At 61.8% G+C, this 57,671-nt stretch carries 46 protein-coding genes and 1 rRNA gene (1 of these 47 running past the window's edge); 36 read left to right on the forward strand and 11 right to left on the reverse strand.

What is annotated here, in order from left to right; all coding sequences use genetic code 11:
- Positions 1-100 (forward strand): 5S ribosomal RNA (rrf, locus tag GTP58_RS14955); the annotation flags it as partial.
- A 117-nt stretch (positions 101-217) separates the two neighbouring features.
- On the opposite strand, the gene GTP58_RS14960 is transcribed toward rrf, so the two are convergent.
- Positions 218-763 (reverse strand): acyloxyacyl hydrolase, encoded by a 546-nt coding sequence (locus GTP58_RS14960; RefSeq protein WP_072791074.1) that lies wholly within the window; start codon positions 761-763, stop codon positions 218-220.
- A 95-nt stretch (positions 764-858) separates the two neighbouring features.
- Here GTP58_RS14960 and GTP58_RS14965 point away from each other — a divergent pair, with 95 nt between their 5' ends.
- On the forward strand, positions 859-1,755 hold the full coding sequence (locus GTP58_RS14965) for an NAD(P)-dependent oxidoreductase (RefSeq protein WP_161078166.1): 897 nt from the start codon (positions 859-861) through the stop codon (positions 1,753-1,755).
- Here GTP58_RS14965 and GTP58_RS14970 read toward each other — a convergent pair.
- Positions 1,747-2,940 carry a M20 aminoacylase family protein gene (locus GTP58_RS14970; RefSeq protein WP_161078167.1) on the reverse strand — a complete coding sequence of 398 codons (1,194 nt, stop codon included), beginning with the start codon at positions 2,938-2,940 and terminating at the stop codon, positions 1,747-1,749. The two genes, GTP58_RS14965 and GTP58_RS14970, sit on opposite strands and share 9 nt — an antisense overlap.
- Positions 2,941-3,080: 140 nt before the next feature.
- On the opposite strand from GTP58_RS14970, the gene GTP58_RS14975 reads away from it, so the two are divergent.
- The 4 genes from GTP58_RS14975 (at position 3,081) to GTP58_RS14990 (ending at position 9,853) form a co-directional block, all read left to right on the forward strand.
- Positions 3,081-5,159, forward strand: coding sequence for a molybdopterin-dependent oxidoreductase (locus GTP58_RS14975; RefSeq protein ID WP_161078168.1), 2,079 nt, complete (start codon positions 3,081-3,083; stop codon positions 5,157-5,159).
- An 8-nt stretch (positions 5,160-5,167) separates the two neighbouring features.
- Complete coding sequence (locus GTP58_RS14980; RefSeq protein ID WP_161078169.1) at positions 5,168-6,295, forward strand: aminopeptidase; 1,128 nt, start codon at positions 5,168-5,170, stop codon at positions 6,293-6,295.
- Between the two features lie 193 nt (positions 6,296-6,488).
- Complete coding sequence (locus GTP58_RS14985; RefSeq protein WP_161078170.1) at positions 6,489-8,180, forward strand: long-chain-fatty-acid--CoA ligase; 1,692 nt, start codon at positions 6,489-6,491, stop codon at positions 8,178-8,180.
- A 2-nt stretch (positions 8,181-8,182) separates the two neighbouring features.
- A complete protein-coding gene (locus tag GTP58_RS14990) occupies positions 8,183-9,853 on the forward strand; it encodes a long-chain fatty acid--CoA ligase (protein WP_161078171.1) in 1,671 nt (556 codons plus the stop codon).
- Between the two features lie 40 nt (positions 9,854-9,893).
- Here the strand turns inward: GTP58_RS14990 and GTP58_RS14995 are convergent, their stop codons facing one another.
- The 3 genes from GTP58_RS14995 to GTP58_RS15005 form a co-directional block, all read right to left on the reverse strand.
- The gene (locus GTP58_RS14995; protein ID WP_072791052.1) at positions 9,894-10,172 is read right to left on the reverse strand and encodes a hypothetical protein; all 279 of its coding nucleotides are present in this window, start codon (positions 10,170-10,172) and stop codon (positions 9,894-9,896) included.
- 88 nt (positions 10,173-10,260) lie between these two features.
- A complete protein-coding gene (locus tag GTP58_RS15000; RefSeq protein WP_161078172.1) occupies positions 10,261-11,829 on the reverse strand; it encodes an alkaline phosphatase in 1,569 nt (522 codons plus the stop codon).
- Between the two features lie 18 nt (positions 11,830-11,847).
- Entirely contained in the window at positions 11,848-12,288 is a 441-nt protein-coding gene (locus GTP58_RS15005) for an acyl-CoA thioesterase (protein WP_072791047.1), read from the reverse strand.
- A gap of 62 nt (positions 12,289-12,350) precedes the next feature.
- Between GTP58_RS15005 and GTP58_RS15010 the strand changes: the two genes are divergently transcribed.
- The 4 genes from GTP58_RS15010 (at position 12,351) to GTP58_RS15025 (ending at position 16,349) form a co-directional block, all read left to right on the forward strand.
- Positions 12,351-14,183, forward strand: coding sequence for an ABC transporter ATP-binding protein/permease (locus GTP58_RS15010; RefSeq protein ID WP_072791044.1), 1,833 nt, complete (start codon positions 12,351-12,353; stop codon positions 14,181-14,183).
- An 18-nt stretch (positions 14,184-14,201) separates the two neighbouring features.
- On the forward strand, positions 14,202-15,623 hold the full coding sequence (locus GTP58_RS15015; protein WP_161078173.1) for a M20/M25/M40 family metallo-hydrolase: 1,422 nt from the start codon (positions 14,202-14,204) through the stop codon (positions 15,621-15,623).
- 139 nt (positions 15,624-15,762) lie between these two features.
- Entirely contained in the window at positions 15,763-16,152 is a 390-nt protein-coding gene (locus GTP58_RS15020; protein ID WP_161078174.1) for a hypothetical protein, read from the forward strand.
- Entirely contained in the window at positions 16,149-16,349 is a 201-nt protein-coding gene (locus GTP58_RS15025) for a hypothetical protein (protein WP_072791036.1), read from the forward strand. Before GTP58_RS15020 ends, GTP58_RS15025 begins: the two co-directional genes overlap by 4 nt.
- 39 nt (positions 16,350-16,388) lie before the next feature.
- On the opposite strand, the gene GTP58_RS15030 is transcribed toward GTP58_RS15025, so the two are convergent.
- Entirely contained in the window at positions 16,389-17,624 is a 1,236-nt protein-coding gene (locus tag GTP58_RS15030) for a dicarboxylate/amino acid:cation symporter (protein WP_072785518.1), read from the reverse strand.
- Positions 17,625-17,843: 219 nt separating this feature from the next.
- Between GTP58_RS15030 and GTP58_RS15035 the strand changes: the two genes are divergently transcribed.
- The 7 genes from GTP58_RS15035 to GTP58_RS15065 all read left to right on the forward strand — a co-directional run bounded on the left by GTP58_RS15035 (position 17,844) and on the right by GTP58_RS15065 (position 25,663).
- The gene (locus tag GTP58_RS15035) at positions 17,844-18,569 is read left to right on the forward strand and encodes an amino acid ABC transporter ATP-binding protein (RefSeq protein ID WP_161078175.1); all 726 of its coding nucleotides are present in this window, start codon (positions 17,844-17,846) and stop codon (positions 18,567-18,569) included.
- Positions 18,569-20,017 carry an amidohydrolase family protein gene (locus GTP58_RS15040; RefSeq protein WP_161078176.1) on the forward strand — a complete coding sequence of 483 codons (1,449 nt, stop codon included), beginning with the start codon at positions 18,569-18,571 and terminating at the stop codon, positions 20,015-20,017. Before GTP58_RS15035 ends, GTP58_RS15040 begins: the two co-directional genes overlap by 1 nt.
- Before the next feature lie 59 nt (positions 20,018-20,076).
- Positions 20,077-21,438 (forward strand): DUF2314 domain-containing protein, encoded by a 1,362-nt coding sequence (locus tag GTP58_RS15045; protein WP_161078177.1) that lies wholly within the window; start codon positions 20,077-20,079, stop codon positions 21,436-21,438.
- Positions 21,439-21,480: 42 nt separating this feature from the next.
- Positions 21,481-22,533 (forward strand): dihydroorotase, encoded by a 1,053-nt coding sequence (pyrC, locus tag GTP58_RS15050; RefSeq protein WP_161078178.1) that lies wholly within the window; start codon positions 21,481-21,483, stop codon positions 22,531-22,533.
- 3 nt (positions 22,534-22,536) lie between these two features.
- The gene (locus tag GTP58_RS15055; protein ID WP_161078179.1) at positions 22,537-23,334 is read left to right on the forward strand and encodes a DUF3025 domain-containing protein; all 798 of its coding nucleotides are present in this window, start codon (positions 22,537-22,539) and stop codon (positions 23,332-23,334) included.
- A 50-nt stretch (positions 23,335-23,384) separates the two neighbouring features.
- Positions 23,385-24,380: a Gfo/Idh/MocA family protein gene (locus GTP58_RS15060; RefSeq protein ID WP_161078180.1), complete on the forward strand. Its 996-nt coding sequence runs from the start codon at positions 23,385-23,387 to the stop codon at positions 24,378-24,380.
- Positions 24,381-24,451: 71 nt separating this feature from the next.
- Positions 24,452-25,663: an MFS transporter gene (locus GTP58_RS15065; protein ID WP_161078181.1), complete on the forward strand. Its 1,212-nt coding sequence runs from the start codon at positions 24,452-24,454 to the stop codon at positions 25,661-25,663.
- A gap of 207 nt (positions 25,664-25,870) precedes the next feature.
- Here GTP58_RS15065 and recG read toward each other — a convergent pair whose 3' ends face one another.
- Entirely contained in the window at positions 25,871-27,937 is a 2,067-nt protein-coding gene (gene recG, locus GTP58_RS15070) for an ATP-dependent DNA helicase RecG (protein WP_161078182.1), read from the reverse strand.
- A gap of 87 nt (positions 27,938-28,024) precedes the next feature.
- On the opposite strand from recG, the gene queA reads away from it, so the two are divergent.
- The 9 genes from queA (at position 28,025) to GTP58_RS15115 (ending at position 39,307) form a co-directional block, all read left to right on the forward strand.
- The gene (queA, locus tag GTP58_RS15075) at positions 28,025-29,050 is read left to right on the forward strand and encodes a tRNA preQ1(34) S-adenosylmethionine ribosyltransferase-isomerase QueA (RefSeq protein ID WP_161078183.1); all 1,026 of its coding nucleotides are present in this window, start codon (positions 28,025-28,027) and stop codon (positions 29,048-29,050) included.
- Between the two features lie 3 nt (positions 29,051-29,053).
- Entirely contained in the window at positions 29,054-30,193 is a 1,140-nt protein-coding gene (gene tgt / locus GTP58_RS15080) for a tRNA guanosine(34) transglycosylase Tgt (protein WP_161078184.1), read from the forward strand.
- A gap of 119 nt (positions 30,194-30,312) precedes the next feature.
- Complete coding sequence (gene yajC / locus GTP58_RS15085) at positions 30,313-30,600, forward strand: preprotein translocase subunit YajC (protein ID WP_202413759.1); 288 nt, start codon at positions 30,313-30,315, stop codon at positions 30,598-30,600.
- Between the two features lie 65 nt (positions 30,601-30,665).
- Positions 30,666-32,528, forward strand: a complete 1,863-nt coding sequence (gene secD / locus GTP58_RS15090; protein WP_161078185.1) for a protein translocase subunit SecD — start codon at positions 30,666-30,668, stop codon at positions 32,526-32,528.
- Between the two features lie 15 nt (positions 32,529-32,543).
- Positions 32,544-33,566 carry a protein translocase subunit SecF gene (gene secF / locus GTP58_RS15095; protein WP_161078186.1) on the forward strand — a complete coding sequence of 341 codons (1,023 nt, stop codon included), beginning with the start codon at positions 32,544-32,546 and terminating at the stop codon, positions 33,564-33,566.
- Positions 33,567-33,633: 67 nt separating this feature from the next.
- Positions 33,634-36,456, forward strand: coding sequence for an ankyrin repeat domain-containing protein (locus GTP58_RS15100; protein WP_161078187.1), 2,823 nt, complete (start codon positions 33,634-33,636; stop codon positions 36,454-36,456).
- A gap of 19 nt (positions 36,457-36,475) precedes the next feature.
- Positions 36,476-37,171, forward strand: coding sequence for a YafY family protein (locus GTP58_RS15105; RefSeq protein ID WP_202413726.1), 696 nt, complete (start codon positions 36,476-36,478; stop codon positions 37,169-37,171).
- Between the two features lie 64 nt (positions 37,172-37,235).
- Positions 37,236-37,853: a glutathione S-transferase family protein gene (locus tag GTP58_RS15110; RefSeq protein ID WP_161078188.1), complete on the forward strand. Its 618-nt coding sequence runs from the start codon at positions 37,236-37,238 to the stop codon at positions 37,851-37,853.
- A gap of 236 nt (positions 37,854-38,089) precedes the next feature.
- Positions 38,090-39,307, forward strand: coding sequence for an ISL3 family transposase (locus tag GTP58_RS15115; protein ID WP_161078189.1), 1,218 nt, complete (start codon positions 38,090-38,092; stop codon positions 39,305-39,307).
- A gap of 22 nt (positions 39,308-39,329) precedes the next feature.
- Here the strand turns inward: GTP58_RS15115 and GTP58_RS15120 are convergent, their stop codons facing one another.
- The 3 genes from GTP58_RS15120 to GTP58_RS15130 form a co-directional block, all read right to left on the reverse strand.
- Complete coding sequence (locus GTP58_RS15120; protein WP_161078190.1) at positions 39,330-40,166, reverse strand: HDOD domain-containing protein; 837 nt, start codon at positions 40,164-40,166, stop codon at positions 39,330-39,332.
- 93 nt (positions 40,167-40,259) lie between these two features.
- Entirely contained in the window at positions 40,260-40,541 is a 282-nt protein-coding gene (locus tag GTP58_RS15125) for a hypothetical protein (RefSeq protein WP_072785553.1), read from the reverse strand.
- A gap of 20 nt (positions 40,542-40,561) precedes the next feature.
- Positions 40,562-41,023, reverse strand: a complete 462-nt coding sequence (locus tag GTP58_RS15130; RefSeq protein WP_072785555.1) for a MarR family winged helix-turn-helix transcriptional regulator — start codon at positions 41,021-41,023, stop codon at positions 40,562-40,564.
- Between the two features lie 78 nt (positions 41,024-41,101).
- Here GTP58_RS15130 and GTP58_RS15135 point away from each other — a divergent pair, with 78 nt between their 5' ends.
- Positions 41,102-42,016: a DMT family transporter gene (locus GTP58_RS15135; protein ID WP_161078191.1), complete on the forward strand. Its 915-nt coding sequence runs from the start codon at positions 41,102-41,104 to the stop codon at positions 42,014-42,016.
- Positions 42,017-42,019: 3 nt separating this feature from the next.
- Positions 42,020-42,964 (forward strand): GlxA family transcriptional regulator, encoded by a 945-nt coding sequence (locus GTP58_RS15140; protein ID WP_161078192.1) that lies wholly within the window; start codon positions 42,020-42,022, stop codon positions 42,962-42,964.
- On the opposite strand, the gene GTP58_RS15145 is transcribed toward GTP58_RS15140, so the two are convergent.
- Positions 42,965-44,758: an ATP-binding protein gene (locus GTP58_RS15145; RefSeq protein WP_161078193.1), complete on the reverse strand. Its 1,794-nt coding sequence runs from the start codon at positions 44,756-44,758 to the stop codon at positions 42,965-42,967.
- Positions 44,759-45,045: 287 nt separating this feature from the next.
- Between GTP58_RS15145 and astC the strand changes: the two genes are divergently transcribed.
- The 8 genes from astC to GTP58_RS15185 form a co-directional block, all read left to right on the forward strand.
- Positions 45,046-46,287, forward strand: coding sequence for an acetylornithine/succinylornithine family transaminase (gene astC / locus GTP58_RS15150; RefSeq protein ID WP_161078194.1), 1,242 nt, complete (start codon positions 45,046-45,048; stop codon positions 46,285-46,287).
- A gap of 95 nt (positions 46,288-46,382) precedes the next feature.
- The gene (locus GTP58_RS15155; protein ID WP_072785565.1) at positions 46,383-47,420 is read left to right on the forward strand and encodes an arginine N-succinyltransferase; all 1,038 of its coding nucleotides are present in this window, start codon (positions 46,383-46,385) and stop codon (positions 47,418-47,420) included.
- 14 nt (positions 47,421-47,434) lie between these two features.
- Complete coding sequence (gene astA, locus GTP58_RS15160; protein WP_072785568.1) at positions 47,435-48,490, forward strand: arginine N-succinyltransferase; 1,056 nt, start codon at positions 47,435-47,437, stop codon at positions 48,488-48,490.
- The gene (gene astD, locus GTP58_RS15165; protein WP_161078195.1) at positions 48,483-49,952 is read left to right on the forward strand and encodes a succinylglutamate-semialdehyde dehydrogenase; all 1,470 of its coding nucleotides are present in this window, start codon (positions 48,483-48,485) and stop codon (positions 49,950-49,952) included. Before astA ends, astD begins: the two co-directional genes overlap by 8 nt.
- Positions 49,953-49,964: 12 nt before the next feature.
- Complete coding sequence (gene astB, locus GTP58_RS15170) at positions 49,965-51,302, forward strand: N-succinylarginine dihydrolase (RefSeq protein WP_161078196.1); 1,338 nt, start codon at positions 49,965-49,967, stop codon at positions 51,300-51,302.
- 99 nt (positions 51,303-51,401) lie between these two features.
- Complete coding sequence (locus GTP58_RS15175) at positions 51,402-56,105, forward strand: NAD-glutamate dehydrogenase domain-containing protein (protein WP_161078197.1); 4,704 nt, start codon at positions 51,402-51,404, stop codon at positions 56,103-56,105.
- Between the two features lie 4 nt (positions 56,106-56,109).
- Positions 56,110-57,111: a succinylglutamate desuccinylase gene (locus GTP58_RS15180; protein WP_161078198.1), complete on the forward strand. Its 1,002-nt coding sequence runs from the start codon at positions 56,110-56,112 to the stop codon at positions 57,109-57,111.
- A 92-nt stretch (positions 57,112-57,203) separates the two neighbouring features.
- On the forward strand, positions 57,204-57,671 hold the 5' portion of the coding sequence (locus GTP58_RS15185; protein WP_161078199.1) for an EF-hand domain-containing protein. 60 nt of this gene lie beyond the right edge of the window; only the first 468 of its 528 coding nucleotides appear in the window; its start codon is at positions 57,204-57,206; its stop codon lies off the right edge, out of view.

Below are 57,671 nucleotides of genomic sequence, written 5' to 3' on the forward strand. Positions count from 1 at the left end.
GCAAGTCAGTCCCACCCCTTCCCATCCCGAACAGGACCGTGAAATGACTCTGCGCCGATGATAGTGCTGCAACCAGTGTGAAAGTAGGTTATCGTCAAGCTAGTTATATAGAAAAAGCCCCTTCCGGCGAAACCGGTTGGGGCTTTTTTGCGTCTGGCGTAACGAAATACAGATACAAAAAAAGCCCCGGGAAGGGGCTTTTCATCGTGAGCAGTGCTTAGAAGTGGTAAGCCGCTTTGACTTCGATGTAGTTGATGCCGGTGTTCGGCTTTTTATAGCCACCGTTCGAGAAGTGCTGGACCTTGGCGCCTACTTCCCATTTGTTGTCGAACACATAGCCTACGCCGATGTGGTCGCCAAACTGGAACAGGGTCGACAGACGATAGGTGTCGTTGTTGTACAGGTCGGACAGGCGGTGTACGCCGATGCCGCCTTCGTAGTACATGCCCTTCTTGTTATCGTTCTGGAAGCGGAACACTGGGGTGAAGCCGATATCCCACAGGTTCTTGTCGTTACCCGAAATATTCATATACTGTTTCTGCTGCCAGAAGCCGACGCTGGCTTCCCAGTAGCCGCTCAGGTGGGTGCCGTTCGACTGGAACCATTGAACGTTCCAGTCTTTGGCCACGCTCAGGCGTTCCATGCGGACTTTAGCGGCGGTACCATAGTCGATCGACACGGAGTCGATCAGTTTGTCGTCCGCGTAAGCGCTTTGAGCGACAACCAGGGCGGCAGCCACTGCCATCATTGTTTTTGCAAACATAGTATCCTTGTAAGGTTTTGGAGTGCTGTATCTTCAGAATTTATACGGCTAGCCAGTGATTGTACCGGTGTTCGGAAAATAATTCAGGAGTGACATTGTCTGCGCAAATTACCTTCTTAGGCATAGGCTTGATGGGAGATCCGATGGTACGGCGCCTGCTGGCGGCTGGCCATCCGGTGACGGCATGGAACCGTACGCACGCCAAAGCAGAGGCGCTGACCGCAGCTGGCGCGCGTGCGGTGGCGGACCTGGCCGAGGCGGTGCGCGATGCGCACGTGGTCATCTCTATGCTGGAGGCAGGTCCGACCGTGGCGACGGTGCTAAACGCGGCCTTGCCGGCCTTGGCGCCGAACGCGCTGTGGATTGATATGAGCTCGACGCAGCAGGCGGAGGCGCAAGCCTTTCACGCGCTGCTGGCCGCGCAGAGCAAGCGCTTCATTGATGCGCCAGTGTCGGGCGGCGTTGGCGGCGCGGCAGCGGGCACGCTGGCGATTATGGCGGGCGGCAGTGCGGCAGATTTCGCCGAGGCTGAGCCGGTGCTGTCGGCCATGGGCCGCGCTACCCTGGTGGGGCCAGCGGGCAGTGGCCAGGTGGCCAAGCTATGCAATCAGCTGATCGTGGGCGCCACCATCAATATCGTCGCGGAGGCCATGCTGCTGGCGCAGGCTGCAGGCGCAGATCCGGCAGCGATGCGCGCCGCGATACGTGGCGGCTTTGCCGAGTCGAAGATACTGGATGTGCATGGTCAGCGCATGCTGGAGCGGAATTTTGTCGCCGGCGGCAAGGTAACCACGCAGCTCAAGGACCAGCGCAATATCCTGGCGGCGGCGGAAGCGGCTGGTATTGTGTTGCCGCTCACGGAACTGGTGACGGCGCGTTACATGACGCTCGCAAAGTCGATACCGCAAGCGGATCACTCGGCCGCGCTGATCGGCCTGGAGCAGCTGAATCCGGGGCAGCGCGTCGGCACCGCCCCGGACAAATTAGGCTGACGGCAAACTGGCTTCGACCAGCTTGACCCAGAAGCTGGCGCCGACTGGCAGCAGGTTGTCGTTGAAGTCGTAGCTGCCGTTGTGCAGCACGCACGGGCCGAGGCCGTGGCCGCCCGTACGGTGATCGCCCTCGCCATTGCCGATGAAGATGTAGCAGCCTGGTTTGGCCTGCAGGAAGTAGGCGAAATCTTCAGCGCCCATAGTCGGCTCGACATCGTCATCCACCTTGTCGGCGCCGACCACCGCCTTCATCACTTCGACCGCGAACCTGGTTTCCTTCGCGTGGTTCACCAGCGGCGGGTAGTTGCGGCGGAACTTGAACTCCACTTGCGCACCAAAGGCGGCGGCCGTATGTACCGCCACTTCCTCCATGCGCTTTTCGATCATGTCCAGCACCGGCGCCGTGAAGGTACGCACGGTGCCAACCATTTTGGCTTCATCGGGAATCACGTTGGTGGCGCTGCCCGCGTGGATCTGCGTCAGCGACAGCACGGCGGTATCGAGCGGGCTTTTCTGGCGGCTGATGATGGTCTGCCAGCTCTGTGCAATCTGCACTGCCGTCATGACCGGGTCGATACCCTTGTGCGGTTGCGCCGCATGCGCGCCCTTGCCTTTGACCGTGACGTAGAACTCATTACTGGAGGCCATCATCGGGCCTTCGCACACGCTCATGTGGCCGGCCGGGATGCCTGGCCAGTTGTGCATGCCGTAGATGGCGTCCATCGGGCACTGCTCGAACAGGCCGTCCTCAATCATGCGCTTGGCGCCTGCACCGCCTTCTTCTGCAGGCTGGAACACCAGGTAGACGGTGCCATCGAAATTGCGGTTCTCGGCGAGGTGTTTGGCTGCGCCCAGCAACATGGTGGTGTGGCCATCGTGGCCGCAGGCGTGCATCTTGCCGGGATGGCGCGAGGCGTGTTCGAAGGTGTTCACTTCCTGCATCGGCAGGGCGTCCATGTCGGCGCGCAGGCCGATGGCGCGCTCCGACGTGCCGTTCTTTATGATGCCCACCACGCCGGTCAGGCCCAGGCCGCGGATGACGGGAATACCCCATTCGGTCAGCTTGGCAGCGACCACCTCGGAAGTGCGCTGCTCTTCGTAGCAAAGTTCAGGATGGGCGTGCAAATCACGCCGGATCTGCTGCAGTTCGGATTGAAATGCAATAATGGGATCGACCAGTTTCATGCTGCTTCTCCAGTATTCTGTTCGCTTGCTTTTTGGGCATCGAGAACAGCCATTGTAGCCCTTGTCGGCGGAGTTAAGCCAGCCTGCGCGCAATGGTTTACGATACTGTTTTCTGCATATGCTTCCTTGGATTTTCTGACATGACAACCACACAAGTCCGCGCAGCCTGCCCGCTCGACTGCCCCGACACCTGCGCGCTGCTGGTGACGGTGGAAGACGGCGTCGCCACCGCGGTCAAGGGCGATCCTGACCATCCGACTACTGCCGGTGTGCTGTGCACCAAAGTGTCGCGCTACACCGAACGCACCTATCACGAAGACCGTTTGCTCTACCCCTTGAAGCGCGTGGGCAAAAAGGGCGAGGGCAAGTTTGAGCGCATCAGCTGGGACGAGGCGCTGGACACCATCGCTGCGCGACTGAAGCCGATTGCGGAACGCGCACCGGAAGCGATCCTGCCGTATAGCTACTGCGGCACCATGGGCTTGATTCAGGGCGAGTCGATGTCGTCGCGTTTCTTCAACCAGATCGGCGCGTCGCTGCTGGACCGTACTATCTGCGCGATGGCTGGCGCCACCGGCTACAAGTACACCATCGGTGGTTCCATCGGCACGGACATGGAGCAGTTCCAGAACGCCAAGCTGCTGATCATCTGGGGCGGTAATCCAATTGCGTCCAACCTGCATTTCTGGACCCGTGCGCAGGAAGCCAAGCGCAATGGCGCCAAGCTGATTGCGATTGACCCATACCGCTCGCTGACGGCGGAGAAGTGCCACCAGCATATCGCGCTGCTGCCTGGCACGGATGCCGCGCTGGCACTGGGCATGATGCATGTGCTGATCAAGGAAGACTTGCTGGATCATGACTACATCGCGCAGTACACGCTGGGCTTTGAAGAATTGAAGCAGCGCGCGGCCGAATGGTCGCCTGAGCGTACGGCAGAAACCTGCGGCATCACCGTGGAGGAAGTCGTGGAGTTTGCGCGCCTGTATGGCAACACGGCCAGGGCTGGCGAGCCGGTAGCGATCCGCACCAACTACGGCGTGCAGCGCGTGCGCGGCGGCGGTATGGCGGTGCGTAACATCGCCTGCCTGCCAGCGCTGGTGGGGGCGTGGCGTCATCCGGCGGGTGGCGTGCAGCTGTCGTCCAGCGGCTCCTTCCCGACCAACAAACCCAGGCTGCAGCGCACGGACTTGCTGAAGAAGATCCCACGCACCATCAACATGACCACGATCGGCGACGACCTGCTGCGGCCTGCATCGCCTTCATTTGGTCCGGCGGTGGAAGCGGTCATCGTCTACAACTCCAACCCGCTGGCGATTGCGCCGGATTCGGACAAGGTGATGCGCGGCTTCCTGCGCGAAGACCTGTTCACGGTGGTGCTGGAGCACTTCCAGACTGACACGGTGGACTATGCCGACATCGTGCTGCCGGCCACCACGCAGTTGGAGCACATGGATGCACACACCTCCTACGGCCACCTGTACATGATGGCCAATAACGCTGCCATCGCGCCGATGGGCGAGTCCAAACCGAACACGGAAATCTTCCGCCTGCTAGCAGCGAAGATGGGCTTTGACGACCCATGCTTCAAGGAGAGCGACGACGAACTGGCCGCGCAGGCCTTCAACGCGCAGGACGTGCGCGCCATGGGCTTTGACTGGGACGCCTTGAAGCAGAAGGGCTGGCAGAAACTGAACATGCCTGCGGCGCCGTTCGCGCAAGGCGGCTTCCCTACGCCATCGGGCAAGTGCGAGTTCTATTCCGCGCAGATGGAGGCCGATGGTCTCGATCCGCTGCCGGCGTACCTGCCGCCCTATGAATCGGTGACCAGCAATCCAGAACTGGCGGCGCGCTATCCGCTGGCGATGATTTCTCCGCCGGCGCGCAACTTCCTCAACTCCACCTTCGTCAACGTCAAGAGCTTGCGCTCGGCGGAAGGCGAGCCGCATCTGGATATCCATCCCGAGGACAGTGCGACGCGTGGCATCGCCAACGGCGACATGGTCCGCATCTTCAATGACCGCGGCTCCTTTGTGGCCAAGGCGCGCGTGACCGACAAGGCGCGTGCGGGCCTGGTTGTCGGCTTGTCAGTGTGGTGGAAAAAACTAGCCACGGATGGCAAAAACGCCAATGAGGTTACCAGCCAACAGCTGACAGATATGGGCCGTGCGCCGACTTTTTACGATACACTGGTACAGGTCGAAAGGGTTGCTGCTTAAGGTGATGTATGCGCAATATTGCACGCCGGGTTCTCCGTACCAGATACTGGTTGGCGGCGGCGTGCGTGTCCGCCATGCTGGCCGGCTGCGCGCAATTCAAGTACTACATGCAGGCCGCACAAGGCCAGTACTCGCTGTGGTCGGACGCCCGTCCGATCGATGACTGGCTTGGCGACCCAAGCACCGATCCCCAACTGCGCGCCCGCCTTGAGAAGGCCCTGCTGATCCGCAAATTCGCGGTCAGGGAACTGGGCCTGCCGGATAACGCCAGCTACAGAAACTACGCTGCCTTGTCGCGCCCCTTCGTGCTGTGGAATGTGGTGGCGACGCCGGAGCTGTCGCTGCGGCCGATCCAGTGGTGCTTCCCGATTGCCGGCTGCGTGAGCTACCGCGGCTACTACAGCAAGGAGGATGCGCAGGCTTATGCCGACGAGTTGCGCAAGGAAGGCAACGACGTGCAGGTCGGCGGCGTGCCGGCCTATTCCACGCTGGGCTGGTTCAGCGATCCGCTGCTGTCTACCTTCATCAATTACTCCGATGCCGAATTGGCGCGCATGGTGTTCCACGAGCTGGCGCACCAGGTGGTGTATGTGCCGGGCGATTCGCAGTTCAACGAGGGCTTTGCTACCGCAGTGGAGGAGGCCGGCGTGGCGCGCTGGCTGGAGCTGTATGGCACCGATCCGATGCGCGAAGCCTATACGCGTTACAACGCGCGCCGCCAGGATTTTCTGGCGCTGTTGGTGCGGCACCGCAAAATGCTGGCCGACCTGTATGCCAGCAAAACCAGCACCCGTCACAAGCGCGCCGAGAAGGCCCGCATCTTCGCCCACCTGAAATCCGACTATCTCAAGCTCAAGGAAAGCTGGGGCGGTTACGCCGGTTACGACCGCTGGTTTGCCGAGCCGCTGACCAATGCCCACCTCAGCGCGGTGGGAACTTACCACGATTATTTACCGGCCTTCCGCGTGTTGCTAAAGCAGGAACGAACGTTCGTGCGTTTTTATGGTGCGGTGCAAAAATTGGCAACTCTTGATGTAGGTCAACGCCGACAGCAGTTGGACCTCTTGGGCCGTCCTGCGATGCTCAATGCGGAAGGGACCAAGGAAGCGCCACCAGTGGCAGAAGGCGTGCATTGACGCTGCATTGCAGCATGAAAAGCCGTTAGAACAGGCGTTCTAATTATGGTTAAATGCGCTTGCGTACGAGCGTGCTGCCCGATAGCATCACATTATCAGTAAGCTCTACAAGTTCGCTTAGACGAACGGCTTGCCCTGAACCGGCACTGTGCGCCGGCCTTACAACGATAATATTCGAGACAAGAGGCACAGGATGGAGAAAATCTGGTTGCAGTCGTACCCGCCCGGCATGCAGACCGAAGTGGATACGAGTCAGTACCGCTCGCTGGTGCAGTTGCTGGAAGAGTCCTTCCACAAATACGCGAACCGCAATGCGTATGTCTGCATGGACAAGTTCCTCACCTATGCCGAAGTCGACGCTTATTCCAAGCGCCTGGGCGCCTGGCTGCAAAGCCGTGGCCTGAAACCGGGCGCGCGCGTGGCCATCATGATGCCGAACGTGCTGCAGTATCCGATCGCGATTGCCGCGATCCTGCGCGCGGGCTACACGGTGGTCAACGTCAATCCGTTGTACACGCCGCGCGAGCTGGAACACCAGCTCAATGACTCGGGCAGCGAAGCGATCATCATTCTGGAAAATTTTGCGACCACGCTGGAGCAGGTGCTGGGACGGACCCAGGTCAAGCACATCGTGGTGGCCAGCATGGGCGAGATGCTCGGCGGTCTGAAAGGCATGCTGGTCAACTTCGTGGTGCGCAGCGTCAAGAAGATGGTGCCGGCGTTTTCGCTGCCGAATGCGGTGCGCTTCAAGGATGCGCTGTCGCAGGGCGGCGGCATGAAGCTGACGCCAGTGGAGCGCCAGTACAACGATCCGGCCTTCCTGCAATACACGGGCGGCACCACGGGCGTGTCGAAAGGCGCGACGCTGACGCACCAGAACATCGTCGCCAACCTGCTGCAAAGCGAGGCCTGGTCGCAGCCGGCGCTGGGCGGTTCGGACGAGCAGGTGACGATTGTGTGCGCGCTGCCGCTGTACCACATCTTTGCGCTGACGGCCTGCGCAATGTGGGGCACGCGGGTGGGCGCGCTGAACATCCTGATTCCGAATCCGCGCGACATCGGCGGCTTTATCAAGGAGCTGGCGAAGTACAAGTTCAACATGCTGCCGGCCGTGAATACGCTGTACAACGCGCTGCTGAACCATCCAGACTTTGTGCATCTGGACTTCTCGGCGCTGAAGATCTGCAATGGCGGCGGCATGGCGGTGCAGCAGGCGGTCAATGACCGCTGGCTGAAAGCGACGGGCGTGTCCATCATTGAAGGTTACGGCTTGTCCGAGACTTCGCCGGTGGCCACCTGCAACCGCGCGGACAGTACCGCCTTTACCGGCACCATTGGCTTGCCGGTGCCATCGACCGACATCGCCATCCTGGATGACGATGGCAACGAAGTGGCGCTGGGCGCCGCGGGCGAAATCGCGATCCGCGGCCCGCAGGTGATGGCGGGCTACTGGAACCGTCCGGATGAAACGGCCAAGGTGATGACGCCCGATGGCTTCTTCAAATCGGGCGACGTCGGCGTGATGGATGCCAGCGGCTATGTGAAAATCGTCGACCGCAAGAAGGACATGATCCTGGTCTCCGGCTTCAACGTGTATCCGAATGAGCTGGAGGGCGTGATTGCGGCGCATCCGGGCGTGCTGGAATGCGCGGCGATCGGCGTGCCGGATGACTACTCGGGCGAAGCGGTCAAAGTATTCGTGGTCCGCAAGGATCCGAACCTGACCGAGGCCGAGCTGATGGCCTACTGCAAAGAACAACTGACCGGCTATAAAAAGCCGAAATACATTGAGTTCCGCGAGGAGCTACCCAAAACCAATGTCGGGAAAATCCTGCGCCGCATGCTGCGCGACGAAGCCCCCGGCGAAAAGAAAAAGGCTGCATAAAGATGGATAAGATTTGGCTGAAGTCGTACCCCGAAGGCGTACCGGCGGAAATTGATAACACCCAATACCGCTCGGTCACGCATCTGCTGGAAGAATCGTTCCGCAAGTACGCAGACCGCAACGCCTTCGTGTGCATGGACAAGTTCCTGACCTACGGCGAGCTGGATCAACTGTCGCAAAAAATGGGCGCCTGGCTGCAAAGCAAAGGCCTGCAACCGGGCGCGCGCGTCGCCATCATGATGCCGAACGTGCTGCAGTATCCGGTGGCCATGGCTGCTGTGCTGCGCGCCGGCTACACGGTGGTCAACGTCAACCCGCTGTACACCCCGCGCGAGCTGCAGCACCAGCTGGTGGACTCCGGTTCTGAAGTCATCATCGTGCTGGAAAACTTTGCCACCACCGTGCAGCAGGTGCTGCCGCAGACGCCGGTCAAGCACGTGATCGTGGCGAGCATGGGCGACCTGCTGGGCGGCCTCAAAGGCACGCTGGTCAACTTCGTGGTGCGCCACGTGAAGAAGATGGTGCCGGCCTTCTCGCTGCCAGGTTCGGTCTCGTTCAAGCAGGTGCTGGCCGAAGGTGGACGCCTGTCGCTGCAGCCGGTCAAGCTGGGCCACGACGACATCGCCTTCCTGCAGTACACCGGCGGTACCACGGGCGTGTCGAAAGGCGCGATCCTGCTGCACCGTAACGTCATCTCCAACGTGCTGCAGAACGAAGCCTGGCTGCAGTTCAAGCAGTCGCCGGAACAGATTGTGTTTGTGTGCGCGCTGCCGCTGTATCACATCTACTCGCTGACCATCAGCGCCTTCATGGGCATGCGCATGGGCGGCCTGAATCTGCTGATCCCGAATCCACGCGATATTCCAGGTTTCGTCAAAGAGCTGGCCAAGTACCGCGTGGCCGTGTTCCCGGCCGTGAACACGCTGTATAACGCGCTGCTGAACAATGCCGATTTCGCCAAGCTGGACTTCTCTTCCTACTCGGTGTGCAACGGCGGCGGCATGGCCGTGCAAAAGGCGGTGGCGGACCGCTGGCTGAAAGTGACCGGCACGCCGATCATCGAAGGCTACGGCTTGTCCGAGACCTCGCCGGTGGCCACCGCCAACCGCGTCGATATCAAGGAATTTACCGGCACCATCGGCCTGCCGATTCCATCGACCGAGGTGGCGATCCTGGACGACGACGGCAATCCGCTGCCGCTGGGCTCAACCGGCGAAATCGCAATTCGCGGCCCGCAGGTCATGGCGGGCTACTGGAACCGTCCGGACGAGACTGCCAAGTCGATGACTGCCGATGGCTTCTTCAAGACCGGCGACGTTGGCATCATGGACGAGAAGGGCTTTACCCGCATCGTTGACCGCAAGAAGGACATGATTATTGTGTCCGGCTTCAACGTCTATCCGAACGAAGTGGAAGGCGTGGTGGCAGCGCACCCAGGCGTGCTGGAAGTGGCGTGCATCGGCGTGCCGGACAAGAACTCGGGCGAGGCCGTGAAACTGTTCGTGGTGCGCAAAGACCCTAACCTGACTGCCGAAGAGCTGCTGGACTTCTGCAAGCATGAACTGACCGCGTACAAAAAACCGAAGTACATCGAGTTCCGCGACGAGCTGCCGAAGACCAACGTCGGCAAGATTCTGCGCCGCCAGCTGCGCGACGAGAAAGCCGCAGCATAATCAGCAAAGGGCCAGTTCACATCCGGCTGGCCCTTTTTCTTTATGGTTTGCGGATGCAAGCGAGCCTGCGGGCGCGCATTGCGGCAGCCAGTCGGTGTCGCACCTCCTGCTGGTGATCGATATAGCCTTCGACATTGGCTTTACGGACGCAGTCAGCCCAGTGCTGATCGTCCACTTCCTGTAACCGTTCAAACTCAGTCAGCGACAGCACGACCACCGCAGCGTGATCGGTCTGTTCCACTACGACGGTTTGCGTCAGAGCCTGGTGCAGGTAGCGATCCAGCTCGTCAGCGATTTCATTGCCTGATACTTTCAACATGAAGCACCTCCATTCAGGTGGTCTAGCCAGTATAGGCTGGAGATGCTTCTTTTCAAGCTTGGTCTAAACAGGGTTGAAAAGACAACAATCACTTGGTGACAACACCGGGACGGTCGCTGTGTACCACGAATTGGGCGGCGCGGGCGATGGGGCTGGCGGGGTTGTGGACATCGTCCAGTGCGAGGAAATGGGCGGTGGTATCGGCGGGCGTGAGGGTCAGCAGCATGTAGCCGCGTTTGTCGCTGCGGCCATATTTGATGCTGTGGTTCATCGAGACGTATTGTTCGGTGCGCGCCTGCGGGCGCGACGGCGAGGTGATCGAGGTGCCGCAGAATTCTGTGGCCAGCACCGGGTTGGCCGGCGAGGCCGGGCGCGAGGGATTGCGCGGCAGGTCGCAGGCAAAGAAGCTGTGGACGTCGCCCGACAGGATCAGCGGATTGCTGGCGCGGCTTGTGTGCAGCGTGTCGAACAGTTGCTGGCGTGCCCTCGGGTAGCCATCCCAGCCGTCAGTCCAGAAACGGCCGTCGCCTTCCCGCAGGATGGGCAGCTGGCTGTTCTGCGCCATCAGCGTTTGCTGGGCCAGGATGTTCCAGCGCGCCGGCGACGAGGACAGCCCTTGCGCCAGCCATTGTTCCTGCTCCTTGCCCAGCATGCTGCGGCTGCGGTCCTGCAGCGCCGGGCAATCGCGCAACAGCACGGAGCTGGAACCGCCGCGCCCGTGAGGCGGGCAGGCGTGATAGGCGCGGTACTGGCGGTCGTCCAGCACGTGGAAGCGCGCCAGCTTGCCCCAGTCGTAGCGCTGGTAGATACGCATGTGGGCGAAGTCGCCAGGCCTGGCGCGCAGCGGCATGTGTTCGTAAAAGGCCTGGTAGGCGGCTGCGCGCCTGTCGATGAAGCGCGGATCGAGGCGTTCGTCGCGGTCGTTGCCGTAGTCGTTGGCGACTTCGTGGTCGTCCCAGGTAACGATCCACGGTGCGGCCTGGTGCGCCGCTTGCAGGTCGCGGTCGGTTTTGTACTGGGCGTACCGTGCGCGGTAGTCAGCCAGGGTAAAGCTCTCAGATGCCCGTATGGCGGCCTTGGGATGCTGCAGCTGGTATGGTCCCCACTCGTAGATGTAATCGCCCAGGAAGGCCACCAGATCGGGCGCAGCGGCCGTGATGTGGCGATGGGCGGCATAGCTGCCGAATTCCCAGTGCTGGCAGGAGGCTACGGCTAGCTTGAGCTGCCGCGGCATGGCGCTGGCGGCGGGCGCGGTGCGCGTGCGGCCGGTGGCGCTGACGGCATCGCCCAGCATGAAACGGTACCAGTACCAGCGGTCCGGCTGCAAACCGGTGACATCGACATGGACGCTGTGCGCCAGCTCGGGCGGCGCACTGGCTGTCCCTTGGGCGACGATGCGGCGGAAATGCTCGTCCCCGGCCATTTCCCAGCGCACGCTGAAGGCGATGGGCGGCATGGCGGCGGCGTTGAGCGGGTCGTACAGCACGCGGGTCCAGATCACCACCGCATCCGGCAGCGGCGAGCCGGAAGCCACGCCGAGCGTGAATGGGTAAGCTGTGCTGCGGTTCTGTGCGCGCCCCGCGCTGGCGCTGGTCAGCGCGGCCAGCGCACCCAGGCGGCTGGCAGTGGCGAGGAAGATGCGGCGGTGGTCGTCCATGCGGCAGGCCGCGATGGCTTACGGATGGATCAGCGTTTCAATCGGCGGCACTTTGCGCGGCTTGCGGTCGGAGTCGGTGGCGACGTAGGTCAGCGTGGCTTCGGTAACTTTGACGGTATTGGCTTGCAGGCGGTTGCGCTCCGCATACACTTCGACCTGCACGGTAATGGACGTATTGCCAACCTTGACAATATCAGCATAGAACGACAGCAGGTCGCCGACAAACACCGGGTTCTTGAACACGAAGGAGTTCACCGCGATGGTGGCAACGCGGCCATTGGCGCGGCGCGTGGCGGGCAGCGAGCCGGCAATGTCCACCTGGGCCATGATCCAGCCGCCGAAGACGTCACCGTAGACGTTGGCATCGGAAGGCGCTGGCATCATGCGCAGTTCCGGCATCTTCCCGGCTGGCAGGCCGCGATTGATGGTGTTGACGGTGGGGATTTGGGGCGTGGTCATCTTGATTTCTCTTCAGCGGGCTACAATTAACGGGATTGAACCATAAAAAGCCAATATCCGCCATGCGCCGTTATCCGAATACTCCACCAGCCACTGCCAGCAATACCGCTCCTGCCCGTAGCGATATCGCCACCCTGAAAACCCTGATTCCCTACCTGTGGGTCTATAAATGGCGCGTGCTGCTGGCGCTGGGCTGCCTGGTCGGCGCCAAGCTGGCCAACGTCGGCGTGCCGGTGGTGATGAAGAAGCTGATCGATGCATTGACGATCACGCCATCCCATCCGCAGGCCTTGCTGGTGCTGCCACTGGGTGCGCTGGCGGCGTACGGCGTGTTGCGCGTGTCGACCACGCTGTTCACCGAGCTGCGCGAGTTCCTGTTTGCGCGCGTCACGCAGCGCGCGGTACGTACCATCGCGCTCAAGGTGTTCCGCCATCTGCACGCGCTGTCGCTGCGCTTCCACCTGAACCGCCAGACCGGCGGCATGACGCGTGATATCGAACGCGGCACGCGCGCAGTCGGTTCGCTGATTTCGTACACGCTGTTTAACATTCTGCCGACGCTGGTGGAGATCACGCTGGTGCTGGGCTATCTGGTCACGCACTACGATATCTGGTTCTCGGTGATTACCCTGGTGGCGCTGGTGTCGTACATCACCTTCACCATCATGATTACCAACTGGCGCACGCACTTCCGCCGCACCATGAATGAGCTGGACTCCAAGGCCAACACCAAGGCCATCGATTCGCTGATCAACTACGAAACGGTGAAATACTTCGGCAACGAAGACTACGAGGCCAAGCGCTATGACGAAGGCTTGCAGCGCTACGAAAGCGCGGCCGTCAAATCGCAGACATCGCTGTCCTTGCTGAACACGGGCCAGTCGCTGATTATCGCGGTGGCGGTCACGCTGATCCTGTGGCGCGCAACGGTCGGCGTGATCGCGGGCACGATGACGCTGGGCGACCTGGTGCTGGTCAACTCCTTCATGATCCAGCTGTACATTCCGCTCAACTTCCTGGGGGTGATCTACCGCGAGATCAAGCAAAGCCTTGCGGATATGGAAAAGCTGTTTTCGCTGCTGGATCAGAACAAGGAAATTGCCGACGCGCCGGAAGCGCAGCCGCTGGTCACGCATGGTGCGCAGGTGCGCTTCAATCATGTGGACTTCAGCTATGAGGCCAAGCGCCAGATTCTGTTTGACGTGGACTTCACCATCGCGCCCGGCACCACGACGGCGGTGGTAGGGCATAGCGGCTCCGGCAAGTCCACTTTGTCGCGCCTGCTGTTCCGCTTCTACGAGGTGAATGCGGGCGGCATCACCATCGATGGCCAGGACCTGCGTTCGCTGACACAGGACTCGGTGCGCCACGCCATCGGCATCGTGCCGCAGGATACGGTGCTGTTCAACGACACCATCGAATACAACATCGCTTATGGCAAGCCGGGCGCCACGCATGAAGAGATCGTGGCTGCCGCGCGCGCCGCATCGATCCATGACTTCATCGACAGTCTGCCGGATGGCTACCAGACCATGGTCGGTGAGCGTGGCCTGAAACTGTCCGGTGGCGAGAAGCAGCGCGTGGCGATTGCGCGCACGCTGCTGAAGAATCCGGCCATCCTGATTTTCGACGAAGCCACGTCGGCGCTGGATTCGAAAGCGGAGCAGGCGATTCAGGCTCAGCTCAAGGAAATCTCGCGCACGCGCACGACGATGGTGATTGCGCACCGCCTGTCAACGGTGGCGGATGCGCAGCAGATTATCGTGCTCGATCATGGCCGCATTGTTGAACGTGGTACGCATCAATCGCTATTGGCAGCGAACGGTCTGTATGCTCAAATGTGGGAACGCCAGCAGGCCAAGGCGGATGAGGAAGAAACGATCAATATAGTTTAACTTTTCAAGGATACGACCATGAAGTCTCGTTTTGTACTGGGAGCTGTGACCGCCATGCTGGCATGCGTGCAAAGCGCTTACGCTGCCGACCCAACCGAACAGCAGTTCCGCGCCCTGTACAAAGAGCTGGTCGAAACCAATACCACGCTGTCGTCCGGCAGCTGCACGCTGGCGGCCGAGCGTATCGTGGCGCGCATGAAGACGGCAGGCTTCCCGGAATCCGATCTGCACATCTTCACCGCGCCGGACCATCCGAAAGAGGGCGGCCTGGTGGCCGTGCTGCCGGGGCGCGATCTGAAAGCGAAACCGATCCTGCTGCTGGCGCACATCGACGTGGTGGAAGCCAAGCGCGAAGACTGGGTGCGTGATCCGTTCACGCTGATCGAAGAAGACGGCAAGTTCTATGCGCGCGGCGCGGTGGACGACAAGGCGCAAGCTGCCATCTGGGCTGACTCGCTGATCCGCTTCAAGCAGGAAGGCTACAAACCACGTCACACCCTGAAGATGGCGCTGACGTGTGGCGAAGAGACGTCCGGCGCATTCAACGGCGCGGAGTGGCTCAGCAAGAATCGCCGTGACCTGATCGATGCCGGGTTTGCGCTGAATGAAGGTGCGGGCGGTGAATTGAATGCGGCCGGCAAGCGCGTGTCGATGACGGTGCAGGCGGGCGAGAAGGTGTCGCAGAACTACCGCCTGGAAGTGATTAACCGCGGCGGCCATAGCTCGCGTCCCATGAAGGATAACGCCATCTATCACCTGGCTGGCGCGCTGACCAAGGTGCAGGGCTATGAGTTTCCGATTCAGCTGACTGATGGCAGCACGGGCTATCTGAATGCGATGTCGAAGATCCAGCTGTCGGCAGGTCACAAAGACATCTCGGATGCCATGCTGGCGGTGGTGAAGAACCCGGGCGATGTCAAAGCCGTATCGACGGTATCGAGCGCCGACCCTAGCTGGGCCGCGATGCTGCACACCACCTGCGTGGCGACCATGCTGGATGCCGGCCACGCCACCAACGCGCTGCCACAGCGCGCCCGCGCCAACGTCAACTGCCGCATCTTCCCGGGCGTGACGCAGGAGACGGTCCGTCAGGCACTGGTGAAGGCGATTGAGGATCCGGCGGTAAAGGTGGAGACGCTGGAGATCCGTGGCGAGAATTCAGCGCCACCGGTGCTGACACGCGCCATCATGGAGCCGGTCGAGAAGCTGACTGCGAAGATGTGGCCAGGCGTGCCGGTGCTGCCCATCCTGCAATCCGGCGCGACGGACGGCCAGTTCCTCAACGCAGCCGGTATCCCGACCTACGGCATCAGCGGCATCTTTCTGACGCCGGACCTGGGCAATATCCACGGCCTCAACGAATACATCGGCGTCCAGTCCCTGATGGACGGCCGCACCTTCCTGCACGAACTGGTCAAAACCTACGCCGAGCAGAATTAAAGCTCTTTGTTGCGATGGCTGCCAAGCCGTGCAGCCATCGTATGTTCCAACGCTCCCGCTCGCTTGCTGTGCGCCGCCGCAAGGCGCATCATGACCATACAGACTAATCTCCGATGACATTCATAACCACGGAGGGCATATGTCTGACTTCTACAAATATTTCAAAGAAAACATGGATGCCTTGGGCTTGCCCGCACCTGAAAGCTTGTTTGGAAATATGCAGTTGGCGCTGGGAGCCGCCTCAACGCTTGTTGGGCTGGTTGAGAAGTTTGGCAAAAAAGTGACCGTGATGGAAATGGTAGGAGCGGGTATCCGTGGGGAAAAGCTGGCGGTTGTCGCTGCTATGAGCGCCTCAATTTATGTTGGCGCAGTAATTGGCAGTATTGCTGTTGCAACTGGACGGAGCCTGGCTGGCGGGCTTTCATTAGCTGATGTGCTGCTCAACGCTCAGATGAATCATTTACATCGTCCTTGGCTACCATCAGTTCTGATACGCCATCCAGAGATTTATAAGCGGAGGAATAAATGAAAGACGGATTGATGTTGCTGATTACTGCGCTGCTTTGCGCTGGTGCATCGGTGCTATTTTTCAGATTCTTTGGAAGCGACGCGCTGAACGCCATTGTGCTGATCTCACTGATCGCGGCGCTTGCCGATAATGCGCGCTTGCGGCGCAGGCTAAGGGAAATGGGCGCGAAACCGGAAGGTAAGCGAACCTGGTTATGATAAAAAAAAGCCACCGCGAGGTGGCTTTTTGGTTGATGCTTATGCCGTTTTCGGCGGGTCCATCTCGCCTTCCCACTTGGCGACGACGGCGGTGGCGATGCCGTTGCCGATGACGTTGGTTGCGGAGCGCGCCATGTCGAGGAAGTGGTCGATGCCCAGCAGCAGCAGCATGCCGGCTTCCGGAATGTTGAACTGGCCCAGCGTCGCCGCAATCACCACCAGCGATGCGCGCGGTACGCCGGCCATGCCTTTGGAGGTCAGCATCAGCACCATCATCATGGTCATCTGCTGGCCCAGCGACATTTCAATGCCATATGCCTGGGCGATGAACACGGTGGCGAAGGTGCAGTACATCATCGAGCCGTCCAGGTTGAACGAGTAGCCGATTGGCAGCACGAACGAGGCGATGCGGTTGCGCACGCCGAAACGCTCCAGGCCTTCCAGCGTTTTTGGATAAGCCGCTTCGCTCGATGCGGTCGAGAAGGCCAGCAGCGCCGGGCTGCGCATTTCCTTCATCAGCGCGAACACGCGGCCTTTGAGGAACAGGAAGCCAATGAAGATCAGCAGCGCCCACAGCAGCGCGATGCCGAAGTAGAACTCGGCCATGAACACGCCGTAGGTCGACAGTACGCCCAGGCCGCTCTTGGCGATGGTGCCTGCCACGGCCGCAAACACGGCAAACGGGGCAAATTTCATCACATAGCCGGTGACTTTCAGCATCACGTGGGCAACGCCGTCCAGCGCTTCAATCAGCGCGTTGGCTTTCTGGCCAATGGCTGCCGCTGCCGAACCGAAGAACAGCGAGAAAATCACGATCTGCAGGATTTCGTTCTTGGCCATACCGTCGACGATCGACGATGGCACCAGGTGGGTGACGAAATCTTTCAGGGTCAGGCTGGAGGTTGCCAGGTCAGCCTTGGCGGCGGTGGCGGCCATGTGGCCCAGCAGCGCGTCGCCGGGACGGAACAGGTTGACCAGCACCAGACCCAGGCTCAGCGACATCAGCGAGGCGAGGAAGAACCAGCCCAGCGTTTTCACGCCAACCCGGCCCACTGCCGACGCATCGCCCATCTTGGCAATGCCGCACACCAGCGTCGAGAACACCAGCGGCGCGATAATCATCTTGATCAGGCGCAGGAACAGCGTGGTAATCAGCGCCATGGTATCGGCAAAGCCGGCCGGATGTTCCAGATTGGTATTGGCGAAGTAGCCTGTAATGATGCCTAGCACCAGTCCAATCAGGATGTACGTAGTCAATCGGCTTTGTTTATTCATGTTTTTGGGTTTCCTGTGGTAGTGTCTCTCTGGGCCTGCGCATGGGGCGGGATGGCCGCCGTTGCGGTCTTCTTGGCGTGGCGACAGCCGGTTGTTGGGTGCGCCGACTGCTGAAACTCTTGGCAAGTTCCGCAGTATCCTTGTGGGCAAGGGCGCTGTCAAGCGCGCAGAATGCCGCGTATACAGGGCTGCGGGGCGGACAGAATATTCTTTTTACCTATGATCGAAATTACAAATATCAGCAAGTGGTACGGGCAATTCCAGGTGTTGAAGGACTGTAGCACCCGGGTGGAAAAGGGCGATGTGATGGTGATTTGCGGCCCGTCCGGCTCCGGCAAGTCCACCCTGATCAAGACCGTCAACGGGCTGGAACCGTTCCAGCAGGGGCATATTACCGTGGACGGCACGGCGGTCGGCGCCAAGGGCACGGACCTGCCGGCGCTGCGCGCGCGTATCGGCATGGTGTTCCAGAATTTTGAGCTGTTCCCCCATCTGTCGGTGCGCGACAACCTGACGCTGGGCCAGATCAAGGTGCTGGGCCGCAGCGACGAGGAGGCCACGGCGCGCGGCTTGCAGTACCTGGACCGGGTCGGCCTGCTGGCGCAGCAGGATAAATTCCCGAGCCAGCTGTCGGGCGGCCAGCAGCAGCGCGTGGCCATCGCCCGCGCGCTGGCCATGGACCCGATCGCCATGCTGTTTGACGAACCGACCTCGGCGTTGGACCCGGAAATGATTAACGAGGTGCTCGACGTCATGGTCGGCCTGGCGCAGGAGGGCATGACCATGATGGTGGTCACCCACGAAATGGGCTTTGCCCGCAAGGTCGCCAACCGGGTGGTGTTCATGGACCAGGGCCGCATTCTGGAAGACAGCAGCAAGGACGAATTTTTCCACGCGCCGCAAACCGAGCGCGCGCGCGATTTCTTGGCTCGTATAATTCACTGATGAAAATTTCTATTAAGCAATTAAGTGGCGCGATGCTGGCGCTGGGACTTCTGAGCGCCGCGCATGCGGCAGACAAGATCGCTGCCGACCTGGTGCTGACCAAGGCGACGCTGATCGATGTGGCGAGCGGCAAGGCTGTCAAAGGCAAATCGGTGGTGCTCAAGGGCGACACGATCCTGGCGGTGGTGGATGACAAGCAGCTGTCCCACTATGCAGCCAAAAAAACCATCAGCCTGCCGGGCAAGTATGTGATGCCGGGCCTGTGGGACACGCATGTGCACTTTGGCGGCGGTCCGGCGCTGATCGACGAGAACAAGCATTTGCTGCAGCTGTATCTGGCGTATGGCATCACGGCCGTGCGCGATTGCTCGGGCGACCTGCCGGACACCGTGCTGCAGTGGCGCGACCAGGTGAACGCAGGCCAGCTGGAAGGGCCGACCATCTTTACCTCGGCGGCCAAGCTGGAAGGCTATAAGCCGCTGTGGAAGGGCACGATTGAAGTCGGCACGCCGGAAGAAGTCAGCCGTGCGCTCGACAAGCTGCAAGGCCAGAAGGTGGACTTCGTCAAGATCACCGAAAACACGCTGAAGCCGGAGATTTATCTGGAAGCGCTGCGCCAGGCCAAGGAACGCGGCATGCGTACCTCGGGCCATATTCCGGTGCAGCTGACCCTGGCCACCATGTTTGATGCGGGACTGGGCACGGTCGAGCACCAGTCCTATCTGCTGCGCGCGGCCACGCCCAAAGAGAAAGAGCTGACCGATCAGGTTGCTGCAGGCACCATGACCGGCAAGGAAGCCATGAAGCAAAGCCTGGCGACCTATGATGAGGCAACGGCGCGTGCGTCGTTCCGCTACATGGCATCCAAGGGCACGGCCGTGGTGCCGACCCTGTCGGTGTCGCGCGTGGTGGCGTATCTGGACCATGACGACCACGCGCATGACGAAGCTTTGCAGTACATCGGCAAAGGCCTGCGTGCTACCTACGATTGGCGCGTACAGCGCGCGGCGCAGGATGATGCGGCGGCCATCGCGCAGCGCAAGGCGGTGTTTGAGAAAGCCGCCTCGCTGCTGCCTATCCTGCAACAGGAAGGCGTAAGCATCATCGCCGGCACGGACGCGGGCTTCCTGAATTCATATGACTATCCCGGCCAGGCGCTGCATGACGAAATCGGCCTGTACGTGAACTACGGCCTGACGGCGCCGCAAGCGCTGCAAACGGCCGTGATCAACGGTCCGCGCTTCCTTGGCAAGCTGGACCGCTACGGCGCGCTGGAAGCCGGCAAGGCCGCCGACGTGCTGGTGCTGGACGCCAATCCGCTGCAAGACATTGCGGCCACGCGCAAGATCCGCACCGTCATCAGCCGGGGCAGCGTTTATGACCGCAAGCGCCTGGACAAAATCCTGGCCGACACCAAGGCCTGGGCGGCGCAGACCACAGCGGAGTAAGCGCCAACCGCCGTGCGAAAAGCGGCATAATGTCGGTTTGATAATTAACTGAGACCGTCATGCCGCTATTGCGCTCCCTGTTTTTCTGCCTGATCTGGTTAGCCTCTGCCGCCAGTGCGGCGGAGGTGTTCCCGGCCGGTGCGCCGATGCGCGGACCGGTGAGTTTTATTTATGCGGTGTATTACGCCACGCCGCCGGCCAGCAAGCCGTTGGCGGTACTGGCGGAGGTGGATGCCAGACAGGGCAACAAGATCAAGCTGGTGCAGAGTTTCCCCAAGGAGCTGACCCAGCCGCTGGCCGTGGCCAGCTGGGTGGACACCGCGCAAAAGACCTACACGCCGCCGGACCTGCAGCACATCAAATACTTTGGCCGTGGCCTGACGCCCGCGCAGGCGGAGGCATTGCAGCAAGCCCAGCATGTGCTGTCGCTCGAGTTTGCCATGCCGGCCACGCCGACCTACGCCGGCCAGCAAGCCGCCGACCGCCTGGTGCTCCAGGTCGCCGAGCAGACCCAGGGCCTGATCTGGGACGAAGAAACCCGTGAAATCTTCACCCCCGATGCGTGGCGCAAACGCCATGTCGACAGCTGGCAGGGTGATACGCCCAATGCGCTCACGCAAACCGTCATCCACGCCTATCAGGGCGACAAAATGCTGCGCGCCATTACGCTGGGCATGGCCAAGTTCGGCCTGCCGGACGTGGTGGTGAACGATTTTTCGCGCTCGAACAACGCCCAGGTCGGCAATGCCATCGTGGCGCTGTCGCAAGCCATGGTGGAAGGCCAGTCCGTCGGCCAGGATGGCACGGTGACGCTGAGTCTGAACAAGCTCAAACACGAGGACGTCAAAAGCGCGCAACTGCATACCTCAAAGCCCAATGCCAAACCCAGCGTACAGCTTGCGCTGTACAAGAGCAAACCGGATCAGGGCGACCCACAAAATCGCCTGCTGGAACTGGGTTTTGAACGTTATCCCGGCCCTGACCGTTACGCGCGGCAGGTCGCGCTATTCATGGAACTATATGGCTTCAGCGATGATGTTCAGAAAATCAAACACACCGACGCCATACTCGCCGCCAGCAAGGCCGCCAAGGCAAAGCTGCCTGCGCTGCGTACCGCCTTCAATGCCGGCCTGAAACCGGGTGAGTACCTGCTGGTCAAAGCGCCGTTTGCGACGCCTGACCAGCGCAACGAATGGATGTGGGTGGAAGTGACCCAGTGGCGCGACAAGCAAATCACCGGCCTGCTCAACAATGAACCTGCCCAAATTCCGACGCTGCATAGTGGTCAAATTGTCAAGGTGTCGATGGACGATGTGTTCGACTACATCCACCGCTACGGCGACGGCAAAGAGGACGGTAACGAGACCGGTAAGCTCATGGAAGCCCAGTACGCTGGCAAAAAAGACGCACAAAGCAGGTAAAATATCGGCTATTCGCATTTGATAGCCTGAAAGCCCGCCGCCATGTCCGACCTCGAACAAACTCCATCCAGCATTACCATCATCCGTCCAGACGACTGGCATTTGCACTTGCGCGATGGCGCCACGCTGGCCAGCGTGCTGCCGCACAGCGCCCGCCAGTTCGGCCGCGCGATTGTGATGCCGAATCTGAAACCGCCGGTCACCACCACCGAGGCGGCAGTCGCCTATCGCGAGCGCATCCTGGCGGCGCTGCCGGAAGGCATGTCGTTCGAACCGCTGATGACGCTCTACCTGACCAACAACACGCAGCCGGATGAGATCCTGCGCGCGCAGGAGAGCGGCGTGGTGCACGCGGTCAAGCTGTACCCGGCCGGCGCCACCACCAACTCGGACGCCGGCGTGACCGATCTGTCCAACTGCTACAAGGTGCTGGAGAAGATGCAGGAAGTCGGCATGCCGTTCCTGGTGCACGGCGAAGTCACCGACCAGGACATCGACCTGTTCGACCGCGAGGCAGTGTTCATCGAGCGCGTGATGCGCCCGCTGCGCCGCGACTTCCCGGCGCTGAACATCGTGTTCGAACACATCACCACCAAGCACGCCGCGCAGTACGTGGCGGAAGCGGAAGGCCCGATTGCCGCGACCATCACCGCCCACCACCTGCTGTACAACCGTAATGACATCTTCAAGGGCGGCATCCGTCCGCACTACTACTGCCTGCCAGTGCTGAAGCGTGAAGAGCACCGCCTGGCGCTGGTGACGGCGGCCACCAGCGGCGACGAGCGCTTCTTCCTCGGCACCGACTCGGCGCCGCACGCCCAGGGCGCCAAAGAGGCAGCCTGCGGTTGCGCCGGCTGCTACACCGCGCTGCATGCGATGGAGCTGTATGCCGAAGCCTTCGAACGCGCCGGTGCGCTGGACAAGCTGGAAGCTTTCGCCAGCCTGAATGGTCCGGCCTTCTACAATCTGCCGGTCAACGAAGGCAAGATCACGCTGAAGCGCGAGCAGTGGACGCTGCCGGAAGCCCTGCCGCTGGCAGACCAGCAAGTGATCCCGCTGAACGCCGGCGAAACCATCAACTGGAAAATGGTTTAAGCAGTGCTGGACGCAGTCGACTGGTCGCGCCCCTGGTACGAGTCCGTACGCGGCGCGGCTGGCTGCCTGTCGGCGCAAGCCCACTTCCGCGATGAATTCAGCAAGCAGGCCGCCGCGCTGGGCCTGCGCAATCACCTCGGGTTGCCGATTTCGTTCGTGCCGCAGGAAGATCTGCCGGAGGGGACCGCATACGAAGAGCACATCGGCGCCAGCGGCTGCGTGCCGACCCGCGACAACTTCCACGATTTCTTCAACGGCCTGGTATGGCTGACCTTCCCGCGCATCAAAGTGCAGCTGAACGCCTTGCAGGCGGCGCAGATCGCGCAGGATGGCGTCGGCAAATCGCGCGGCCCCGCGCGTGATGCCGCGACCATCTTCGACGAGAACGCAGCCCTGCTGGTGGCACGCGATAACGCAGACGGCCATGCACTGATTGATGCGCTGCGTGCGCATCGCTGGCAGGAAGCATTCCTGGCGCGCCGCGCGCAATGGGGGACGGATGCCCAGGTCTGGCTGTTCGGCCACGCGCTGATGGAAAAGCTGGTCGCGCCGCGCAAGGCCATGACCGCGCATACGCGCATCGTGCTGGCCAGCGACGCATTCTTCATGCTGGACCACGAAGGCCGCCGCGCATGGCTGGATGCCAAAGTCGCGCAGCAACTGGTGGACGAGGAATTGACCACCTCCAGCTTCACGCCGATGCAGGCGCTGGGTGTGCCTGGCTGGTGGCCGGAGCAGGACCAGGCGTTCTATGCCGACGCAACGGTGTTCCGCCCGAAACGCGTAAGCGCAGTAAAATAATCCGCTCGACATCAACCAACTCGCCGCCGACGCGGCAGAAAGTGCACGCCATGACGCAGCCAATCCGCTGGGGTATTCTGGGCACCGGCAAAATCGCCAAAGCCTTCGCTACTGCATTGAAGGACACGCCCGATGCCCAACTGGCCGCCGTTGCTTCGCGCACTGTAGATAGCGCTAACACCTTCGCGCAGGCGTATGGCGCCGGGCGTGCCCACGGCAGCTATCAGGCGCTGGCCGATGATCCTGACGTCGATGTCATCTACATCGGCACGCCGCACCCCATGCACCACGAGAACGCGCTGATGTGCCTACACGGCGGCAAGGCGGTGCTGGTGGAGAAGTCGTTCACCATGAACCGCCGTCAGGCCGAAGACATCATCAATCTCGCGCGCGCGAAAAAACTGTTCGTGATGGAAGCCATGTGGACCCGCTTCATGCCGGCCATTGTGGAAGCCAAGCGCATCGTCGACAGTGGCGAGATCGGCAAGCCGGCCAATGTCAGCGCCGATTTCGGTTTCACGTCGGATGCCGGCCCGGAGCACCGCCTGTTCGCGCCGGAGCTGGGCGGCGGCGCGCTGCTGGACCTGGGCATCTATCCGCTGTCGATGGCGTCGTACTTCCTCGGTCCTGTCACGGGCGTCAAGGCGCAGGCGGAGATGACGGCCACCGGCGTCGATATGCAGACCGCATTCACCTTGCAGCATAAAGGCGGCGCCGTGTCGGCCTGCTCGTGCAGTCTGCGTTCGCGCACGCCGACCGAATTGACCATCTCCGGCACCAAGGGCTTTGTGCGCCTGCATGACCGCTTCCATAGCACGGACAGCATCAGCGTTACGCTGGTGGACGGCGGCTCGCGCAGCGAGCGCACCATCACGCTGCCAAAAAGCGGCAATGGCTACACGCACGAAGCGCAGGAAGTTGGCCGCTGCCTGCGCGCAGGCCTGATCGAAAGCCCGGTGATGCCGCATGAAGAAACCCTGTCCATCATGGGCGCACTCGACGAAATCCGCGCGCAGATCGGCCTGCGTTATCCATCCGACGAGTAGGGCGTCTCAAGCGCGGTTGGCGCGAACTGGTTAAAATCGGGGAATATGATTTTAATAACCGGGGATAGACCATGTTCACCGCCGACCGCGCACCCTCCTTGAAAACCGTGCTGCTCGCCACTGGCGTCGTGCTGACGCTGGCCATGGGCGTGCGCCATGGCTTTGGCTTCTGGATGCAGCCGATCTCCCAGGCCAACGGCTGGACGCGCGAGACCTATTCGCTGGCGCAGGCGATGCAGAATCTGATGTGGGGCGCGTTTGGTCCGTTCGCCGGCATGGCGGCCGACCGCTTCGGCACCATGCGCGTGGTGCTGGTGGGCGCCGTCTCGTACATGCTTGGCCTGGTGTGGATGGCGACGATCACGCATCCGACCATGTTCGTGCTGGGCTCCGGCGTGTTTATCGGCATAGGCCTGGCGTGTACCGCGTTCGGCGCGGTGAGCGGCATCATTGGCCGTGTGGCGCCGGTGGAAAAGCGTTCATGGGCGTTTGGTATTTCCGGCGCGGCCAGCTCGTTTGGCCAGTTCATGATGATGCCGATTGAACAGCAGCTGATTTCCGCCCTCGGCTGGCAGAGCGCCTTCTACATCCTGGGCGGCCTGATCGTACTGCTGATGGTGCCGATGGCCTTCCATCTGCGCGAGCCTGCGGTGACGCATGCACACGGCCCGCAGCAAAGCATCCGCGAGGCGGCCAGCGAGGCGCTGGGGAACCGCTCCTTCCTGTTCCTGTTGAGCGGTTATTTCGTCTGCGGCTTCCAGGTGGTGTTCATCGGCGTGCATTTGCCCGCGTATCTGAAAGATAAGGGCATTGCCAATCCAAGCGTGGCGGTGATGGCGCTGGCGCTGATAGGTTTGTTCAACATCTTCGGTTCCTATTACGCGGGCAAGCTGGGTGGACGCTTCCCCAAACGCTACCTGCTGTCGACGATTTACTTCTCACGCTCCGTGGTGATCTCGCTATTCCTGCTGGCGCCATTGATGCCGGCATCGGTGTACCTGTTTGCGGCGGCGATGGGTGTGCTGTGGCTGTCCACGGTGCCGCTTACCAACGGCATCATCGCCGGCGTGTTTGGCGTCAAGCATATGTCCATGCTGGCCGGGATCGTCTTCTTCTCGCACCAGCTGGGCAGCTTCCTGGGCGTATGGCTGGGCGGTTATCTGTACACCAGCACCGGCAGCTATGACATCGTGTGGGGCATCGCGATAGCGCTGGGCGTGATGTCCGGCCTGATCAACCTGCCGATCAGCGAACGCCCAGTGGTGCGCGCACAGGCGGCATGATGAAAACCTGGCTGCTGCGCGCCATCGTGGCCGTGGTGCTGGCGCTGATCTTCGCGGCATATCTGCAGCCAGACTTTGTGGTCGATCTGGCGAACCGCATCTACCTCTGCTTTTAACTCGTAATCCGGGGGCAGTTCTTGCAATCCAACACGAGCTCAACCGCTTTGCGGCTGAGCTCGTGTTGGATTGCAAGAACTGACCCCGGATTTAGACTTTGAGGAATTCTTCGCGGCCGCCTAGCCAGCGGGCGAGGTGGGCTTCGACGGTGGCGGCTTTTTCCGGGCTGTCGGAGTGCAGCAGGTCGTGGGCGACGTCGCGTGCCTGGTCGACCAGCCAACTGTCGGTTTCCAGGTCGGCGAAGCGCAGCATGGCCTGGCCGGATTGGCGTGCGCCGAGGAATTCGCCGGGGCCACGGATCTCCAGGTCGCGCCGGGCGATTTCGAAACCGTCCGTGGTTTCGCGCATGGTCATCAGGCGCTGCTTGGCGACGTGCCCCAGCGGGCTTTGATACAGCAGCAGGCAGACCGACGCCGCCGAGCCCCGGCCCACGCGGCCGCGCAGCTGGTGCAGCTGCGACAGGCCAAAACGCTCGGCGTGCTCAATCACCATCAGCGATGCATTCGGAACGTCAACCCCCACTTCGATCACGGTGGTGGCGACCAGCACCTGCATTTCATTGGCGGTAAAGGCGTCCATCACCACTTGCTTCTCCGCCGGCTTCATGCGGCCGTGGACCAGGCCGACGTTGAGGTCGGGCAGGGCTTCGGCCAGCAGGGCGTGCGTCTCGGTCGCGGTTTGCAGTTGCAGCGCTTCCGATTCTTCGATCAGCGGGCAGACCCAGTAGACCTGGCGGCCTTCCTGCGCGGCGGCATGTACACGTTCGATCACTTCGTCGCGGCGGTTCTGGTCGATGGCGCGCGTGACGATGGGGCTGCGGCCGGGCGGCAGTTCGTCGATCACGGAGACTTCCAGGTCGGCGTAGTAGGTCATGGCCAGCGTGCGCGGGATCGGCGTGGCGGACATCATGAGCTGGTGCGGCACCGAGCCTGCCACGCCTTTGTTGCGCAACAAAAGGCGCTGGCCGACGCCAAAGCGGTGCTGCTCGTCGACGATGGACAGACCGAGGTTTTCAAACGTCACCACGTCCTGCAGCAGCGCGTGGGTACCGACCACGAGGCGGGCTTCGCCGGATTCGATCATGTCGTAGGCGGCCTGTTTTTCTTTTTTCTTCAGGCTGCCGGTCAGCCAGGCGACCTTCACGCCGAGCGGCTCCATCCACGCGGCGATCTTGCGAAAGTGCTGTTCCGCCAGGATTTCGGTCGGCGCCATCAGCGCGGCCTGATAGCCGCTGTCGATCGCCTGCGCAGCTGCCAGCGCCGAGACCACGGTCTTGCCGCTGCCGACGTCGCCCTGCAGCAGGCGCTGCATCGGATAGGGCTGGCGCAGGTCGGCGCTGATCTCGGCCAGCACGCGCTGTTGCGCGCCTGTCAGCTTGAACGGCAGCACCGCCTGCAGGTCGCGCGACAACGCGCCAACCTTGGTCAGCGCCGGCGAACCTTTGGCGCGGCGTGCACGCTGCGCGCGTTTGAGCGACAGCTGCTGCGCCAGCAGTTCGTCGAACTTGACCCGCGTCCACGCCGGATGCGAGCGGTCGGCCAGTGCGTAGTTGTCCACTTGCTGCGGCGGATAGTGCAGCAGCTTGACGGCCGGCTCCAGGTCGGACAGCTGCAACTGCTGGCGCAGGGACGCGGGCAGCGTGTCGGTCCAGTCGACACGCTTCATGGCTTCGTTGATGGCCTTGCGCAGCACCGGCTGCGACAGGCCCTCGCCGGACGGATAGACCGGCGTCAGCGAGGTTGGCAGCGGCGCGCCCTGGTTGACCACCTTGTAGGCCGGGTGCACCATCTCGGCGCCGAAGAAGCCGTGCTTCAATTCGCCGCGCGCGCGTACCCGCGTGCCCTCGGCCAACTGCTTGACCTGGCTGCCGTAGAAATTCATGAAACGCAGCTGCAATTCGCCCGTGTCGTCGCTGATATGCACCAACAGTTGGCGCCGGGGCTTGTAGGTGATCTCGTTTTTTACAACAATGCCCTCAACTTGGGAGGTGTCGCCGCCGTGCAGCCGGGCCTCTTCGATGGTGATGACCTGAGTCTCATCCTCGTAACGCATGGGCAGGTGCAACACCAGGTCCATATCGGTGTGCAGGCCCAATTTGGCCAGTTTGGCCTCTGCGCTGATGGTTTTTTTAGCAGTTTTCGGCGGTGAAACAGGCATATAGCGTAAAATAGAGGGTTGGCCGCCGGTATTGTAAGGCTAGCACCGGCTTAAGGCCTACCGTATCTTTGTTAACAGAGTCCGCACATGTATTCGCTTTCCGATTTCGATTTTAACTTGCCGCAAGAACGTATTGCGCAATTCCCGCTGCCAGACCGCAGCGCTTCCCGTCTGCTGCATCTGGACGGTGGGCAGATTATCGACCGCCAGTTCGCCGACATCGTCGAGCAGCTGCAAGCCGGCGACCTGCTGGTGATGAACAATACCCGCGTGCTGAAGGCGCGTTTCTTCGGCACCAAGGAGAGCGGCGGCAAGGTCGAGGCGCTGGTGGAGCGCGTGCTGGATAACCGCACCGTGCTGGCCCAGGTGCGCGCCTCGCGCTCGCCGCTGGCGGGCACCAAGATGCGTCTGGCCGATGCGTTTGACGTGACCGTGGGCGAGCGCGCCGGCGAGTTCTTCACGCTGCATTTCGATGCCGATGTGTTTGACCTCATCGAAGCGCATGGCCGTCTGCCGCTGCCGCCGTACATCGAGCACGATGCCGATTCGTTTGACGAGAACCGTTATCAGACCGTGTTCAACAAGGTGCCAGGCGCCGTGGCCGCGCCCACCGCCGGTCTGCACTTTGACGAGCCGTTACTGGAGAAGCTGAAAGCCAAGGGCGTCAACTTTGCCTACGTGACGCTGCACGTGGGGGCGGGCACTTTCCAGCCGGTGCGTCACGAGAACCTGTCCGAGCACCAGATGCATACCGAGTGGTACACCATGCCGCAGGAGACGGTGGATGCGGTGCGCGCGGCGCGTGCCGCCGGCCGGGATGTGGTGGCGGTCGGCACGACCTCGCTGCGCGCGCTGGAGTCGGCGTCGCAGAGCGGCCAGCTGGAGGCCGGCAGCGCGGATACGGCGCTGTTCATCACGCCGGGCTACCAGTTCAAGACCGTGACTCGCCTGATTACCAATTTCCACCTGCCGAAGTCGACACTGCTGATGCTGGTGTCGGCGTTTGCCGGTTTTGAAGAGATCCGCGCAGCCTACGCGCATGCGATCGCCAATGAATACCGCTTCTTCAGCTACGGCGACGCCATGCTGCTGACGACGCAAAACAAGGAATAAGACATGCTGGAATTTAAACTGCACAAGACCGACACCACCGGCGTGACCAAGGCCCGCCGTGGCGAAGTCAAGCTGAACCATGGCGTGGTGCAAACGCCGATCTTCATGCCGGTTGGTACTTACGGCTCGGTGAAAGCCATGTCGCCGCTGGAACTCAAGGAAATCAATGCCCAGATCATCCTCGGCAACACCTTCCACCTGTGGCTGCGTCCGGGCAATGACGTCATGGCCAAGTTCGGCGGCCTGCATGATTTCATGGGCTGGGACAAGCCGATCCTGACCGACTCCGGCGGCTTCCAGGTGTTCTCGCTAGGCGCGATGCGCAAGATTACCGAGGAAGGTGTGCACTTCAACTCGCCCATCAATGGTGACAAGCTGTTCCTGTCGCCGGAAATCTCGATGCAGATCCAGCGCGTGCTGAATTCGGACATCGTGATGCAGTTCGACGAATGCACGCCATACGAAATCAACAACCGCCCGGCCACGCTGGACGAAGCGGCCAAGTCGATGCGGATGTCGCTGCGCTGGGCGCAACGCTCCCATGACGAATTCCACCGCGGCGAGAATCCGAACGCGCTGTTCGGCATCGTCCAGGGCGGCATGTTCGAGAAGCTGCGCGACGAGTCGCTGGCCGGTCTGGAAGAAATCGACTTCCCGGGCCTGGCGATCGGCGGCCTGTCGGTGGGCGAGCCGAAAGAAGACATGATGCGAATTCTGCAACACGTCGGCCCAAAACTGCCGGCCAACAAGCCGCACTACCTGATGGGCGTCGGCACGCCGGAAGACCTGGTGGCCGGCGTGTCCCATGGCGTCGATATGTTCGACTGCGTGATGCCTACCCGTAACGCCCGCAATGGCTGGATCTTCACCCGCTTTGGCGACGTCAAGATCAAGAATGCCCGTTACAAGGATGACAAGGAGCCGTTCGACAGCACCTGCGCCTGCTACGCCTGCAAGAACTTCTCGCGCGCCTATCTGCACCACCTGAACCGTACCCAGGAAATCCTCGGTGCGCGCCTGAATACCATCCACAACCTGCACTATTACCTGGACATCATGCAGCAGATGCGCGACGCCCTGGATGCAGACCGTTTCCCGGCGTGGGTACAGCAATTCCACGCCGACCGCGCACGAGGGGTGTAAAAGTCCTAACGCCATCCGGCCAGTGCTAGAATACAGCGCTGTTTTTTAAACTATAGATATCGGAGTCACCTGTGTTCTTCATTTCCAATGCTTATGCCCAATCCAATCCACTCGAAGCGATGGGCTCGTCCGGCTTCCTGGGCCAGTATGGTTTCCTGATTCTGATGTTCGTGGCCATGTACTTCCTGATGATCCGTCCTCAGCAGAAGCGCGCCAAGGAACAAAAAGCCATGATGGAAGCCCTGGCCAAAGGCGACGAAGTCGTCACCGTCGGCGGCGTACTGGGCAAGATCTCCAAGATTAACGACCAATACCTGACCCTGGAAGTGTCCAGCGGCGCCGAAATGATGGTGCAGAAGAACGCCGTGACCATGGTTCTGCCAAAAGGCACGATCAAGGCGCTGTAATCTTGCCGGCTCGCCTGTGTGCGGGCCGTGTTGCGTCCAACGCCCACATTGAACGTTAGAACAATATGAATCGTTATCCAGTCTGGAAATATATCCTTATTGCCGTTGCCATCCTGCTGGGCACGCTGTTTACCGTGCCTAACTTCTTCGGCCAGTCGCCGGCAGTGCAGGTCACCAGCGGCAAGTCGACGGTCAAGATGACCTCCGACATGACGGCCAAGGTGGCTGACGTGCTGGCCAAGGCCGGCATCGCCAACAACGGTCTGAGCTTCGACGGCAGCGGCACCTACGCCTCGGTGCGCGTGCGCTTCGCCACGCCGGACATCCAGTTCCAGGCCAAGTCGGTGCTGGAAAAAGGCCTCAACACCGATCCCGAAGATCCTACCTACCTGGTGGCGCTGAACCTGCAGGAAGACACGCCGAAATGGATGCAAAGCCTGCACGCGCTGCCGATGTATCTCGGCCTCGACTTGCGTGGTGGCGTGCACTTCCTGATGCAGGTGGATAGCAAGGCCGTGCTGGCCAAGCGTATTCAGGGCATCCAGTCGGCCGCCCGCTCCTCGCTGCGCGACAAGAACGTGCGCCACGCCGGTATCGAGGTGGTTGGCGACACCGTGGAAATCAAATTCCGCGACGACGCCACCCGCCAGAAAGCCAAGGACGTGCTGTCCGGCGCGCTTGCCGACCTGACCTATGCCGATGCCGGCGAAGGCAGCGAACTGAAAACCGTGGTCAGCCTGAAGCCGGCCGCGCTCAAGCAAACCATTGACGATGGCGTGAAGCAGAACATCTCGACCCTGTCCAAGCGTGTCAACGAACTGGGCGTGGCCGAGCCGGTGATCCAGCAGCAAGGCCCGGACCGCATCGTGGTCCAGCTGCCAGGCGTGCAGGACGTGGCCCGCGCGCGTGCTGTGATCGGCCGCACCGCCACGCTGGAAGTGCGCATGGTGGACGAGAGCGTCACGCCAGGCACCGAACTGACTGCCGCCATTCCGTTCAACTCGGAACTGTTCACCGTGGGTAAAGGCGTGCCGGTGGTGCTGCTCAAAGACGTGGTGCTGAGCGGTGAATACATCGCCAGCGCGATCGCCAGCTTCGACCAGAACCAGCAGCCAGCCGTCGGCATCGACCTGAACGGCGACGGCGGCCGCCGCATGCGTGAAGCCACCCGCGACCGCGTGGGCAAGAAAATGGCCATCGTGCTCAAGGAAAAAGGCAAGCCGGAAGTGCTGTCGGTAGCCACCATTCAAAGCGAACTGGGTAGCCGCTTCCAGATCACCGGCATGGGCAACGCCGAAAACTCGGCCGAGCTGGCCCTGCTGCTGCGCTCCGGCGCGCTGTCGGCGCCAATGGACGTGATTGAAGAACGCACCATCGGTCCCGCACTGGGCGCTGAAAACATCAGCAAAGGTATCCACTCGACCATGTACGGTTTCGCGGCGATTGCCGTGTTCATGATCGCCTACTACATGATCTTCGGCTTCTTCAGCGTGTTTGCGCTGGCCTGCAACCTGTTGTTCCTGCTGGCCATCCTGTCACTGATGCAGGTGACCCTGACCCTGCCGGGCATGGCCGCAATTGCGCTGGCGCTGGGTATGGCGATTGACTCCAACGTGCTGATTAACGAGCGTATCCGCGAAGAGCTGCGCGCCGGTGCGACGCCGCAGGCGGCGATTGCCGCCGGCTTCGAACGAGCCTGGGCCACCATCATCGACTCCAACGTCACCACGCTGATCGTCGGTGTGGCGCTGTGGGTGTTCGGTTCCGGTCCGATCCGCGGCTTCGCCGTGGTGCACACGCTGGGTATTCTGACCTCGATGTTCTCCGCCGTGTTTGTCTCGCGCGGTGTGGTCAACCTCTGGTACGGCCGCAAGAAGAAGCTGCAATCGATCGCCATTGGTACCGTCTGGGTACCAGGCCAAAAATAATCAGGGGCACTGAACATGGAATTTTTCCGCATTAAAAAAGACATCCCGTTCATGCGCCACGCGCTGGTGTTCAACGTCATTTCGGCGTTGACCTTCGTTGCGGCCGTGTTCTTCCTGATCACCCGTCCGTTGCACTTCTCGGTGGAGTTCACTGGCGGTACCGTGATGGAGCTGCGCTACCAGCAGGCGGCGAATCTGGAACGCATCCGCCACACGCTGGAAACCATCGGCTACGAACAGCCGGAAGCCACCGGCTTCGGCACCGCGCATGAGGTGATGCTGCGTCTGCCGGTGGTGAAGAACATCTCGTCGAAGGATGCTTCGGCCAAGGTGTTCGACGCGCTGTGCAAAGCTGAAACGGGTAGCCTGAAGCAGATCGACACCGTGACCGCCAAGGGCGAGCACGTGGTCAAGCAATCCTGCGCCGGTGCTGGCGATGCTGAACTGGTGTCGCTGCAGAAGGTGGAATTCGTTGGCCCGCAGGTGGGCGACGAGCTGGCACAGAACGGCCTGAACGCACTGGTGATGGTGGTGCTGGGCGTGATGGTCTACCTGGCCATCCGCTTCGAGTGGAAGTTTGCGGTGGCAGCGATCATCGCCAACTTGCACGACGTGGTCATCATCCTGGGCTTCTTCGCGTTCTTCCAGTGGGAGTTCTCGCTGACGGTGCTGGCCGGTATCCTGGCGGTGCTGGGCTACTCGGTCAACGAGTCGGTGGTTATCTTCGACCGTATCCGCGAAAACTTCCGCAAGCAGCGCAAGGCGTCGGTGCATGAAGTGATCGACAATGCGATCACCTCGACCATCTCGCGTACCATCATCACCCACGGCTGTACGCAGATGATGGTGCTGTCCATGCTGTTCCTGGGCGGCCCGACCTTGCACTACTTCGCCATGGCGCTGACCATCGGTATCTGCTTCGGTATCTACTCGTCGGTGTTCGTGGCTGCCGCCGTGGCCATGTGGCTGGGCGTGAAGCGCGAAGACCTGATCAAGCCGGTCAAGGAAAAAGACGAAACGGACGGCGCAGTGGTTTAATCACTAAGCTTGTTGTTTTGCTAGTAAAATCCCCCAGCGGTTTAAAGCCTCTGGGGGATTTTCTTTTATGTCGTACAAATGGATCGCCGCACTGCTGCTGTGCTGTTCGGCGCAGGCAGCCGAGCTGCCTTGGGATCTGAGCTATCAGTCCGCGCTGCGCGCGCAGCCGCTCAATGAGCGTGAGTTCATGGCCTTCTGGCCGCAGCGTTATCCGCAGCGCGCGATTCACCAGATGCTGGCCAGCTACGAGGGCGAGCCAATCGAGGCGTCGCTGCTGCTGGAGCGGCCGGACGGCCATGCTGGCGACCCTTACGGTAGCTGGTTCATCAAGACGCGCAGCACCGCCAAGGTATGCAATTTCAGCCGCGGCAATCCGGGCAAGTGCAGCGATCTGGAGGTGGCGAAGACCGATCGCTTCATCCGCGAGGTGATGAACTTCCGTCCGCTGCCGGACCAGGCCAGCGACAAGAACGTGATTGGCAATGGCGAGGCGCTGCTCAACTACATGGGCTTCGTCAGCATCTATGTGGATGGCAAAACGCTGCAGCGTCCCGTGGCGGTGAGCGAGTGGCTCGGCGTCGGCAATCCGCAGCAGATGAGCAGCGCCGACGCCGGGCGCATGGATACGGCCGTGCAGCGTCTGGCGTTGTCGGATGCGGAGTTTGCCAGCTATGAGGCAAAGCGGGCCGCGCAAATGCGCTCCGCAGCCTTCGGCGAAGCAGTGCGCCGTGGTGATGTGAACCAGATGCAGCGCATCCTGGAGCAGACCCCGGATCGCGGCAAGGCGCTGATGGCGGACGGCGAAAACCCGCTCGTCATCGCCGCCGCCAGCGGCCAGAAGACAGCGATCGATTTTCTGCTGCGCCATGGACAGCCCATCAACGGTGGCGACAGCGCGGCTCTACGCGCCGCGGTGCATGCCGATGATGTCGCGATGGTGGAGTACCTGCTGGCCAAAGGCGCGCGTGTCGATCCGCCGGTTGATCCCCGTACGCCAAACGAGCGCGTCTCCGCATCGCCGTTGAGCGAAGCGGTAGATGCCGGCAACGAGAAGATGGCCGCGCTGCTGCTCAAGCGCGGCGCCAAGCCGAACCTCAACGTCCAGCCCAGCATACTGTCGCGCGCAGCGGCGCGGCTGCATTATGGACTGGTCGATCTGCTGCTCAAAAATGGCGCGGCGGCCGACAACCTGACCTCCGATGAAGGCCGCAGCGCGCTGCATGCCGCAGTCATGAACGCCTATTCCGCCGACCGCTTTGCCGCGGTCGAACAGATCGCGCGCCGCCTGCTGGCGGGCGGCGCCAACATCAACTACCTCGGCGCAAACTGCCGTACGGCGTACTCGATCGCGGGCGAAGCGAAACGGCCCGAATTGCAGCAAGCCTTGCTGGACATGGGCGCCGACCCGGACATCGGCCAGCGCTGTGCCGAGCTGGCGCAGAAAGGCCGCGCGGGATCGCGTGAAGGCGCGGAAGCCAAAGCCCGCGCCGCCATCACCGATGATACCCGCCGCATGCTGCGCGAACGCGATTACGCCGGGCTGGAAAAACTGCACGCCAGGCTGAATAGCGACAAGGTACGCACGCCGAGCGGCGTCTGGGGACTGGCGGTGTTTTACGCCGAGCTCAAAAACTATCCGACGCGTACGCGCGATCTCGACTACTGGAAGAAGGAAGAGGCCCGCGCCACGGAATGGGAAACCAGATTCCCCAAGTCCGCTGCCGCGCCGCAGTTCCACATCTACCTGCTGTACAACCGCGCCTTGTCCTTCCGCGGCAACGGCAAGTACGCGGAGATCCGCAAGGAAGACCTGGAGCCGATGAATCAGGCCGTGGAAGAAGCCTATCAGCGCCTCGACAAGATGGACGCCAGCGCTGCCAAAAAGCGCGGCGCCACGGATGCCAACTGGTATCGCGCACGGCTGGACGTGCTGCCGTATTCGCGCAACTTCTACACGCACTTCCGCTACGCGTGGGAGGGCGGCGCCAAGGTCTATCCTGATTACCACGAACAGTATTTCGCCGCCGCGTTTTATTCGACGCCGATGTGGAACGGCGCACCGGATGGCGTGGAGCAGATCGCCCGCCTGGCGGCCAAGGGCAAAGGCGCGGACCGCGACGCGATGTATGCGCGCGTCTACTGGTATATGGACCAGATCTACTATCGCGGCAAGCTGTTTGAGGACAGCATGGTTGACTGGGACGATATGAAGAACAGCTTCGACGCCATGGTCAAGGCCTATCCCGATCCGTGGAATCTCAATGCCTTTGCCTACTTCGCCTGCAAGGCCGGCGACTACGAGGTGATGTCCTCGCTGCTGAAACGCATCGACGATCAGCTGGTGTTCAGTGTGTGGGGGCAGGGCGGTGAGACGGAATACCGCAACTGCGCAAAGAACATCGGCGCCGGCACGCGCAATTTCGCGGCAGATCTGGCTGCGCGCAACCGCCAGCACCAGGAAGCGCAGTACACGCGCCTGATCGGCTATGCCAGCGCTGAACGTGAGCGCTTCCACAACGAGGAGAGCTTGCGCGCACTGCGCGTGGCGGCGGACATCGGCATCAAGGTGTGGGGCCGCGCCGGCATGCGCGCCAGCTATCACACCGCGCTGACCCTGCACAATCTGATGCGCTACGACGAAGAGATCGCGGCGCTGCGCGAAGGCCTGAAATCGCAGCCCGGCTATTCGAGCGCGGAGTTCCAGATCGGTCTGGCGCTGGAAGGATTGAAGCGCCAGGAAGAGGCACGTGCGCAATTTGGCGTCGCCGCCGAACGGGTGCAGATCGAGCTGGAAAAACTTCGCGGCGAGCGCACGCCGGAGGTGCAAAAAGAGACGGAGCGCATGCGTAAAAAGTTCAGCGACTATGGCATAGTAGTGCCCGGACTTTAAACCACGCGAGACAAGCACAATGAGCCGCACCGGCCGCCTTTTCATGCTGATGGACGCCATGCGCGGCTATCGCCGCCCTGTGACTGCTGCGCGTCTGGCGGAGCAGTTGGGCGTTTCTGAACGTACCATCTACCGCGACATCCAGACGCTGTCTGGCCTGGGAGCGCCACTGGAAGGTGAGGCGGGTGTCGGCTATATGCTCAAGACCGGCTTCTTCCTGCCGCCACTGATGTTTGGCGCCGATGAACTGGAGGCGCTGGTGCTCGGTGCGCGCTGGGTGCGACGGCAGGGCGATGAAGCACTGGCCGCTGCCGCCAACAACGCGCTGGCCAAGATCGCCGCCGCCACGCCCAAAGACCTGCGCGACGACATGGCGGAAACCAGCCTGTGGGTGCCGATTGGCATGGACCAGCAGGACGTCAGCGATGTGCATGTGCGTCCGGTGCGTGAGGCGATCCGTTACCAGCATCGCCTGCGCATGTCCTACCGGGACGAGCATGGCGCGCCGTCCGACCGTGTGGTGTGGCCGTTCGCGCTGGCGTTCTTTGAAGGCAAGCGGCTGCTGGCGGCATGGTGCGAAATGCGGATGGCGTTTCGTCATTTCCGCATCGACCGCATCGCGGCGGTAGAGTCGCTGCAGCAGCGCTACCCGGCCCGCCGCCACGACCTGCTCAAGACCTGGCGCCAGGAACACCAGATCCGCGAAGACTCCTGACAAAAACTGTCGCGGTCCGGTTCTACGATGAAGTCCTCAACCCCACCTTCACCGGAGACCTCAAATGCGCCTTTACTACCATCCCGCTTCCTCCAGCTCGCGCCGCGTGATGCTGGCCGCCATCCACATGGGCACGCCGCTGGAGCTGACCGAAGTGAACCTGATGAGCGAGGAAGACCGCCGCCGCCTGGTCACGCTCAACCCCAACAGCAAAGTGCCGGTGCTGCAGGACGGCGAGTTCATCCTGTGGGAATCGTGCGCCATCATGCAGTATCTGGCGGACCGCACGCACGGCCAGACGCTGTATCCCGACAATATTCTTATCCGGGCGGACATCAATCGCTGGCTGCTATGGGCGGCGCAGCACTTTGCGCCGCCGATCGGCGTCATCGTCTACGAGCACATCTGGAAAGGGCTCACGGGCAATGGCGGCCCCGATCCGGTGGAAATCGACCGTGCCAGCCGGCTGGTGGCGCAATTCGCGGGCGTGCTGGAGCAGCATCTGGCCGGCCGCGACTGGATCGTCGGCGACAAGCTGAGCCTGGCGGATCTGGCGATCGCACCGGCACTCACTTACATCGAGCAAGCCGAGCTGCCGGTCAAGCACTACCCAAAACTGATGGGCTGGCTGGCGCGCGTGGCAGAGCTGGACGCCTGGAAGCAGACCGAGCCCGTCTGGTAATTGCGAAAAAGTTACTGTTATGTGAAATAGCGCACAGAGCGGAACCAGGGGCAGAGGTATTCTAAAAACGTCTCCTCTGGAGGAGATCCCTAGTTTTGGACTTTGCCCGCTGCCCAGCGGGCTTTTTTTTGGTTCATCGCGGAAGTCCGGGATAAGCCTGCAGTAAACGCAAGAGAGCAGTAAGGAAGAGTTATTGTGTTTGTGCGACCAAACATATTTCTCAACCTACCGCTCTCATGGCAAATCATATTCTTAGCCTCCCGTTCTGGGAAGGCTTTATTGTGTCCTCTGTCGACGTTGTCGATAACTGCCTGCATGTGCGCTTGGCGGCCGATCCGGGGTGTCCGCTGATCTGTTCCCATTGCGGCACGCCCGCGCCGGGCGTGCACGACACTGTCTTGCGGACAGTGCGCGACCTGCCAATGGGGGGATTGACCGTATTTCTGAGCATGGCGGTTCACCGGCTAAAGTGTCCGAGTTGCTGCCGTTGCTGCATCCAGACGATTAGCTGGCTTGATCGCCATGCCCGTGTGTCGCGCCGCCTGGCGCAGTTTGTCGCGCACTGGAGCGAGAAGCTGCCGATTGCGCATGTGTGCGAACTGACCGGCCTTCACTGGGGCACGATTCATCAAATTCACCGCCAAGCCTTGGAGCGCAAGGTGGCGGCGTTGCCACCACCCCAGCCAACCAGGCTGGTCATGGACGAATTTGCCCTGTTCAAGGGGCATCGCTACGCCACGGTGGTCCTGGACGCGGACACCCGGCGCGTGATTTGGGTCTGCGAAGGGCGCAGCCGGGAGGCGATTCGGCCCTTCTTTGCCTGGTTAGGGCCAGAGCGTTGCCGGCGCATCCGGGCCGTGGCCATGGATATGAATACGGCCTTCGATTTGGAGGTCAAGCATCATTGTCGACGGGCCAAAGTCGTCTATGACCTGTTTCACGTCATCGCCAAATATGGCCGCGAGGTGATCGACCGGGTACGGGTCGATGAGGCCAATCGGCTGCGCGACGACAAGACTGCTCGTCAGTATGTGAAGCGGGCACGTTGGCTCCTGCTACGCAATCCGGGCAACGTGCCGGCCGATCAAACGCCAAAGTTGGCCGAGCTGCTCGCGGCAAACCAAGCTCTGATGACGGTCTACGTGATGAAGGCAAGCTTGAAAGAACTTTGGCAGCCTACCGATCCTTGGCGCTGGCGCTGGCGCTGGCGTGCCGCCTGGCGCACTTGGCAATCGATGGCTTTAAGCAGCGCCATCGAACCGCTGGTCCGCTTTGCAAAACGCCTTGCGCTGTACTGGCGGGGCATCTTGGCCCGCATGCGCTGGCCGATGCACACTGGACAGCTGGAGGGAATCAACAACCGGATTAAGGTAATGAAAAGGATGGCCTATGGCTACCGCGATTCTGAATTCTTTTTTCTGAAGATCAAAGCCGCGTTTCCCGGTAATCCGTGAAGAACCTTTTTTTTGCCAAAAGCTATAGCATCAGCACGGCGTAGAGCGACTGCACTTCGTGGGCGGATTCGGTCATGATGGCGTTCAGCGTGCCTTCGCCGACCACGAAGTCGATGGTGCGCGCGCCTTGCAAGGTCGTGGCGCCCGGGCGCTGGTATAGCGGCGAGTGGACCGGTGACAGATCGTTGGCCAGCAGCAGCGTGTCGCCCAGGGTTTCCGGCGGCAGTGCGCGCAAGCCTACCCACATCGATTCGATGGCTTTGAACACGCCTTCCGGCACGCCGAGCTTGGTCATGACGCCACGGCCAATCTCGATTTCGCCGTGCTCGACCCAGTCTTCCGGCTCGCCGTCCATCACCTCCGGATAGTCTCCCGCGCAGGACAGCATGTAGAACCCCGCCACTTCGTGCATGATGCCGGCGAACAGCGCCGTATCGGGATCGACGTGGGTGACGCGGCGCGCAATCACCTGCGACAGCGCGGCGACGTGCGCCGTGTGCTCCCACAACTGGCTGATTTTGGCGGCCAGCGACGGTTCGGTCACCTGGCTGCCGATCTGGCGCACGATCAGTGCCGCCACCAGCGATTGCAGGGTGCGCACGCCCAGCCGCTGCACGGCGGCGCGCACGCTGGAAATTTCGGTACCGGAGCGGTTGTAGGCCACCGAGTTGGCAATGGCAACGCTACGCGCGGCCAGCAACGGGTCTGCCTGTATCAGTTTGGCTGCCTGCTCAACGTGGCAGTCGGGATCGGTCAACGCCTGCTGCAAGCGCAGCGAGGCGTTGACGTTGGCCGGGAACGTGAGATCGCCCCGGCTCGCTTGAGCAGCAATATTCTTGAAGGCGTCGAGTCTGTCCATTGCCAAAAATTATACTCAAAATATTGCCTTGTGGCACTTTTTCTGAAAATAGTTTTTGCAGCGTGGGTTTCAGCCAACAACGCCGGGCAGGATTTACTGCTCGCTGAAGATGGCGTCGCAGCCTTCCACGGTTTCGTCGGTATCTTGCAGTTCGTCAGTCAGTTCGAGGTCGAACAGCTCTTCCACCGCGTTCATGAAGCTGTTGTGGGTGCTTGCACCGATCAGGCGGTAGATTTCGCCGTCTTCGTTGCGCACGCCGACGATCAGCGCTTCCTGGCGCACTTCGTCCGCAGGCGCTACGTCCAGCAGCAGGTTACCGATGATGTGTTTGTCGAATTTGGCAGGCTTTTTGCCTTCCAGCAGAGAGGTTTTCAAATCTGTTTCCTTGGTTTTTTTTAGTCGCAATCCTGGGTAGACGGGTTTCCGGTCTGGCCAGACATAATCACAGTTTTAAGCTCGGACAGGGTTTTTTCAAGCCTGGTGTAGTCGTCTTCGGTGAAATCGGCAAATACTTTGCCGCTTTGCGAGATGACTTCCGGGAACACGGTGCAGAAAGTGCGCTCGCCTTCCTTGGTCAGTTTGACGAAGAAAGAACGTTTGTCGCAATCGCTGCGCTGACGTTCCACCAGCCCTTTTTGCTCCAGCCGCTCGATCACCCCGGTCAGCGTACCCTTGGTAATCAGCGTCTTGTCGCCCAGTTCTTTATAGGACATGCCGGGGGTATTGCCCAGCGTGGCGATGATGTCGAACTGCGCGTGCGTCAAACCACTCCGGCGCACGTATTCGCCGGAGAGCCGTTCATAACCCTGCATGCACTCAGCCAGCAGCCGGATGCTTTTCAAGTATCGTTCACCCATAGTCCAAGATTATAGCCGCTTCGCATCTGCCTTTCTGGCGAGGTACACTATGCAAAATTACAATTTATAACAACAACGATGCCTTTACACCTGCGTGGCGTGCTCGCCCTGCTGGTCGTGACCCTGGTTTGGGGCACGACTTTTCCTGCCATGAAGAATATGACGGGCTATCTGTCCGCCAGCTGGATCGTGCTGTGCCGCTTTGCGCTGGCGGGCGTGCTGCTGTTGCCGTTTCTGTGGCGCGCGCGCTGGCGCGATCTGCGCTGGGGCATGCTGGCCGGTGTGGTGTTGTTCCTGTGCTACGTGTTCCAGATCGAGGGGCTGGCGCTGACCAGCTCCAACCGCAACGCCTTCATCACCGGCCTCAATGTGCTGGTGCCGCCGCTGATCGGCGTGCTGCTGGGCGCGAAGCTGGAGCGCCGCATCGTGATCGCGCTGCTGATCTCGGTGGCCGGGCTGTTTACCTTGTGCTGGGAAGGCAGCTTCCACTGGGGACGCGGCGATACGCTGGCGCTGCTGTGCGCGCTGTTCTTCGGCATCTATGTCAAGCTCATGGAAACCACCACGCGCAAGGTGGAGAAGCTCATGGCACTGACCGCCTCGCAGATCATCACGGTGGCCGTGTGTGCCGCCCTGTGGCTGCTGCTGACCGAGGTACCGCTGGGCTGGGCTGAGCGCAGCCAGGACCTGCCGGATTACATCGCTTACGTGCGCCAGGGCTTGCAACGGTATAGCGTGAATCTGATGTATCTGGGCGTGGTGGCCACCGCCGCCATCATTTCGCTGCAAACCTGGGGCCAGAGCCACAGCAGCGCCAACGAGGCGGCCGTGATCTACGCGTTTGAACCGGGCTGCGCTGCCATCTTCGCCTATTTCTGGCTGGGCGAGACGCTGGCTTGGAACGGCCTGCTGGGCGCGGCGCTGTTGATCTCCGGTATGATAGTGAGCCAATGGAGCACCGAGCGTCCCGCTACTGCCCTGGCGCCGGAGTAGTCGATGTCGTTTGCCAATTTATCCAGCCTCGCCAAGCAGCAGCCTTTGCGCCTGCTGCTGGTCAACGCGGGCGAGCCGGATACCATCACCTGGGCCGGGCTGATCCAGCCGCTGCGCTTGGCCGCAGCCCTGGTGGGCCGCGAGCTGCTGCAACTGGAGGTCATGACGCCATCCCAGGTCGTGCTGGCCCAGCCGGGCTGGCATGTCGCCTTGCTGGTGGCCGACGAGCACCAGGCACCGCTGTCGCCCGAGCAGACCCGTGCCGTGCTGGAGCGCTGCCGCTCGGCGCAGTACTGGGGCGGCGTGGGCGCCGGTGTGCTGTGGATGGCCAAGGCTGGCTTGATGGCTGGTGTGCGCATCGCGCTGCCGTGGGCCTTGTATGCCGATACGGAAGACATCACCGAACGCGCAATCCTCACGCCGCACCTGTTTGAGCTGGACGGCCGCCACCTGAGCTGCTGCGGCGGCGCCGCATCCCTGGACTTTGCGCTGACGCTGATCGAGCAGCTGTTTGGCGCCACGGTGCAGGCCACCATCAAGGAGAGCTTGTGCGTGGAGCGCGTGCGCGGGCCGGAGGAGCGCCAGCGCGTGGCGCTGCAGGCGCGCTTTGGCGCCTTGCAGCCGCGCCTGTCAGAGGCGGTGACGCTGATGGAAACCAATATCGAGGAACCGCTATCCACCGACGACATCGCCAACCTGGTTGGCCTGTCGCGCCGCCAGCTGGAGCGGCTGTTCAAGCAGTATCTGGGCAGCCTGCCGTCGCGCTATTACCTGGAGCTGCGCCTGCAACGGGCACGCCAGCTGCTGCTGGACACCAACCACTCGATCGTGCAGGTGGGGCTGATGTGCGGCTTCTCGTCCGGCTCGCACTTCTCCACGGCGTTTGGCGCGCTGTTCGGCAATACGCCGCGCGAGGAACGCCAGCGCAAGCTGACGCCGCCAGCCTGATCACGTCGCCGGCAGCGGCGCCATGCCGTGTGCGCTGGCCACCGTGCTGTCGGTCAGATCGGGCGCTGAACGCGGCAGCACGATCTGGAAGGTGACGCCGTGGCCCGGTGTGCTGTGCACCGCGATATGCCCGCCCAACACACCCGTCACCATGGTCTGCACGATGTACAGCCCGAGGCCGGAACCGCCCTGGCCCATACGCGTGGTGAAGAAGGGATCGTAGATTTTGCCGCGGTGTTCGGGCGCGATGCCGGCGCCATCGTCCACGTACTGGATATCGACGCGGTCATCCTGCTGGCGCGCGCTGATGCGGACCCGCCCGCTCGGTTTGCCGGCAAAACCGTGCACCAGCGTGTTCTCCAGCAGATTGCCCAGCACCTGCGCCAGCGGGCCGGGGAAACTGTCCATCTGCAGGCTGTCCTCGATATCGACCTCGATGCGGTAGGGTGTGGCCTTCCACGTATTGTGACTGCTGGCGATCACTTCCTCGACCGTGCGCCGCAACGGAAACTGGCGACGCCGCGCGCTGGCCTGATCGACCGCCAGCTCCTTGAAGTTGTCGATCAGCCCGGCGGCGCGGTGGGCGTTGCGCTCGATGATTTCACAGGCCAGGCCGCTTTGGGTGACGAAGTCTTCCACCGATGAACGTTTCAGCTTGCCGTCCAGGGCGGCCTGGCCAAAGCTGGCCAGATGCGCCTTGAGCGTGGTGGAGGCGGTCAGGGTGCTGCCCAGCGGCGTGTTGAGTTCGTGGGCGATGCCGGCCACCAGCCGTCCCAGCGATGCGACTTTTTCGGTCTGCACCAGCTGGTCGGCAGCGACGCGCAAGTCTTCGTTGGCCTGGCGCAGTTCGGCGGTGCGCTGTTCAACGCGCAATTCCAGCGCCGCGTTCAGCTGCTGGATTTCTGCTTCGCGCGCGCGGCGCACCACCACTTCCTGCTGCAGCTCGGCGGTGCGGCGTTTGACCATCACGCGCAGCTGGAGGATGAAGGCCATGGCGATGACGATGGCCAGCACCAGTGCGCCCAGCGGCCGGTAGTCGATTTCATGGTCAAACCGCACCACGGTCCATTTCTGCCGGAAGCTTTCGCGCTCGGACTTGGAAATCGTGGCCAGCGCCTGGTTCAGGATCGGCACCAGTTCGGACCAGTCGCTGCGCACGCCAAAGCCGACCTGGTAGCTGTATTCGGTTTCGCCGGAGACGCGGATGTCGTTGGCGCCCAGTGCTGCCAGCTGGTGGGTACCGGTCAAGAGCGGCGCCACCACGGCGCTGACTTCGTCGCGGTGCAGCAGGTCGAGCGCAACCTTGAAGCTTTCCGCCTGCACCGGCACGATGGTCGGCCAGTCGCGCGGCATTACCTCGGCCACGCCAGCGCGGGTGCTGGCGGCCACCTTCTTGCCGTTCAGATGGCTCAGGGTGGGCGCTGGCGGCGCGCTGGCGGCGGTGAAAATCACGATCGGCGAGGTGAGGTAGGGCTCGGTCAGCGTCATGAAGCGCTGGCGGCTGTCGGTTTGCGAGATGGCGGACAGCATATCGACCTGGTGCTGGTCCAGCTGGTTGACGACGTTGGCGGCGCCAGCGATGGGCACCAGCTCAAAGCGCACGCCCAGCAACTGCTCGACCCGGTGCACGAACTCCAGCGCAATGCCGTGCGGCTTGCCATCCTCGCCCAGCGATTCGATGGGCGCGCGGGCCGTGTCCACGCCCACGCGGATCACGGGATGGGCGGCCAGCCAGCCGCGTTGTGCGGCCGAGAGCGAGGCCAGCTCCGGCGCGGCTGCCAGTGGCGTGGCCACAGCCGCCAGCCACAGCCAGCATGCTATGCGTGCAATCCGAGCTAGTCCGAGCTGTCTCATAGCGCCTCTGGAAGAAAACCGCCTGCCGTGTCTGGATAGCATAAAGACTAGCATCCACGAAGACAAGCAGGCTGTTGCTTGTTGGCATGGTCGTTCTAACAAGTTTACTTTGCGGCCAAAAGTAAAAATTCTTGTCGCCATTTGAAAAGAGTTTTAGCATCCCGCTTTTTATAATGGGTCCCACGCGGCGCTGTGCCGCACCGTACCCACAATTGATAGGGAATGCCATGAACGCCAAAGATACGACCGTAACCACCCGTCCTGTGACTCGTCAGACTTTTGATGAGGTTCTGGTGCCGACTTATGCGCCAGCAGCGATGGTTCCGGTCCGTGCGTCGGGCCTGGACCTGTGGGACCAGGCTGGCAAGCATTATCTGGATTTCACCTCGGGCATCGCGGTAGCGGCCCTGGGCCATTGCAACCCGGTCGTGGTGGAAGCGCTGACGCGCCAGGCCAACACCCTGTGGCACCTGGGCAATGGCTACACCAACGAGCCGGTGCTGCGCCTGGCGCTGGCACTGACCGAAGCCACCTTCGCTGACCGCGCCTTCTTCTGCAACTCCGGCGCCGAAGCCAACGAAGCGGCACTGAAGCTGGCCCGTAAATACGCCCACACCAAATTCGGCGCGCACAAATCGCGCATCATTTCGTGCTACCAGTCGTTCCACGGCCGTACGCTGTTCACCGTGTCGGTGGGCGGCCAGTCGAAATACACCGAAGGCTTCGAGCCACTGCCACCGTCGATCGACCACATCACCTACAACGACATCGAATCGGCCCGCGCCGCCATCGGTGATGACGTTTGCGCCGTGATCGTTGAACCGCTGCAAGGCGAAGGCGGCGTGGTGCCAGGCGACAAAGCCTTCCTGCAAGAGCTGCGCGACCTGTGCACCAAAACCGGCGCCCTGCTGATCTTCGACGAAGTGCAATCGGGCATGGGCCGTACCGGTGAGCTGTTCCACTACATGAGCTATGGCATCACCCCGGACATTCTGACCTCGGCCAAAGCGCTGGGCAATGGCTTCCCGGTGGCCGCCATGCTGACCACCCACGAACTGGCCGCAACGCTGAACGTCGGTTCGCACGGCACCACCTACGGCGGCAATCCGATGGCTGCCACCGTGGCGCTGACCGTGCTGGAAACCATCAACCAGCCAGCCTTCCTGGCGCGTGTGAAAGAAGCGGGCAACAAGCTGCGTTCGACGCTGGAAAAACTGGTGGCCGATTACCCGCAAGTGTTCACGCAAGTGCGCGGCGCCGGCCTGCTGCTGGGCGTAGTGGTGACCGACGCCTGGAAAGGCCGTTCGAAAGATATCCAGAAAGCCGCTGAAGCCAACGGCATGATGGTGCTGATCGCGGGCATGGACGTAGTGCGCCTGGCGCCTGCGCTGATCGTGTCGGACGAGCAGATCGCTGAAGCTGACCGCATCCTGCGCCTGTCGCTGGACGGCATGCTGAAAGCAGCTTAATTTGTATCACGGCGGCGGATTAACGATCCGCCGCTTTACTTTCCGGCCCAGCGCGTTATGCGCGCCGGGCCTGTTCGCATTCTTAAGGAGTTCTCATGTATGTAGTCCGTCCGGTTGAACTTGCGGATATTGCAGCCCTTGAAGCGCTGGCCGCAGTGCCCATGCCGGGAGTGCATACCTTGCCCAAGACGCGCGAGAAAATTCTCGCCATGATCGAACTGTCGATCGCGTCGTTTGCAGCGCATGTTGATATCCCCAGCGAAGAGGCTTATCTGCTGGTGCTGGAATCGCCTGGCGATAAAAAAATCGTCGGTACCGCCGCCATGTTTGCGGCCGCAGGTTCCAATGGTACTTACTTCTCCTTCCGTAACGACGTGATCCAGCAGGTCTCGCGTGACCTGAACATCAGCCATAGCGTACACGCGCTGACGCTGTGCTCCGAGCTGACTGGCTACTCGCAGCTGTCGTCGTTCTATGTCGGCGAACGCGAACACGGCACGCCGGAAGCCGCACTGCTGTCGCGTGCCCGCCTGATGCTGGCCGTGCTGGCGCCGCACCGTTTCTCGGACCGCTTCTTTGTACCGCTGGCCGGCGTGACCGACAGCGAAGGCGGTTCGCCGTTCTGGGATGCGCTGGGCCGTAAATTCTTCAAGATGGATTTCCTCGATGCCGAACGCGTCATCGGTGGTGCGCGCAACCGCACGCTGATCGTCGAGCTGATGCCGCACTATCCGGTCTACGTGCCGCTGCTGCCCGGCGATGCGCAGGCGGCCATGGGCCAGATCCATCCGTCGGGCGAGCTGGCGTTCAACCTGCTGACCGCGGAAGGCTTCGAGGCCGATGACTACATCGACATCTTCGACGGCGGCCCGATCCTGCAGGCGCATAAGAACACGCTGCGCACCTTTACCGGCGCGCTGCAGCGCCGGGTGGCGACGTCGGTCGATTCGCCAGACCGTGGCCGCGAGCCGCAGCTGCGTTATGCCGTGTCGTCCGGTTCCGAACACAACTTCCGCGCCGTGGTCACGCATTGTCCGCCGCTGGAATCCCAACTGAGCGTAGCGCTGTCGGTAGAGGTACAAGAAGCGCTGCAAGTCGCCGAAGGCGATACCGTCATCTGCGTCAGAATATAAGAACGAGACCACCTATGTTAGTAGTACGCGCAATCAAAGCCGAAGACCTCGACGCCCTGTATGTGATGGCCACCCAGGTGGGCAGCGGCATGACCACGCTCAAGCCGGACATGAAGATGATGGGCGACCGCCTGAACATCGCCGTGGCCTCGTTTGCCGAAACCATCCCGCCGGAACAGCGTGACTATATGTTCGTGATGGAGGATACCGACACGGGCCGCATGGCTGGCGTGTGCGCCATCAAAGGTTCGGTGGGCTTGACGGAGCCGTTCTACAACTACCGCATCGGCACGCTGGTGCACTCGAGCCGCGAGCTCGATGTGTTCACGCGCATGGACACGCTGTACCTGTCGAACGACCTGACCGGCAGCACCGAACTGTGCTCGCTGTTCCTGCACCCCGACTACCGCAGCGGCAACAACGGCAAGCTGCTGTCCAAGAGCCGCTTCCTGTTCATCGCGCAGTTCCCGCATCTGTTCACGGAAAAGCTGATCGCTGAAATGCGCGGCTACCAGGAGGAGAGTGGCCGTTCGCCGTTCTACGAAGGCCTGGGCCGTCACTTCTTCAAGATGGACTTCGACCATGTCGATGCGCTGACCGCTGTCGGCAAGAAGTCCTTCATCGCCGAACTGATGCCGCGCCAGCCGCTGTACGTCGACTATCTGCCGCAGGATGCGCAGGAGGTGATCGGCAAGGTGCATACGTCGACCGCGCCGGCGCGCCGCCTGCTGGAGCAGGAAGGCATGTACTTCGAAGGCTACGTCGATATCTTCGACGCCGGTCCGGTGCTGCAGGCCCGCGTGTCCGAACTGCGCGCCATGCGCGACAGCACGCTGGCCGAGATTGGCCCCACCACCGACTGGGAATCGGCGTGCGCGCCGGAGGCTGCGGCGGCTGAACCTATCCTGGTGTCCAACACCACGCTTAAAGATTTCCGCATGATTCTGTCGCAGGCGGTGCCGGTCAACGGCACTGTCGCCTTGCCGGAAGCAGAGCAGCAACTGCTGCGCTGCCAAAGCGGCGACACCGTGCGTACCTTGACTCTCAATCCGAGGAAGAACAATGGCTAATATCAGCAACTTCATTAACGGCGAATGGCTCGCGGGCAGCGGCGTCGAACTGGTGACCGTCAATCCGGCCAATGGCCAGCAGACCTGGTCCAGCAACGAATCCACCGCGCAGGATGTGGCGCAAGCCGCTGCCGCAGCACGCGCAGCGTTTGACGCGTGGGCACTGACGCCGCTGGCGGAGCGTATCGCCGTCTGCACCCGCTTCCGCGATCTGCTGAAACAGGATGCAGAAGAGCTGGCGCTGCTGATCTCTGAAGAAGTCGGCAAGCCGCTGTGGGAAGCGCGCACTGAAGTGACCACCATGGCCAACAAGATCGATATCTCGGTCCAGGCACATGGCGCGCGCACCGGCGAAACCAGCAGCAAGGTCGCGGATGGCGAAGCGGTGCTGCGTCACCGTCCGCATGGTGTGTTTGGCGTGTTCGGTCCTTACAACTTCCCGGGCCACCTGCCGAACGGCCATATCGTGCCGGCGCTGATCGCCGGTAACACCGTGGTGTTCAAGCCTAGCGAATACGCTCCGCGCACCGCCGTGAAAACCGTGCAGCTGTGGGAAAAGGCTGGCGTGCCAAAAGGCGTGATCAACCTGGTCAACGGCGGCCGCGAAACCGGCATCTCGCTGGGCCAGAACGAGGTACTGGACGGCGTGCTGTTCACCGGCAGCTGCCAGACCGGCACCGCACTGCATAAACAATTCGGCGGCCAGCCAGGCAAGATGCTGGCGCTGGAAATGGGCGGTAACAATCCGCTGGTGATCTGGGACGCCAAGGAAGTGGATGCTGCCGTGTTCATGGCGGTATCGTCGGCCTTCATCTCGGCCGGCCAGCGCTGCACTTGCGCGCGCCGTCTGATCCTGCCGGTAGGCGCGGCGGGCGATGCCATCGTTGCGCGTCTGGTCGACGTGGCCAGCCGCCTGACCATCGGCGGTCCTGCTGCGGAACCGGCACCGTTCATGGGGCCTGTGGTATCGGCTGCTGTCGCCAAGCGCCTGGTGCAGGCGCAGGCCGACCTGGTGGCCAAAGGCGGCAAGCTGCTGCTGGAGATGAAACAGCTGGACGCCAATGCGGGCTTCGTGTCGGCGGGTATCGTTGATGTCACCGATGCCCATGGCATCCCGGACGAAGAGTGGTTTGGCCCGCTGCTGCAGATCATCCGCGTGGCGGACTTCGACAGCGCCATCAAGGCGGCCAACAACACCGCATTCGGCCTGGCCGCTGCACTGATCTCCAACGACGAAAACCTGTGGAAGATTTTCCAGGTGCGCGCACGCGCCGGCATCGTCAACTGGAACCGTCCAACCACCGGCGCCGCCAGCTCGGCGCCGTTTGGCGGCGTGGGCCAGTCGGGCAACCATCGTCCAAGCGCATACTACGCGGCGGACTACTGCGCGTATCCGGTGGCATCGATTGAAAACAATGTACTTGAAATGCCTGCGAAGCTGTCGCCGGGCATGCACTTCTAAAAGGTAGCAGCAATGTCCGCACGCGAATTCAACTTCGACGGCCTGGTCGGCCCATCGCACAACTATGCCGGTCTGTCGTTCGGCAATGTGGCGTCGTTCAACAACGTCAAGAGTGCTTCCAATCCCAAGCTGGCCGCGCTGCAAGGCCTGGCCAAGATGCGCGCCCTGGCAGCCCGTGGCTTTGGCCAGGCGCTGCTGCCGCCGCAGGACCGTCCGAACTTCCGCCTGCTGCGCAGCGTGGGTTTCACCGGCTCCGATGCTGAAGTGCTGGCCAAGGCCGCGCAGGAATCGCCGGTGATCCTGGCGTGCGCGTATTCGGCTTCGCCGATGTGGACTGCCAATGCTGCTACCGTGAGCCCGTCGGCCGATAGCGCCGATGGCCGCCTGCACTTTACTGCGGCTAACCTGAACAACAAGCTGCACCGCGCTTTTGAGCACGCCCAGTCGGCCCGTTCGCTGCGCGCCATCTTCAAGGATGAACAGCACTTTGCCGTGCATGACGCGCTGCCAGGTACGCCAGCGTTTGGCGATGAAGGCGCGGCCAACCACACCCGCTTGTGCAAGGACCATGGCAGCGCTGGCGTCGAGATGTTCGTCTACGGCCGCTCCGAGTTTGATACTTCGATCTCCGCGCCGAAGAAATATCCCGCCCGCCAGACGCTGGAAGCATCGCAGGCGGTCGCGCGCCTGCATGGGCTGTCGGCTGAGCGCAGCGTCTACATCCAGCAGAATCCGGATGTCATCGATCAAGGCGTGTTCCATAACGACGTGATCGCAGTAGGGAATGCCAATGCACTGTTCTACCACGAGCAGGCATTCGCCGATGAAGCCGGCGCGCTCGATCAGCTGCGCCGCGCAATGGCCGGCGTGGGCGCTGACCTGAATGCGATCCGCGTCGATACCGCGCAGGTGCCGGTGGCCGATGCGGTAGCCAGCTATCTGTTCAACAGCCAGCTGCTCAGCAAGGACAATGGCAAGATGGCGCTGGTGATCCCACAGGAATGCCAGGAGGTGGCCTCGGTTGCCGCCTACCTGCAAGGCCTGGTCGCCAGCGGCAACGCAATCGATGAACTGATTCACTTCGACCTGCGCCAGTCGATGCGCAACGGCGGCGGTCCTGCGTGCCTGCGTTTGCGCGTGGCGCTGACCGATGCCGAGGCCAAGGCCATGCATCAAGGCGTGGTGATGACCGAAGCGCTGTACCATACGCTGGTGGCCTGGGTGGAGAAGCATTACCGTGACCGTCTGGAGCCTGCCGATTTGGCAGATCCGCAACTGGCCATCGAAGTGCATACCGCGTTGGAAGAATTGAGCCGTATACTGGGGATGCCGGGACTCTACGACTTGTAATCCCGTCGTTTCACCCCCATCTGGGGAGGCGCCGCGTAGCCACAAGCCGGCGCGGCCCCCTGCAACAAAAAATACCTACAATGTATTGGAGAAGCGAAGATGAAACAAACACCACAAGACCTGCGCAAACAGACGCTGGATCTGGTCCATGCAAGCAAACCTGCCAGCGAGGTAGCAGCACTTATCGGCGCCTGGCTGGGCGCTCTGGATGACGAGGACCTGGCGGGCACTGCGCCCGGTAGCCTGGCGCCGGTTTTGTGGGAGGGTTTCACTCAAGCTGCCAAACGTAGTGGCACGGGCGCGCAAATCGCCAAGCTGCGCTACGACGATGGCCGCGGCGGCAAGGCCACCGCGCTGCTGATCCTGAACGACGACATGCCGTATCTGGTGGACTCCATCGTGATGGCACTGCGCAAACTGCGCGTGACCGCGAATGGCGTGCTGAATGCCGTGCTGCCAGTGGCGCGCGGTGCGGATGGCGCAGTCAGCGCCGTCGGCAATGCCGGCGACAAGCTGGAATCGTATGTGCTGGTGCTGCTGTCCGAAGACCTGCCGGAGGCAGAAATCGGCGCACTGGTAGACCGCATTGAAATGGTGTCGCGCGACGCCGCCGTGGTCCGCCGCGACCGCGCCGCCATGCTGGAACACTTCAGCCGCATCGGCGCAGAAGCCGCATCGCATGGTGAAGAAGGCAAGGAAGTTGCCGCTTTCCTGGAGTGGGCCAAGACCGAAGGCTTCGAGCCGTTCGGCTACGCCTACTATCAGGTCAAACCGGGCGTGCGTGAACTGGAACGCGACGTCCCTAGCCGCATCGGCGTGCTGCAGGATACATCGCATCCTGTGTACGGCACCTGCCTGGCAAACATCCCTGGTGATTTCGATACGCTGTCCAAGCGTGCGCACACGCTGTCGATCGTGAAGGCCGACGTGGAAGGTACGCTGCACCGCGATGCGCAACTGGACTTCATCGGCATCCGCCACACCGACGCGCAAGGCGCGATCCTCGGCGAATACTGCTTTGTTGGCCTGTTCACCCGCGCTGCGACGTCCACCCCGCTGAACCGCCTGCCGTTTGCGCGTGGCCGCGTAGCGCGCGTGCTGAGCATCGCTGGCGTGCGCCAGGAAGGCTTCCGCGCCGAGAAATTTGTTGAGATCCTTGAATCGCTGCCGCGCACCGAAGCGCTGGAAGCAGAGCCGGAATGGCTGGCCGAAGTCTGCGGCGCCGTGGTGTCGCTGTACAAACAGCCGCGCGCCAAGGTGTTTGCCCGCCGCGACGTCTATGCACGTCACCTGAATGTGCTGGTGTATATCCCGCGCGAGCGTTACAGCGCAAGCGTCGGTTCGGCTTTGGCCAAGGCGCTGCAAGCCAGCTCCGGCGCACAGCATGTCAGCTCGCAAACGCTGGTGGCCGATGGTCCGCTGGCGCGCGTCTACCTGATCGCCCAGGGCGCCCGCTATCCGCTGGACCTGGAAACCGACATCCAGCAACCGCTGCTGTCCGTGCTGGATGGCTGGCATGACCAGTTCTCCGTACTGGCCGATGCTGTGACCGACGTGCCGCTGCGCGCCAGCCTGCGCAAGATGTGCGCAACGCTGCCGACCGATTACGTTGCCGCCACCAAGCCGTCTGCCGCCTTCCACGATCTGGGCGCGATCCTGCGCAACACCGATCCATCGCGCGTGAACGTGCGTGTGGAAGCGGACAATGGTTCGACCACCATCCGCCTGTATTCGGTGGACCGCGTGCCGTCGCTGTCGACCATCCTGCCGGCACTGCAAAACGCTGGTGTCGCGATTGACCGCGAACAGGCTTACTCGCTGCGCGTGAATGGCGAGCGTCACTTTGTTACCAGCCTGTCGACGGATGCCGACAGCGCGGCCAACCTGGCCAAGCCGGAAGTGATTCCGGTGGCTGAAGAACTGTTCTCGGCCCTGTTCAACAACGAAGCGGAAGATGGCCGCCTGAATGGCCTGGTCATCGAAGGTGGCCTGAGCGTGCGCGAAGTGCAGCTGGTGCGTGCCTACATGAGCTACTGGCGCCAGACCGGCACCCGCTTCTCGGTGCGCTATATCGCTGAAACGCTGCGCAAGCAGCCAGCGCTGGTGAAAGAACTGGTGGATGCATTCCAGCAGCGCTTCAACCCTGCGCTGGACGAAGCCACCCGCGCTGCGGCCTTGGACAAGCTGGCCGACATCAAGAGCCGCCTGCCTGCCATCAACCACGCCGACAGCGAAGAAGTGCTGGGCGCCATGGCCACGCTGATCGGCGCCACGCTGCGCACCAACTACTTCCAGAACAATCAGAAGGGCGACAAGATCATCTTCAAGTTCGACACCAGCAATCTGTCGCTGGTGCCGGAGCCACGTCCGTTCCGCGAAATCTTTGTGTTCTCGCGCCGCTTTGAAGGCGTGCACCTGCGCGGCGGCCCTGTCGCCCGTGGTGGCCTGCGCTGGTCGGACCGTATGGAAGACTACCGCACCGAAGTCCTGGGCCTGGTCAAGGCACAGATGGTGAAGAACGCCGTGATCGTGCCGGCTGGCGCCAAGGGCGGCTTCGTGTGCAAGCAGATGCCGAAAGACGCCGTGCGTGAAACCATCGCGGCGGAAGGCGAAGCAGTGTACCGCCTGTTCATCGCCAGCCTGCTGGAAGTGACCGACAACCGCGTGCTGGGTAACATCGTGTCGCCTGCCGATACCGTGTGCTACGACGGCAACGATCCATACCTGGTGGTGGCGGCCGACAAGGGTACCGCAACCTTCTCCGACATCGCCAACGGCATCGCTGTGCAGCGCGGCTTCTGGCTCGGCGACGCGTTTGCATCGGGCGGCTCCAACGGCTACGACCACAAGAAGATGGGTATTACCGCCAAGGGCGCGTTTGAAGCGGTCAAGCGCCACTTCTACGAGATGGACCACGACATCCACGCATCGCCAGTGACCATGGTGGGTGTGGGCGACATGTCGGGCGACGTGTTCGGTAACGGCGCGCTGCTGTCGCGCAAACTGAAGATCGTGGCGGCGTTCGATCACCGTCATATCTTCCTGGACCCGAACCCGGACATGGAAGTCTCGTTCAAGGAACGCGAGCGTATGTTTGCGCTGCCACGCTCCTCGTGGGATGACTACAACAAGGAACTGATTTCGGCGGGCGGCGGCGTGTACCCACGTACCGCGCGCAGCATCGAGCTGTCGCCGCAGATCCGCGCCGTGCTGGATATTGAAGAAACCTCGCTGGCGCCTGAAGAACTGATGCACCGCATCCTGCTGGCGCCAGTAGACCTGTTCTACAACGGCGGTATCGGTACCTACATCAAGGCATCGACCGAAACCCACGCACAGGTGAAAGACCGCGCCAACGACAACATCCGTGTCAACGGCAATGAGCTGCGCTGCAAGGTGGTATCCGAAGGCGGCAACCTGGGTGCAACGCAGGCTGGCCGTATCGAGTTCGCATTGTCGGGCGGCCGCATCTTCACCGATGCGATCGACAACTCGGCCGGTGTGGATTGCTCGGACCACGAAGTGAACGCGAAGATGTGGCTGGACGTGGAAATGAACGCCGGCCAGCTGACCGAAGCTGACCGCAACCGCATCCTGAACGACATGACGCTGGACATCGAACGTCTGGTCCTGCGCGACAACACGCTGCAAACGCAGCTGCTGGTACGCGAGCTGCAGGCGCAAACCGACGCCGCTGTGCAGGATGGCTACGCCGCGCTGATCGCATCGCTGGAAGAAGAGGGCGCGCTGTCGCGTGAGCTGGAGCAGCTGCCATCGGTGGCTGAACTGGCGCGCCGCAAGGCCGATGGCCGCGGCCTGACCACGCCGGAACTGGCGGTGGTCATCGCCAACGTGAAGAACCGCTACAAGCGCATTCTGTCGGCGCTGCCGCTGACGGAAAACAGCTGGGCTGAATCGGTACTGAAACCGTACTTCCCGGATCTGCTGGTGGCGACCCGCCCTGCGCTGGCGCACCCGCTGGCAAATGCCATCCTGGCGACGGTACTGGCCAATGAATCGGTTAACCGTTGCGGTCCGCTGATGCTGCGCCAACTGGCTGGCGAGCATGGCGTGGATGAAGCGGATGTGATTCTGGCCTGGGGCCAGGCATGGTCTGCGCTGAATCTGGCACCTGTGTTCAACGCGCTGGATGCGGATGCGTTGAAGATCCCGCGTGCGGTGTCGATCAAGGTCGATGCCCGGACCCGCGTTCTGCAAAAAGCGGTCATCGAAGGCGCGCTGTCGGTACCTGCCGACCAGCTGCGCAATGGCGTGGCCGAGCTGACCAAACTGTTCGCGAAAGCAGAAACGCTGGCGCAGCTGAGCACCACGGACGGCCAGTCCGAAGCTGAACTGACCGCTGGCCTGCATGCCGAGTTTGTGCGTGCCTGGAAAGCGGTGGATGCGCTGGAATCGGTGGCGGCGTTTGTATTTGCGGCGCTGTCGGTACAACGTCCAGCAGGCATGGACCTGCCGGCCTTCCTGCAAGTTGGCCTGGCGCTGCGCGCGCAAGTGGGCATCGATACGCTGGAACGCGGCCTGAAACTGCCGGCAGCGAATCGCTCGCAGGAGCAACTGCGCAGCTACGCCCAGAACGCATTGCGCCGCACGCAGCAACGTCTGCTGGCGCAGGTACTGAAGCACGCTACCGGCGGCCACTCGGCGCTGGAGGCGGTGGAAGTGGTTGCCAACACGCTGGGCCTGTCCGGCTATGCGCTGGCGACGGATCTGGAGCAGGCGATGCTGGATGTGTGGGCGCTGTCCGAGGCGGTCAACGCCAGCACGGCGGCATTGGCGGCGTAATACGATGAGCGATTTGCCAGGAGCATTGCCTGAAGCCGTCCGTTCGCTGGCGGCAGCAGATTTCAGCGCCGTCGTGCAGCGCTTCACGGCGGCCGGATTCACGGTCGCCGAGCCGGCGGATGGGATCATCACGATCAAAGCGGCTGGTCCGCGTGATGCTGCGCGGCCGGCGGTGCTGATTTCGGTCGGCGTGCATGGCGACGAGACAGGGCCGATCGAGGTCGTGGCTTATCTGCTGGACGCCTTGTCGCATCAGCCTTCCGCGCTCGCGGTGGACCTGATGCTTTGCGTCGGCAACATCGGCGCAATCCGCGCTGGCAAACGCTTTATCGATGCAGACTTGAACCGCATGTTCCGTGCGCAGCGCGGCACGCTGGAAGGCACGGCGGAAGCTGCGCGCGCGGATGTGATGATTGCGGCGACCACGGACTTCTTCAACGATGCAGGCCCGGTGCGCTGGCACCTCGACCTGCATACGGCGATCCGTCCGTCGGTGTATCCAACCTTTGCCATCGTGCCGGAGCTAATTGCCGATCAACCGCGCACGCAGCTGATTGACTGGCTGGGCCTTGCGGAGATCGGCGCCATCATCATGAACCCGGCGTCGGTGGGCACGTATAGCTACTACTCGGCCGAGCATCATGCGGCGGCTGGCACCACGATTGAGCTGGGCCGCATCGGCACGCTGGGCCAGAACGACCTGACGCAGTTCAAGGCCGCATCGCAAGCGCTGGATGATCTGCTGCGCGGCGCACCGCTGCGCGAAGGCACGCAGCGTCCGCATATCTTCAACACGGCACGCCAGATCATCAAGCTGAGTGACCAGTTCCAGATGGCGTTTGGTAAAGAGACGCACAACTTCACCGCCATGAAACAAGGTGAAGAGATTGCGCGTGATGGGGATACGGTTTACACCGTGCAGTATCCGGAAGAGCTGGTGGTATTTCCGAATCCCGATGTGCGTGTCGGCTTGCGCGCGGGCCTGATGGTGGTACGCGTGGCCTGATCTTTACGCGTCTTTACACCTCGCGGGGTCATGGATACATGGATTAGTTCGTTAACAGGAACAGCATTGTCCTTAACCACGGAGTAAGAGCCATGACAACCGCAATCAGCAGCACATCCAGCAGCACCGGCGCCGCCACATTCGATCCATCCAAAGGCGCGGCACGTTTCGCATCCAAGGTCTTTAAAGACATGGATACGGATACCGATGGCAAGGTTAGCAAAGACGAATTTGTTAAAGGCCTTGAATCTAAAGGCGTTTCGTCCGACGACGCGACCAAGCAGTTCGACGCCATCGACAAGCAGGGAAACGGATCGATCACCAAAGACGATCTCGAATCAGCCATCAAGAGCGGTGATTTCAAGCCACCGCGTCCACAAGGCGGAGCACAAGGCGGCGGTGCAGCGCATGGTGCGGGCGGCGCAGGCGGTGGTGGCGGTTCAGGCAGCAGCAGCAGCGTCAGCGCCAGCAGCGCCAGCAAAACCTACGAGGCCGCTGACAAAAATGAAGACGGCACCGTCACCCAGCAAGAACAGCTGATCTACGACCTGGCCCAGGCC

The organism is Duganella sp. CY15W, from assembly GCF_009857555.1.
In the GTDB taxonomy this organism is placed as follows: domain Bacteria; phylum Pseudomonadota; class Gammaproteobacteria; order Burkholderiales; family Burkholderiaceae_D; genus Rugamonas; species Rugamonas sacchari.

Excerpts from the sequence above, each read along its gene's own strand:
- GTP58_RS15065 (WP_161078181.1), top strand. The coding sequence starts at position 24,452 with ATGTTCACCGCCGACCGCGCACCCTCCTTGAAAACCGTGCTGCTCGCC.
- GTP58_RS15105 (WP_202413726.1), top strand. The coding sequence starts at position 36,476 with ATGAGCCGCACCGGCCGCCTTTTCATGCTGATGGACGCCATGCGCGGC.
- GTP58_RS14970 (WP_161078167.1), bottom strand. The coding sequence starts at position 2,940 with ATGAAACTGGTCGATCCCATTATTGCATTTCAATCCGAACTGCAGCAG.
- GTP58_RS15000 (WP_161078172.1), bottom strand. The coding sequence starts at position 11,829 with ATGGACGACCACCGCCGCATCTTCCTCGCCACTGCCAGCCGCCTGGGT.
- GTP58_RS15010 (WP_072791044.1), top strand. The coding sequence starts at position 12,351 with ATGCGCCGTTATCCGAATACTCCACCAGCCACTGCCAGCAATACCGCT.
- GTP58_RS14985 (WP_161078170.1), top strand. The coding sequence starts at position 6,489 with ATGGAGAAAATCTGGTTGCAGTCGTACCCGCCCGGCATGCAGACCGAA.
- GTP58_RS15045 (WP_161078177.1), top strand. The coding sequence starts at position 20,077 with ATGCCGCTATTGCGCTCCCTGTTTTTCTGCCTGATCTGGTTAGCCTCT.
- GTP58_RS15040 (WP_161078176.1), top strand. The coding sequence starts at position 18,569 with ATGAAAATTTCTATTAAGCAATTAAGTGGCGCGATGCTGGCGCTGGGA.
- tgt (WP_161078184.1), top strand. The coding sequence starts at position 29,054 with ATGCTGGAATTTAAACTGCACAAGACCGACACCACCGGCGTGACCAAG.
- GTP58_RS15130 (WP_072785555.1), bottom strand. The coding sequence starts at position 41,023 with ATGGGTGAACGATACTTGAAAAGCATCCGGCTGCTGGCTGAGTGCATG.
- GTP58_RS15135 (WP_161078191.1), top strand. The coding sequence starts at position 41,102 with ATGCCTTTACACCTGCGTGGCGTGCTCGCCCTGCTGGTCGTGACCCTG.
- GTP58_RS15180 (WP_161078198.1), top strand. The coding sequence starts at position 56,110 with ATGAGCGATTTGCCAGGAGCATTGCCTGAAGCCGTCCGTTCGCTGGCG.
- GTP58_RS15120 (WP_161078190.1), bottom strand. The coding sequence starts at position 40,166 with ATGGACAGACTCGACGCCTTCAAGAATATTGCTGCTCAAGCGAGCCGG.
- GTP58_RS15175 (WP_161078197.1), top strand. The coding sequence starts at position 51,402 with ATGAAACAAACACCACAAGACCTGCGCAAACAGACGCTGGATCTGGTC.
- GTP58_RS14990 (WP_161078171.1), top strand. The coding sequence starts at position 8,183 with ATGGATAAGATTTGGCTGAAGTCGTACCCCGAAGGCGTACCGGCGGAA.
- astB (WP_161078196.1), top strand. The coding sequence starts at position 49,965 with ATGTCCGCACGCGAATTCAACTTCGACGGCCTGGTCGGCCCATCGCAC.
- recG (WP_161078182.1), bottom strand. The coding sequence starts at position 27,937 with ATGCCTGTTTCACCGCCGAAAACTGCTAAAAAAACCATCAGCGCAGAG.
- GTP58_RS15015 (WP_161078173.1), top strand. The coding sequence starts at position 14,202 with ATGAAGTCTCGTTTTGTACTGGGAGCTGTGACCGCCATGCTGGCATGC.
- GTP58_RS15110 (WP_161078188.1), top strand. The coding sequence starts at position 37,236 with ATGCGCCTTTACTACCATCCCGCTTCCTCCAGCTCGCGCCGCGTGATG.
- secF (WP_161078186.1), top strand. The coding sequence starts at position 32,544 with ATGGAATTTTTCCGCATTAAAAAAGACATCCCGTTCATGCGCCACGCG.
- GTP58_RS15035 (WP_161078175.1), top strand. The coding sequence starts at position 17,844 with ATGATCGAAATTACAAATATCAGCAAGTGGTACGGGCAATTCCAGGTG.
- GTP58_RS15140 (WP_161078192.1), top strand. The coding sequence starts at position 42,020 with ATGTCGTTTGCCAATTTATCCAGCCTCGCCAAGCAGCAGCCTTTGCGC.
- GTP58_RS14960 (WP_072791074.1), bottom strand. The coding sequence starts at position 763 with ATGTTTGCAAAAACAATGATGGCAGTGGCTGCCGCCCTGGTTGTCGCT.
- yajC (WP_202413759.1), top strand. The coding sequence starts at position 30,313 with ATGGGCTCGTCCGGCTTCCTGGGCCAGTATGGTTTCCTGATTCTGATG.
- GTP58_RS15060 (WP_161078180.1), top strand. The coding sequence starts at position 23,385 with ATGACGCAGCCAATCCGCTGGGGTATTCTGGGCACCGGCAAAATCGCC.
- GTP58_RS15030 (WP_072785518.1), bottom strand. The coding sequence starts at position 17,624 with ATGAATAAACAAAGCCGATTGACTACGTACATCCTGATTGGACTGGTG.
- secD (WP_161078185.1), top strand. The coding sequence starts at position 30,666 with ATGAATCGTTATCCAGTCTGGAAATATATCCTTATTGCCGTTGCCATC.
- astD (WP_161078195.1), top strand. The coding sequence starts at position 48,483 with ATGGCTAATATCAGCAACTTCATTAACGGCGAATGGCTCGCGGGCAGC.
- astA (WP_072785568.1), top strand. The coding sequence starts at position 47,435 with ATGTTAGTAGTACGCGCAATCAAAGCCGAAGACCTCGACGCCCTGTAT.
- GTP58_RS15155 (WP_072785565.1), top strand. The coding sequence starts at position 46,383 with ATGTATGTAGTCCGTCCGGTTGAACTTGCGGATATTGCAGCCCTTGAA.
- GTP58_RS14995 (WP_072791052.1), bottom strand. The coding sequence starts at position 10,172 with ATGTTGAAAGTATCAGGCAATGAAATCGCTGACGAGCTGGATCGCTAC.
- GTP58_RS15025 (WP_072791036.1), top strand. The coding sequence starts at position 16,149 with ATGAAAGACGGATTGATGTTGCTGATTACTGCGCTGCTTTGCGCTGGT.
- GTP58_RS14975 (WP_161078168.1), top strand. The coding sequence starts at position 3,081 with ATGACAACCACACAAGTCCGCGCAGCCTGCCCGCTCGACTGCCCCGAC.
- GTP58_RS15005 (WP_072791047.1), bottom strand. The coding sequence starts at position 12,288 with ATGACCACGCCCCAAATCCCCACCGTCAACACCATCAATCGCGGCCTG.
- queA (WP_161078183.1), top strand. The coding sequence starts at position 28,025 with ATGTATTCGCTTTCCGATTTCGATTTTAACTTGCCGCAAGAACGTATT.
- GTP58_RS15020 (WP_161078174.1), top strand. The coding sequence starts at position 15,763 with ATGTCTGACTTCTACAAATATTTCAAAGAAAACATGGATGCCTTGGGC.
- GTP58_RS14980 (WP_161078169.1), top strand. The coding sequence starts at position 5,168 with ATGCGCAATATTGCACGCCGGGTTCTCCGTACCAGATACTGGTTGGCG.
- GTP58_RS15115 (WP_161078189.1), top strand. The coding sequence starts at position 38,090 with ATGGCAAATCATATTCTTAGCCTCCCGTTCTGGGAAGGCTTTATTGTG.
- astC (WP_161078194.1), top strand. The coding sequence starts at position 45,046 with ATGAACGCCAAAGATACGACCGTAACCACCCGTCCTGTGACTCGTCAG.
- pyrC (WP_161078178.1), top strand. The coding sequence starts at position 21,481 with ATGTCCGACCTCGAACAAACTCCATCCAGCATTACCATCATCCGTCCA.
- GTP58_RS15100 (WP_161078187.1), top strand. The coding sequence starts at position 33,634 with ATGTCGTACAAATGGATCGCCGCACTGCTGCTGTGCTGTTCGGCGCAG.